The organism is Variovorax nivicola (assembly GCF_051216475.1).
Taxonomy (GTDB): Bacteria; Pseudomonadota; Gammaproteobacteria; order Burkholderiales; family Burkholderiaceae_C; genus Variovorax.
Genome location: NZ_JBPJZK010000003.1, coordinates 1 through 53,467 on the forward strand (window position 1 = coordinate 1; position 53,467 = coordinate 53,467).

The following is a 53,467-nucleotide window of genomic DNA, read 5'->3' on the forward strand; positions in this document are numbered from 1 at the left end:
CTCTTCATGATGTACATGCACTCCTGATGATGGGCACCTAATGCGGTGCCATTTATTCAGGTCACATGCTGTCGACTTCGTCCGGCTTCATCAAGACGGCCTTCGTCGGACTATTACCATTCAACTGGGAGTGGTCCACGAGGAGTACCAAGAGGCGTGTTAGCCCGCAGACGCTGCAGCTGCTTGCCGGCGACGCTTGATGACTAACACAACGGCCTTGGCGACATCTCGTGCTCTTTGCTCATGCAGCTCTGCTAGAGCACCAACAAGCATGGACAGCCTTCCACCCCGCGTTTCTAGACGCTCTGATAGGGCGCGCTGCTCTACCTCGCCAACTTCGTTGAGTTTTACCCCTCGGATGGTTCTTGTGCCTTCGCGCGTCTTGCCGTAGAAGACCCAGCCTCTGCGAACTTCGATGTGATCCGAGTATTTGTGAAGATGAGGGTTGACCCAGCGAAAGTCCGCGGGGCTAGTTGGGAAAGGGGCGCCTTTGTTAAGTTGGACCGCTAGTACCGGACAGCGTGCAGTTACGGGGTAGCCAGTCTTCGCAGAGAGGTCGTTGAACCTCTTCGTCCACGTTGAGAAGTGGCCGTTCTTTTTGATGTTGCAGGTGCCACAGGCAAGAGCTAAGTTCTGAATCTCAAAGGTGTAGTCTTCGTAGCCGCCTTTGTCCACAAAATGCTCGAGATGAGTTGCGTAGTCGTGGTAGAGGAGCCGGCGACAAAAGCAACATCGGCCTCGCTGCGCCTTTCGAAGTACTGGCTTGAGTTCAGTCTTGAATAGTGTGACCACGTTGGTGCCGGAGCTCCACGGAAGACCATGTAAGGCCGCAGCGCTCGTTCCATCCGGATACGCTGGTGTTGGCGTAATTTTCTCGAATCCAACGTTCATCGTGCCGGCTCCTCTTCAAGAAGCGCATTAATGACATCGACCATCGGATCCTCGCGGCTGAGCGCATCTCGAATGGACATTAGTTCGGGAATGAGCGATTCGAACTCAGGGTTGCTGAAATCCCCGCGTTCTACGAGCGAGATGGCTCGCTGTACAGTATCCACGACCACTCTGTTCCGACTGGAGCCAACACCAAACTGGGACAAAAGCAGTTCGTCGGACGAGGCGCCGTAGGTAACGGTACTCAGTTGAGGCTCGTCTCCGGTAAGGTCTACGACCGTGCTCCCTTCAAGTGCGGCACCAACGATGAGCGGTGAGTGCGTAGAGACGATGAGGTGTCCCGTCTTCATCGCGCTGGAGCAAACGCCAAATACGGCAGTCATCAAATCTCGTTGCCACTGTGGATGGAGGTTGTTTTCAGGTTCGTCAATCAGTACGACGGCGGCCTCCTCTAGTCCGAAGCCGATGCCTAGGATTGTGGAGAACATGTGGTATTCGCCGGAGCTGAGTTCGAGTGCAGAGAACTTGTCTTCGGAGCGCGTTGCTTGAACCATCGCGTCGGCCAAGTTCAGCAAATCGGTTAATAGACCAAGTCGCAAGACGTTGGGAGTCGCATCCTTGCAATGAGGACCAGTGCTATCGATTGTTAGCTCAATGCGTCCCTTGCCACGGGTCACAAGCTGCTCAAGGGCATTGAATTCATCGTATGAAAACTCACTCAGAAGCCACTGGGCCACGGCATAAGAAATATGCGGAAGGCTCCTAGATGACGCACGGTCAGAGTCACTCTGAGGAGTCTTCCTTTGAACTGCTCCGAGCAGATCACGAAGCTCCTGCCGCTTCTCGATTCGGCGATTGAGAACATATGTCACGGATGGCTTAACACCTGCGAGTCGGTGGGCATCTGAAAAGAAATTCCAGTCGTAGCGCTCTATCTTGGATGGAGAGAGTGCAAAACTGAGCATCGTCTCCAGCGGAGCTTTCTTGCTCAGAAGATTCGAGAGAATACGCTGGCCAAAGTATGCATAGTGGGGAACATCGAAGGCGGTGCGTGCTCCACCGGGAAGCTCTTTCTGCGGAAAACGGTCAGCAGCCGAGCCTGAGATACATAGAACCTGAACGGGATTTGGCTGAAAAACCTGAACTTCGGCATTCAGAGATCGACTGGAAATTGCAAGGTCGGAGACGAGCTGTTTAAGCAGCGTGCTCTTATGTGAACCGTTCTGACCTGTGATGATTGTTGTCTCGAAACCTCGGCCAGAATCCGTCCATTCTGGATGCAACAGGGCTACATTTTTGACGTCTCCGTGCCAAGTCTTGAACTGCACGGTGTTGATTACAGTCATCCTTACGTCTCCCTCCGCCAGTGGAAAACCTGTTCTGCGTACATTCTATCGACGACTCTACGCCAACTTGAGCGACGTAAATGGAAGGGTGGAAGGGCGCCGCAAACGCTCCGAGGCCGAACGCACCAGAAAAACCGAGCTGAGAATGGCGCAAAGCGTAGGCGCCAGTGCAACCTTCCAGACAACGAAGATGACGCTATCCTGATGTTTCAGAACTCACCTGTGCAGAGGTCATTGAGCTTAGTAAGCCCGCTGCGATTCAGTCGCTATTGGCGCCTAGTCCGTTTTGAGCCAGCAATGCGACGTGAAAGCGAATGTCGTCGCTGAGGGATGGTTGTCGCCGCAATGCAGATGTCGTCGAATGAACGGCAAGCATCTGAATGACCTTGCCCCAGTGTCTTTTAAACACCTCATCTAAGTACCACCTGAATGCCCGACCTTCCCAACAGCCCTGCCGCTGACCGCAACAAGCAGCTTATCCTCGATGCATTGACCGGCATCCTCGGTGAGCGAGGGACCGCACTAGAGATCGCATCTGGAACAGGCCAACACGCCGCATGGTTCGCAGCAGCGATGTCCCAATGGATCTGGCAGCCCACCGACGCAGATGCCCGCATGCTCCCAGCGATTGCAAGCCGAGTCACAGAAGCTGCGCTACCCAATCTCCGCCTACCGCTCCCGCTTGACGTAGTGGCCTCTCAATGGCCATCGCAGGGCCCCGCATTCACTCAAGAAGAAAAGTTCGACGCAATCTTCTGCGCCAACATGCTGCACATCGCACCTTGGGCCACATGCGCCGCCCTGATGCAAGGCGCCGCGCGGCATCTGCTTCCTGGCGGGTTGCTCATCACGTACGGGCCTTACTTCGAAGATGAAGTCCCAACGGCGCCGAGCAACATGGCATTCGACGAAGATTTGCGCGCCCGAAATCCCGCATGGGGCATTCGTCGCCTGGAAGACGTGGCAGCAGAGGCGCGCCGATCAGGCCTCGCGTTGCGCGAGCGGCATGCGATGCCCGCGAATAACCTGCTGTTGGTCTTCGGGTTCCAGTGAATACAGGGTACGCGCCATGAACATAGTTCTTCGGATTCTTTTCATCGCCGGGGGCGCACTGCTGCTTGGATTCATTTCGAACGTCATCCTGGTCGGCGTCGGCCATTGGTATGAAATGAACGCGGCACGCAGCGAGTACGACCTCTCCGATTCCTTCATGATTGCCATATTCGTGCAGGCACTTTGTGTCGTTGCCGGTGGGTTGATTGGCAATCGGCTGTACCGGCGGTAGCGCGGCCGATGGCTCAACATGCGGCTTGGGCGCATTGCTGCCCGTTCGACAACAACTCAGACAGGCGACAAATGGCAACTCCAGATTTCCGCAGGCGCAGCGCATCGTTCAGCCTGGCCGCATTGGCCACCGCAGCCGCACTCGCCGGATGCGCTTCTGTCAGCGAGCCCGCAATCACGCCCGCCCAGACGGCCCAGGCGCAAGCCGCATGCACGGCGCTGCAAGACATGAAGATCGCGGCCTCCGCCATCGGCAAGCCGAGCTCGGGCGCAGTCGTTCAATCCGCGAGCTTCGTCCCCGCCAATGCCGCAGACAACCCTAATGGCGAGTACTGCGCGGTCAAGGGTGTCGTGCTGCCCGTCAGTGCATCGGCGCCCAGCCTCGAGTTCCAAGTCAACCTTCCCACCGCATGGAACCGCCGTGCGCTGCAGATGGGCGGTGGCGGCTATGACGGCACGCTCGTCACCGGCCTGGGCGCCTACACCGCGCAGCCCAACGGCACACCCAACGCGCTGCGCCAGGGTTATGCCACGCTGGGCAGCGACGGTGGGCACAAGGGCACGGGCAGCTTCGACGGCAACTTCGCGCTGAATGACGAGGCGCTTCTCAACTATGGCCAGCAGTCGGTGAAGAAGACGCACGACGTGGCGCTAGAGATCATCCGGCAGCGCTATGGCGCGGCGCCGCGGCGCTTCTATTTCATCGGTGGATCGCAGGGCGGGCACGAGGCGCTCGATGCCGCGGCGCGCTACGCCGCCGATTACGACGGGGCCATTGCCAACTACCCGGCGTACAACATCACGATGCTGCAACTGGCGTCGCTGCATGTCGGCAAGGCGCTGTATGCCAATGGCGGTGCGGGTTGGATGAACCCAGCCAAGAAGACGCTGCTCGTCAATGCGGTGTATGCCGCCTGCGACGGGCTCGATGGCGCCAAGGACGGGATCATCGGCAATGTTGCGGCCTGCAACGTGGTCTTCAACCTCGACAAGGTGAAGGCCGCGCTGCGTTGCGTCAACGGCGTGGACAACGGCGACTTCTGCTTGTCTGATGCGCAGATCGCGGCCGTGCGGCAGATTGCGTCGCCCTATGACGCGGGGTTTGCGGTTGCGGGGCAGCAGGTGTTTCCGCGCTGGCCGGTGCTTGAAGGTGCGGTGTTCTCGGTGTCGTCGTTCGGCGCATCGCGCGTGCCATCGAACCCGCCGGCTGCCACCGATGCGTTGCTGTTCTCCATTGGCGCGGCGCACGCGAAGTATTTCGCCACGCGCAACCCGTCGCTCGATGCGCTGCGCTACGAGCCGGCGCGCTACAGGGCACGGCTGCAGCAGCTGGGCAACATTACCGATGTGACGATGGTGAGCCTCGAAGCCTTCCGTGCCAGGGGCGGCAAGCTGATCCTCACGCATGGCACGGCAGACGATTTCATCAGCCCCTACAACACCGAGGACTACTACCGCCGCCAGGTCGCTGCTTTCGGCCAGGCGGGTGTCGACTCGTTCATTCGCTTCTATAGCGTGCCGGGCTTCGGCCACGGCATGGGTCCGTACCGGCTCGGCTACGACGGGCTCGCGGTGCTCGACAACTGGGTCGAGAAAGGGCAGGCGCCTGAAACGATTCCCTCGGTCGACAACAACCAGAACGCCAACCGCTCGCGGCCGATGTGCCGCTGGCCGGCATGGCCGGCGTTCACGGGGGCGGGGGGTGCTTCGATGAACGATGCGGCAAATTTCAGCTGCAGGGCGTCCTGAGCGTCATCGCCAGGGCGATTCCATCGTCGCTACGTCGTCGAACGACAACACTCGCGCAGCACCGCCGTTGCGCGGTATGGCGTACCAGCAACGCCCCGGCGGTATGTGTCCGGCCGCGTACATCACGCGAACCACGGCTTCTTGCGCGTCGAGCCGCAGCACATGCGCGCCCATCGCCCGCTCCGTGTGCGTGAGCGCAAACTCGGCCAGCGCGCGTTCGCACGCGATGCGGCGCCAGCGCCTGTTGGCCTGCCACGTTCGGTAGCGATCGAGCAGCGTCATCGTTGGTACTTTCCATCGGGTTTTGTGCCGGAGTTTCGTGCACCATCGTGCATCGATCACGATGTTTCACTTTTGAAACGCATGCGTGTCTCGATCCTCCGGTGGGGCGTTTAAAGTTCGAGCCCGGTGCGTTTTCGCGTCACGGACTTTTCCCCCAACCGTTTTACTGATTGAAGAAAGAACCCCCGTTTTGAACAAGACCGACCTCATCGCCGCTATCGCCACGGACACGAACCTGAGCAAGGCCGACGCTGCCCGCGCGCTCGACTCCGCCATCGACAACCTGTCGCGCGCCCTCGCCAGCGGCGACACGGTACAACTGATCGGCTTCGGCACTTTCGCCGTGGCAAGCCGCCCCGAGCGCACGGGCCGCAACCCGTCGACCGGCGAGCCGATGACCATCAAGGCCAGCAAGGCGCCCAAGTTCACCGCCGGCAAGGCGCTGAAAGACGCTGTCAACACGCCTGCAGCAGGCCAGTAAGCGCTTTTTCTTTTCTTCCCTCCGTTGCGTCGGCGCAGCAGCGCGGGCCGCGGAGGGCCCCATCTTCAGGAAGCCGTCGCGTTCCGCGCTAGAGTTCGTGCACGTTCACGAGCCCAGCCATCCGACATGCACGACGCGCCTGTGCCAACAACGCAACAATCCCGCACATTGCAGCAGTGGCTGCTTCGGCTCCTTTTCACAGGGGCCTGCCTTCTGGTTCTGGGCTGTGCAAGCCCATCGGGTCCGCGGCAAGGGCCGGGGCCTGCCGTCAGCAGCACGCTGACGGACGAACAATCGAACAGCGTCGCGATCCATGCACTCGGCCTTGTCGGCACGCCGTATCGCTATGGCGGCAACACGCCTGATGGTGGCTTCGATTGCAGCGGGCTCATCGGGTACGTGTATCTCAACAGCGTGGGCGAGTCGCCGCCGCGCACGGTGGCGCGAATGAGCGGCTTCGGCAGCCCAGTGTCGATGTCCGAGCTTCGCACGGGCGATCTCGTGCTCTTCGGCCCGTCCACGCCGTCACATGCGGGCATCTATGTGGGCGGAGGGCGCTTCGTGCATGCGCCATCGACAGGTGGCGTGGTGCGGCTTGATCGGCTTGACGGCGTGTATTGGTCGCGCCAGACGGTGCAGGCGCGGCGGCCTTGAGTCCGGCAAGCAGCATGTCGGCAGCATCGTTCACCCTCACTCCGACAGACTTCGCGCGCCTTCAGAAGGTCGTCGGTCGTCGCGTTGGCCGAAAGCCGGGTTTGTCGTCCACCCTGTTCATGTTGCGCGCGACGGTATGGGTGGGCGTCGGATTGACGGTCGCGGCGTACGTGCGCGTGCTGGACGACTACGCCGAGCTGCCGCACCTCCGGTTCATGGCGTACCTCGTGATGATCGTCTTCTTGCTGCTGGTGTCGCTGCCCCATGTTTCCCAGGCGATCTGGCGAAAGCACATGTTCGCTCCCAATGGCACGTTTCTGTCGCCCCAGACCGTCAGCATCACGGACAGCGCGCTGACGATCCAGTCCGCAACGATGCGGTCAGAACTGCTATGGGCGGGCTTCATGGCCCGCGAGGAAGACGATGCGAACCACTATCTCTTTACCGATGAAATGCAGGCGGTCGTGCTTCCGCGTTCTGCCGTTGCATCGTTTGCCGACGAGTTCGAGCGCCTGACTTCGCATCTGAAGAACAAGCCTTGACGCAAGGGCTCCGCTTCGGTTGATTCGGGCCTCAGCTGGACTTGCCGCGCACGCTTTTCTTGGTCGAGCCTTCCGCGCGCGGGCTTGCCGCATTCGCTGCTGCTGCGACGCCATTCAACTGATCGACCCACGACAGCGCATCGACATACGACATGAACCGGTTCAGATATTCCGGCGATAGGTCGCGCATCAACGTGAGCGAACGGTGCACGAGATGATGCGAGTTGAGGGGGCCGGCGTTTTCCGGCACCTTCGCCAGTGACTGCGTCAATCGCCGGTCTGCACTGAGCTTGGACCAGGTGCTCTTGAAGTAGCGGATCGACTTCAGTTCTGTGGAAGGCGACGAGGCAGAAGAGGGGGCGGGCGTCGCCCTGCCTGCTGCGGTCGGGCTGTCATCCATGACCGGCGCGTGTTGGGCGATGTGGTCGATGAGTTCGGCGAGTACACCGCGTTCAGGTGTTGCCGCTTGCGGCTTCGCAACGTTTGCAGGCGCGGCCTTTTGAAGATCCTCGCCGTACGCCGCCAGCAGCGTGAGCACTTTGTCGTCGAGCATGCGCCGCGCCTCGCCGCCGTGCGCAGTCGCGCGCCTGGCCATCGCCTCGATGACACGAAAGCGCACAGGGTCGAAGCGTTGATCGCCACGCGCGATCGCCGCTGCGACCATCGCGCCGGTGTCGCGGCAAGTCTCTTGATCAGTCACGGGGCTTCGTGTTGGCGTTGGAAGGGCGCGGCGTAGGCGCCATCTCCACGCGCCGGTTCTTCGAGCGCCCGTCGGCATCGGCATTCGACGCCACCGCCTGCTCGGAGCCGAACGCGGCCGCAAAGATCGACGACGACGGAATGCCGGCCTCGATCAACGCACGCGTTACCGTCAGCGCCCGCTGCGCCGACAGCTCCCAGTTGTCCGCAAACTGACGCGCGTTGTCGCGCATCTGCCGGTCGTCGGTGAAGCCGCTCACCATCAAAATTTCGTCGCGCGACTTGAGGTACGCGGTCAGCGGCGCGGCAAGGCTCTTCAGCAGTTGGCGGCCTTCGGGTTGCAGCTCCGCGGAGTTGAAGGCAAACAGCACGCTGCCGTTGATGCCGATGCGGCCGTTGGTCAGCGTCACGCGGCCTGCTGCGAGCGGCCCTGCAAGCGCCTGTTCGAGCGTCTGCAGGCGCTTGGCCTCGGCCTGCCGTTGCTTGACTTCGGTTTCCAGTTTCGATGCAAGCTCCAGCTGCATGCCCAGCGCACACACCAGGATGAGCACGAAGGCACCGAGCAGGCCGGCCATCAGGTCGCCGAACACCGCCCACACCGGCACGCCCGGCTCGTCGAAGCCGGCGTCGAGCTCTTCGCGCATCATGCTTCGCTGTCCACCGGCGCTTGTTGCTGCCTGCTGGCGATCTGCTGCATGTCTTCGACGATCTGCTTCTGTGACATGATGCTCAGGTCGATCACTTCACGGGCCTGCGCCACGTAGTAGGCCAGTTGCTCATCGCTGCGCGTAATGGACTTGCCCAGCGCGCCTTCAATGCGCTGCAGGTGGCCCACGAGTTTGTCGTTCGACTGGCTGAACATCTGCACGGCAAGGCCGAAGGCTTCACCCAGGCTGGCCACTTCGACGGCGCTGCCGGTGATCTGCGCGGCAACGGCGGCCATCTTCTCGGATTCGGCATCGGCCTTTTCGGTGAAGCGGCTTCCGACGCGCTCCAGCAGGTCCGCCGATGCGGACACCAGCGTGTCGATGGCTGTGCGTTGTTCGGTGGATGCGTGGTTCACTGCGTCGAGCAGGGTGGCCAGCGTTTCGAGGATGCGGCTGCGCTCTTCCAGCATCGCGTTGTCGCGCGTCATGCTGTCGGCGAGCTTCTGGCGCAGCTCGGTCACCACTTCGGCGGCGGCGCGGGGCGCTTCAGCAGCGGCTTGCAGCAGCTGTGCGATTTCGGCGACGGTGTTCTTCGCATGCGCTTCGGTCTGGGCGGACATGTCGCGTGCGGTCTGCGCCACCGTGTCGAAGAGCTGCTGCTGCTGGCTTGCGTTGTGTGCGTTGACCTGCTGCCATTCCTGTTGCAGCGATGCGGCCATGGTGGTCAGCGATTGCGTCCAGGCCGAGAGGCGCTGCTCGTCGCGCGATGCCATCTGGGACATAACTTCGGCCGCGGCCTGCGGTGCTTCAGCAGCGGCTTGCAGGAGTTGTGTGATTTCGGCGACGGTGTTCTTCGCATGCGTCTCGGTCTGCGTGGACATCTCGCGCGCGGTCTGCGCCATGGTGTCGAGCAACCGTTGCTGCTGGCTCGCGTTGTGCGCGCCAGCTTGTTGCCATTGCTCTTGCAGCGATGCGGCCATAGCTGTCAGCGATTGCGTCCAGGCCGAGAGGCGCTGTTCGTCGCGCGAGGCCATTTCGGTTTGCAGCTTTGCGTGCGCCTGGTCCACGGTGCTCAGCAGCGAGACGGAGTGTTGCTCGAAGGTGGCAGCGGCTGCCGACAGGGCCTGGTGCGAATCGCCCGACAGCTTCTCGCTGACGCGCTGATGCTGCGCAAGCGCGTTGCCCCAGGTGTCCGACACGCTGCTCACGGTGCTTTCGAGTCGAGTGGAGACGGTGTCTACCAGCGCGGCCGAGCGCTGCTCGAAGGTCTGTGCGAAATGCTCGTGCGAGCCGCGTAGGTCCTTCGATAGCGCCTCGGTCGTGCGCTGGTGTTCGGCGAGCGCGGTCTTCCAGGTGTCTGCCACGCGAGTGGTGGTGGCCTCGAAGCGGCTCGAGAGGCCGTCGAGCTGCTGCTGCACGGTTTGCGAAATAGTGTTGTGCAGCGTGGCCGTTTCGCGCGCGATGCCGGCCATGGTGGCTTCGACGACCGGCTGTATCGCCGCGCCGGCGACACGTGCGCTTTCGGTCAGGCTCTGCTTCAGCGACTGGTCGACGGAAGAAGCGAGGCTGCCGTACACGGCTTCGGCCTTGCTGTGGAAGTGGTCCTGGCTGCTGACAAGGCGTTCGTTCAGTGCATGGCTCTGCCGCTCCATCGCGTGCATCATGGCCTGCAGTTGGCCGACCAGCTCTGGCATGGCGTGGGCCTGCTGCTGCAGCAGCTTGAACGACTCTTCACGTTGATGGGTGAGCGAGAAGACGCGCAGCACGGTCGCGATCTTCGTGTCGAGCATCTGTCCAGCCTGCAGCCGCTCGCGCCGGCTCAGTGCCGATGCAAGGCCCAGCATCGCCGATGCGGCCACGCCCGCTACAGAAGTGCCGAAGGCCAGCCCGAGGCCCTTCACGGGCGCTGAGAGCGAGTCGCGAATGGTCTGCAGATCGGTCGAGCTCTCCAGCGCAAGGCCGGTGCCCTTGAGCGTGACCACCATGCCCACGAAGGTGCCCAGCATGCCCAGCAGCACCAGGAAGCCGGCGAGGTACGGCGTCATCGCCGGGCCGGGCAGGCCGACGCGCTCGCCCTCGATGCGCAGTCGCACGGCGTTTTGCAGCGAAGGATGCAGTTGACCAAGCCACGCGCCGAGGCTTTCGGGCGGGGCAGAGAGATCGGCTACGGCGTGTGTCAGCGTGGCCGTGGCCTGTTGAAAGCGGTGCAGCTCCAGCGCGCCCATGAGGTAGAACGCGCCGACGATCACGGTGACGGCCAGCGCCAGCGGGTTCGTGCCGATGTATCCGGCGCCCACCCAGCCAACGACGGCCAAGCCTGCGACAAAGACAGCGTATTGAATGAATCGGGTCATGTAGTTCTGGTGGCCTGGGTGCGAAGGGCTTCGAGCAGCCCTTCGACCGGTTGAAATCGAAAGTCCAGTTCGGCGAGCAGCACGTCCTGGGCGTCCTTGCGGAACACGGCCAGCCACGCTTCGTCGGGCTGGGCACTGTTGTCTGTATCTGTCTCTGCTTCGTCGTCCGGCATGTCAGGCACTTCCGGTGCCTGGCTGGCCTTGCGGAGGCGCTCGAAATGCTTTTCGAGAATGCCCGGCACGGCCGAGAGCAGGCTGTGCTCGCGCGCCTCCAACACCTGTGCCATGACCACGTCCACGGACGCGAGCCGGGCCATGGACGGCGACTTTGCCGCCAGCGCCGAGCGCAGCCGGCTGCGCAGCGAGCCGACGCCTGCTTCCATCGCCTGTTGCCGGGCGAGGTAGCGTCGGCGGTAGGGGGTGAAGTCGGGCGTTGCGTCCTTGCTGGTGCCGAAGGTGATGTCTTCGACGATGGCGTTTGCCAGCGCGGTTCGCACGCGTTGGCATTCGCTTTCTTCGGTGTTGCGGGGAGCGCGCGTGCTGGCCTGTGTCGTTGCCGGTGTGCCATCGAGCGCTGCGGACAGCGAGATGGCATCGGTCCAGCCGAACCACTGGCTCAATCGGTCAGCGGTGGGTTGCGCGGGTTCGCGAGCGTTGATGTCGGCCAGTCGGGAGAGCAAGCGAATGAGCGCTGAGCTATTGAAACCTGTGCGCTGTGAAACTTGCCCCATACCGCTTGAACGCGCCTCTCCGAAAAACCTGGCAGTCTACAACAGGGGCCCCTCTTCACGGCCTCCCTGGCCGCCCTGCTGGGCCTCGGCTGTGTAACGAATTGCCAGTTACATCACGGCGCGCGCGGCGATGACACGTGCTCGGGCCGCACGCCCATTCCCACGGCTCGCGCCGGTAGCCGGCGCAGCAGCGGCCAGCGTGCCAGCAGCCGCAGCGGCCAGGGCACGTGCCCAGTCTTGGCCGTCAGCTCGCCGTCGAGCACGCTCATCAGCACGCGGTCTTGTATGAAGCGCTGTACGGCCTGCGTTATGCGCACAGGCCATTCCCTGCGGCGCTGCAGCTGGGGCAGCAGGGTGTCGATCTCCTTCTCGGTCGCGGTGCCGGCCAGCGCCGTGGCCAGCAGATTCGCGGCAGCCACGGCATCTTGCACGGCGAGGTTGATGCCGACGCCGCCCACCGGCGACATCGCATGCGCGGCATCGCCGATGCACAGTAGCCCGCGGCACGACCAGGCCTCCAGGCGATCGACCGTCACTTCGAGCAGCTTCACCACGTCCCAGTCGGGGAGCGCCTCAGGTAGTCGGGCCGCGAGAAAGGGAGCGATCTTGCCGATCTCTTCATGGAACGCGCCGATGCCTCGGGCTTGCATCGCCTCGTGCCCGCCCTTGGGAATCACGAAGGCGCACTGCCAGTAGTCGCCGCGGTTCAGCGTGACCAGAAAGCGCCCACCCGCGACGTGGCCCGCAGTGGCCGAGGGGTCGCCGGCCTGCCTGGGAATCGCCATCCACAGCACGTCGATAGGCGCGCCATAGCTGATGTGCGGCAGCGCCGCGGCATCGCGCAGCGCGGAGTGCCGGCCGTCGGCGGCCACCACCAGCGAGGCATGCAGCTCGACATCCTGCGGCTGGCCCGCGCGGCGGCCGCGCCGCACCTTCACGCCGTTGACTCGGCCCTTGTCCTGCAGCAGGCCGATGGCCTCTGCATCGGTCCACAGCTCGAAGCCCGGGTAGCGCCGGGCCTCGTCGCACATGAAGTCCAGAAACTCCCACTGCGGCATCAGCACGAGAAACTTGCTGTGCGCGGGCAGGTGAGTGAAGTCGGCCACGGGAATGCTGCGGCCCTCGAAGGTGGCGCGCAGTTCTTCTATGCGGTCGTGCGGGCGCTGCAGGAAGGCGTCGAGCAGGCCCAACTCGTGCAATATCTCCAGCGTGGACGGGTGCACCGTGTCGCCGCGAAAGTCGCGCAGAAAGTCGAGATGCTTTTCCAGCACGACGACGGGCACGCCGGCTCGGGCCAGAAGAAGGCCCAGCACCATGCCGGCAGGACCGCCACCTGCGATGCAGCAGCGTGGTTGTGTGTCCATGGCTTCTATCTTTTCGCCCCCTGATCCGCTTCGTTCGCTTCTTGAAGACTGGGCTCTATGTTCGTGCCTGGTCCGGTTCATGCGTGTAGGTCCGCAGGCATTGCACAGCGGCGCGGCGCTTGCCGTATCCGGGTTTTCCATTACGCAAAGCCACGCGCCCGCCTTGCGCAGTCCGACGGATGCGCCCGCGCCGCAGCCCGGCAAAACTCCTCGGGTCAATAACGAGGAGACATCCGCATGCACAGCATCCGACGCCATCTGGTGTGGCTGGTCGTGGCCGTGGTCGGCGCTTTTGCGCTGGGCACCGTGGCCCTGACCCGAGGCGAAAGCGTCAACGCCCTCTGGGTGGTGGCCGCCGCGATCTGCACCTACCTGATCGCCTACCGCTACTACAGCCTCTTCATCGCCGACAAGGTGCTGGGCCTGGACGGCAACCGCAAGACGCCGGCACACCGCCACAACGACGGCCTCGACTACGTGCCGACCGACAAGAACGTGCTGTTCGGCCACCACTTCGCGGCCATCGCAGGCGCAGGCCCCTTGGTGGGCCCGGTGCTCGCCGCGCAGATGGGCTATCTGCCCGGCCTGCTGTGGATCCTTGCCGGCGTGGTGTTCGCCGGTGCGGTGCAGGACTTCATCATTCTCTTCATCTCCACGCGGCGCGACGGCCGCTCGCTGGGCGACCTCGTCAAGCAGGAGATGGGCGTGGTGCCCGGCATGATCGCGCTGTTCGGCACCTTCATGATCATGATCATCATCCTCGCGGTGCTGGCGCTGATCGTGGTGAAGGCGCTGGCCGAATCGCCGTGGGGCACCTTCACGGTGGCTGCGACGATTCCGGTGGCGCTGTTCATGGGCGTGTACCTGCGCTACATCCGCCCGGGGCGCATCGGCGAGGTGTCGCTGATCGGCTTCGTGCTGCTGATGCTCGCCATCTTCGGCGGCCAGGCCGTGAGCCAGAACCCCGAATGGGCGCCGCTCTTCACCTTCGACGGCAAGGCGCTCACGTGGATGCTGGTGGGCTATGGCTTCATCGCCGCGAGCCTGCCTGTGTGGCTGCTGCTGGCGCCGCGCGACTACCTGTCGACCTTCCTGAAGATCGGCACGATCATCGCGCTGGCCATCGGCATCGTGTTCGTAATGCCGACGCTGCAGATGCCATCCATCACGCAGTTCGCGCAGGGCAACGGACCGGTGTGGTCGGGCAGCCTGTTCCCGTTTCTCTTCATCACCATCGCCTGCGGCGCGGTGTCGGGCTTTCATGCGTTGATCTCCTCGGGCACCACGCCCAAGATGCTCGACAACGAACGCCACGCGCGTTTCATCGGCTACGGCGGCATGCTGGCCGAATCGTTCGTTGCGGTGATGGCGCTGGTTGCAGCCTCGTGCATCGAGCCGGGCATTTACTTTGCGATGAACAGCCCCGGCGCTCTGGTCGGTACGACCGCGCAACAGGTGGCGGCCACGGTGTCGAGCTGGGGCTTCGTGATCACGCCCGAGATGCTGGTGCAGACCGCGAAAGACGTCGGCGAAACCACCATCCTCGGCCGCGCAGGCGGCGCGCCGACGCTGGCGGTGGGCATGGCCCACATCCTCCACCAGGTGATCGGCGGGCAGGCCATGATGGCCTTCTGGTACCACTTTGCGATCTTGTTCGAAGCGCTGTTCATCCTCACGGCCGTAGACGCCGGCACCCGCGCGGGCCGCTTCATGCTGCAAGACTTGCTGGGCAGCTTCGTGCCCGCGCTCAAGCGCACCGATTCGCTGCCGGCCAATCTCGTTGCCACCGCGCTGTGCGTCGCGGCCTGGGGCTACTTCCTTTACCAGGGCGTGGTCGATCCGCTGGGCGGCATCAATACGCTGTGGCCGCTGTTCGGCATCTCCAACCAGATGCTGGCCGCTGTGGCGCTGATGCTGGGCGTGGTGGTGCTGTTCCGCATGAAGCGCGAGCGCTATGCCTGGGTGGCCATTGCACCGGCCGCATGGCTGCTGGCCTGCACGCTCACGGCGGGCTGGCAGAAGATCTTCTCGGCCGACCCGAAGATTGGTTTTCTCTCGCACGCCGCGAAGTACACCGACGGCATCGCCAACGGCGTACTGGTGGCGCCGGCCAAGACGCCCGAAGCCATGTCGCGCATCGTGTTCAACGACCGTCTCGACGCGGCGCTGTGCGCACTCTTCATCTTCGTGGTGCTGAGCGTGCTGGTGTACAGCATCAAGGCCTGCCTCGCGGCGCGTGCGGCCAACCGGCCGACCACCAAAGAGACACCGTTCGAGCCCGTGGGCGCCGCAACGGCTGCCCACTGACGCCATGGGCCTCGCATTGCCGGAAGCCGGGCGCTACTTTGCGCGCTCGCTCAAGCAGTCGCTGCGGCTCATGGTCGGGCTGCCCGACTACGACGCCTACCTGACGCACATGGCGGCCACCCACCCCGACCGGCCGCCGATGAGCTACGAAGCCTTCTTCCGCGAGCGGCTGGAGGCGCGCTACGGAGCGGGCAAGGGGCGCTGCTGCTGAGCCTGGCGCGGCATTGCGTTACAGGTCTTTCCGATCGAAGCTCGGTCCCTGGGGATGTACGGGTCGGTTCCCGGGGCCTAGAGTCCCATCCATGTCCGCAGCCTTGTGGCTGGCATGGAGGGCGATATGTCCCAGGATCCGTTTGCAGAGTTCAAGGGCCGCCAGCGCGAGATGTGGTCGACCTTTGCGCCGACCGCCATGTTCACGACCCCGGTGGCCGGGCATCTCGTCAGGTTCGCGCAGGTAGCGCAGGGCGAGGCGGTGCTGGACGTCGGCACCGGAACGGGCGTGGTGGCCGTCACGGCGGCACGCCGAGGCGCACGCGTCACGGGGCTCGACCTGACGCCCGAGCTGCTCGAAGCCGCGCGCGACAACGCCGGTGTCTCCGGGCACGGGGACATCACCTGGACCGAAGGCGATGCCGAGAACCTGCCGTACGCCGATGCCTCCTTCGACGTGGTGCTGAGCCAGTTCGGCCACATGTTCGCGCCGCGTCCGGAAGTTGCCGTGGCCGAGATGCGCCGCGTGCTGAAACCCGGCGGCCGCATCGCCTTCGCCACATGGCCGCCGGAGGATTTCGTGGGGCGCATGTTCGCCTTCATCGGGCGCAACTCGCCGCCCCCTCCGGCGGGCGCGTCGCCGCCGCCGCAATGGGGCAACCCGGGCATCGTCGCGGAGCGCCTGGGGCCGCACTTCGAGGCGCCGTTCTTCGGGCGCGGCACCATGCAGTTTCCGGCCCTGAGCATCGAGCACTTCCGCTTGTTCCTCGAGCGCTCGGTCGGCCCGATGCGCAAGCTCGTGGAAGGTCTCGCCGACGATCCGCAGAAGCTGGCGGCACTGCGGGCCGAGTTCGATGCCCTTGCCGCGCCGTACTACGTCGACAACGTGGTGCAGCAAAACTACCTGCTGACGCGCGCGCGAGCACGCTGAGCGCCGCCGGGCCGACACGCCGGGGCCGTTGCAGGAGTTGCCGCATTGAGCCGTCATCGGGCTCAGGCGCCGACTGAGGCGGCCTGTGCCAATTCCAGCTTCTTTCTTTGGCGCGGCCGCGCGACGATGTCTTCCATGTCAATCGTGGAGAACATCGATGCAATCCGAATTCAACCAGCTTGCCGGCCTGTCGTTGCGCTGGCGGGTCTTGCTCTCGGCAGCGTTGCTCCTGGCGGCCGCGCTCTGCGCGGCCAGTCCGCTGGACGCCGGCACGCAACTGCAGGCCGAGCAGCGCTTCCAGCTCGCGTTGGAGGCGCAGGCCGCACGCGACTACCGCTCGATGCTCGAAGAGCTGCGGCAGGCCGCCACCGAAGGCCACGCCGAGGCGCAGGAAATGCTGGGCATGGTGCTGATGACCGGCCCCGCGCTCTACGGCACGGCCGTGAAGGCCGACCGCTGCGAGGCGGGCATGTGGATGCGCCGCGCGGCGGTGCAGGGCAGCGAAACGGCGAAGGTGCAGCTGACCTTTCTGAACCGGCTGCGCGCCTCGCCTGCGGGGAAGAACGCCTGCGGTTGAATGCGTCGCCGCCTGATGGCGACCATGCATGCGCACTGGTCGCACAATGGCGCATGGCGACGAGGGCATGCTGTCGCCCTCGACACAAGGACCGTCCTTCATGCGCAACGTGCTCGATTTCAGTTCCTGGCAAGGCCTGCTCACGACCCTGATGGGCCTGGTGCTGGTGTCTGTCGTGGCGGTCGGCATACGCCTGCTCGTGATGCACAGCGTGCAGCAGCGACGCGAGCGCCAGAACCGCCAGATCAACGAGCGGCTGAAGACGCTCATCGCGGCCTACAAGGTGCTTGGTGGTTCGTTCACCGGCGACCTTGCCGTCGACCCCAGTCATCTGCGTGAGCTTCGGCAACGGGCCGGGGCTGCGGTGCCGGAGGATGCGGCTGCTCGTGCAGACGTGTCCGCATCGGACCGCCGTCGCCGCATTCGCGATGCAGTGGAAGCCGCGCTCTCCGACGTGATCCTGCTGGGCACCGAGACGCATGTGCGCCTCGCAGCCAAGGCCGCCAACGACATGGTCGCGGGCCGTACCGTCGAGACTGCAGAGCTGGTCGTGGCACTGCGAACATTCATCCGCGACGTGCTCGACCTCGACCCAGTTCCTGCGGAGCTGGGCATTCCCAGGCAAGGCCCCGTGCGGGCGAAAGGCACGCCTGCGCGCGGTGATCGTGGTGAAGGAGCCGGTGGTGGACGTGGTGGCGGTGTCAAAGGTGGCGGTGGTGGTGGTGGTGCGGGTATGCGGTCAGAAGCCGTTCTTGAAAGCAACGACACTCACGCGCCGGGCCGCCGCGAATGAAGCGCGAACGAAGAGGGATGCGATGTTCAAGGATCGCTCCGATGCCGGCCAGCAACTGGCGTCATTGCTGAGCCAGTACCGCGATGCACAGCACTGCATCGTGCTCGCACTGCCGCGAGGCGGCGTGCCGGTAGGCGCCGAAGTGGCACGCGCGCTGCACCTGCCGCTCGATGTGCTGGTCGTGCGCAAGCTCGGCCTGCCCGGTCACGAGGAGTACGCTGCCGGCGCCATCGCAATCGGCGGCATCCGCGTGACGGGCGAAGAAGCGCCCGGCATGGCGCGCACATTGAAACGGGAGCAGCGCGAACTGCAGCGGCGCGAGCGCGCATACCGAGGCGATCGCACGCCGCTCGACCTGCACGACATGACGGCCCTGCTGGTCGACGACGGGCTGGCGACAGGCTTGTCGATGCGCGCAGCGGTGATCGCCGCACGGGCACTCGGCGCAGCCTCGGTCATCGTTGCCGTGCCTTTGGGCAGTGCGTTCGCGTGTCATGCGCTGCAGGCACCGGCCGACCCGTCAGCGCTGACTGGTATCGGCAGCGTGAGCCCCGCCGCCACCCATGCCGACGAGGTGGTGTGCCTGCACACGCCCGAGCCCTTCTTCGCCGTGGGCGCCTGGTACGAATCGTTCGAGCCGCCCAGCGACGAAGAGGTACGGCAGACGCTGGTGCAATGGCGCTGATCTTCGGTCGAGTGCTTACGCCCTCTGAGCCAGTGCATTCATCGCATCGAACCCCCGCGCCAGATCCACCGTCAGATCCGCCGGCGCCTCCAACCCGACGTGCAACCGAACCACAGCCCCGCGCTTGCTCCAATCCGTCACGCTGCGCGCCGCGCGCATGTTGGTCCATGCCACCAGGCTTTCATAGCCACCCCACGATGACCCACGCCCGAACAGCTTGAGCGCATCGACGAAGCGCTCGACCGCGGCGCTCTCGATGCCCGGCTGCAGCTCGATGGACAGCAGCCCGTTCGTGCCGATGCAATCGCGCTTCCAGATATCGTGCCCCGGATGCTGTGGCAGCGCAGGGCAGAACACGGTCGCTACTTCAGGCCGCGTCTCCAGCCAGTGCGCCACTTCCAGCGCATGCCGCTCGTGCATCTGCAGCCGCGCCGACAGCGTTCGCATGCCGCGCAGCACCAGCCATGCGTCGTCGGGGCTCACGGTCATGCCGAATGCATCGCAGCGCTCGTTCAGCGGCCGCCATGCGGCTTCGGTCGTGGCGACGGTGCCCATCATCACGTCCGAGTGGCCCGAGAGGTACTTGGTGGCGGCCATAGTCGAGATGTCGGCGCCCAGCGCCAGTGGCCGGTACTGGCAGCCTGACCCCCAGGTGTTGTCCGCCGCGAGCAGGGCGCCGCGTGCGTGTGTCAGCTCCGCGAGCTTGGGCAGGTCGCACATTTCGTAGACGAGCGAGCCGGGGCACTCGGCGTACACCAGCCGCGTGTTCGGCTCGAACAGCTCCTCGATGCCGCTGCCGTCCGCCGCGAAGAACGAGCTGCGGATGCTATACGGCTCCAGGAACGAATGCACGAGGTTGCGCGTGGGCTCGTACACGCTGTCCGACATCAGCACATGGTCGCCCGGCTTCAGGTACGACAGCAGCACCATGCCGATGGCCGCGAGGCCGGTCGGAAAGAGCCGTGTGCGGTAGGCGCCTTCGAGCTCGCTCACTGCGTCTTCCAGCGCGAAGGTGGTCGGCGTGCCGCGTGCGCCGTAGCTGAAGATGCGTTCGTCGTCGCGCCGCGCTCGCGCGTCTCGCATTGCGCCCACGCTGTCGAACAGCACGGTGCTCGCCCGCACCAGGGGCGTGTTGACGGGCGATCCGCCGGCGTATGACGGCGTCTTGCCGGTGCGCGTGAGCCGGGTGTCCAGCGTCAGATTGGCGGGGGCGGTGTGCGAGTCGGGCATGGTGATGGTGGGCGAAGAGAAGTCAGGCCGCTATGTTGCGTCAATTGATCAGTCGGCGCGGGCACCGGAAATTTTGACGATGCGCGACCAGCGGTCGATGTCCTGGCGCAGTTGCGCCGCAAAGGCTTCGGGCGAATTGGCCACCACTTCGCTGCCGCCGTCGGTCACGAGCTTGGTCACTTCGGGCAGGCGCAGCGTGCGCACGATGGCTTCGTTCAGGTACGCCACGCGTTCGGGCGGCGTGCCGGCCGGGGCGAAGAAGCCGTACCAGTCTTCGAAGCGCGCGCCGGCGTAGCCCAGTTCTTCCAGCGTGGGCACTTTCGCGAACACGCCGATGCGGCGCGGGCTGGTCACGGCCAGCACGCGCAGCTTGCCGTTCTGCACAAGGCCGGCGACCGACGCGGTGGAGGTGACCAGCACGTCGACCTGTCCGCCGAGCAGGTCGGTCAGCGCAGGGCCGGCGCCCTTGTAGGGCACGTGCGTCATCTCAACGCCGTTGTCCTTGGCCAGCACCACGCCGACGAGGTGTGACAGCGTGCCGTTGCCGGGCGTTGCGTACGTCACCTTGCCGGGGCTCGCCTTGGCCTTGGTGGCGAGGTCGGCAAAGGTCTTGAGCGGCGAGTTGGCATCCACCACCAGTGCGAGCGGCGCGGCGTTGATCTGTGTGATGGGAATGAAGTTCTTGATCGGGTCGAAGCCGGGCGCCGCATACAGCGTGGGGTTCACGGCCATGATCGACACCTGCGATGTGAGCACGGTGTAGCCGTCGGGCTTGGCGTCTGCCACGGCCTTGGCACCGATGTTGCCGCCCGCGCCGCCGCGGTTGTCGACCACTGCCGCCTGTCCCATGATTTCCGGCAGGCGCGTGGTCACGAGGCGTGCGGTTGCATCGTTGCCTCCGCCGGGCGGGAAGGGCGAGATGAACTTCACCGTCTGCGACGGATAGCCGTTGCGCGGCGCGAGCGGTTCGGCTGTGGCTGGCTGCAAGACGAGCGCCGCGAGCCATGCGGCGGCGACGGCAAAACGGGCAAGGTGCGGGATGCGGCTGGCGAACGACATGACGGGACTCCTGAAATAGGAACTGACAAGGACGAGCGGAAAGCGGAACCGGGCTAGGTGTGCGATGTGGCCGAGGGCGACGGCAGGCGGAAGGCGGCCCGCTCCTGTGCGTCGAGCTGCGCGACGAGGCCGGTCTCCCATGCGAGGTAGCGCCGCGCGGCTTCCTTGTTGCCGTCGTGCCGGTCGTGCACGAAGAAGAGGTAGTCGATGCAGTCGCTGTCGGCGGGCAGCGTGGGCGTGGCCTCGATGGGCAGGCCGGCGGCGCGCCATGCGGCCATGCCGCCTGTCAGCAGCAGGGGGGCGGGCGAGTGGCCTGCGAGTTCGGAGGCGGCAGCCCATGCCGCGAGCGCGGTGTCGTCGGCGACCAGCACGAGCTGGCGGGTTTCGTTCTTTACGTCGCCCGCGAGGCGTGGGCGAATCGACCAGCGGGCCTGCGGGATATGGCCGGCGCGAAACTGCATGCTGCCGCGCAGATCGATCACCGCTACCTCATTGCGCTCGATGCGCGCGGCGAGGGCTTGCGCATCGATGGTGGCCAGTGCAGGTGCGTTCGGCGCCGCAGCGGGTGCGAGCGAGAGGCCACTCGCGAGCCCGCCTTCGAGCACGCTCGCGTCATGCCCCATCTGCCGTAACCAGCTCGCGACGGTCGGTGCCCGAACGCCGTCGTTGTCGAACAAGACGAGCCGCGCACCGCGCACGCCGAAGTACTGGTCGCCGGCCTGCATCAGCTGGCCGCCGGGCGTGTGCTGTGCGCCGGGCAGGCTGCCGACCGCGAATTCTTCCGGTGTGCGCACGTCGCACAGGAACAGGCTGCGGCTCGCATCGGCGGCCCATTGATGCACGGTCTGCGCGTTCACCGCTGGCACGTCGAAGCGGGCGGCCAGCGCCTTGGCGGCGGGGCGCAGGTCGGTGTTGCCGCTGTCGTCCGCATAGCGCCGCGTGCCACCATGCTCCAGCGTGTGGTCGCCAAGGTACCAGCCCTGCGTGCCGTTCTCCAGCGCATAGACCGGGTTCGGCAGCCCGAGATTGATGAGCGTCTGCGCGCCGATGATGCTGCGCGTGCGGCCCGCGCAGTTGATGACGATGGGTGTGGTGGTGTCGGGCACCAGTTGCCGCACGCGGTAGGCCAGCTCGCCGTTGGGGCAGCAGGTGGCGCTGGGGATGTTCATCTTGTGGAACTCGCTGACGGGGCGGCCGTCGAGCACCACGACCTTGTCCTTGCGCGCAAGCATCTCGGCGAGCTGGTCGGCGCTGACGCGGGGCGTGTGATAGACCTCTTCGGCCAGTTCGCCAAAAGTCTTCGAGGGCAAGTTGACGCCCGCGAACAGCACGTAGCCCGCCGCCTTCCATGCGCGGGTGCCACCCTGCAGCACATGCACGTCGGTGTAGCCCAGCACGGCGAGCCGCGCGGCGGCGCGTTCGGCTACGTCGGCATCGCCTTCGTCGTACACCACCACCCGCGCGCCGCGGCGCGGCACGAGGCGCGGCGCATCGACTTCCAGCCGGCTGAAAGGCAGGGGAATGCCGTAGAACAGATGCGCCTCGCCGTACTGGCCGTGCTCGCGCACGTCGAGCAGCGCGATCTCGCCGCCGTCGTGCAGCCAGGATTTGAGGGTCTTCGGGTCGATGAAGGAGGTCATGAGGAGAGCAAGTCGTTGGGACGAACGAAGTCCTGCGAGGCCGCAGCGCGCGGCCCGCATGAAGAAAGGAGAGGACGGAAAGAGGGTGCCTAGCGGCGCGTCTGCACGCCGATGCCCATGGTCTGGTACGTGCCGGCTGCCAGGTCGTAGGCGGTGCGCTGGTTCAGCGTTTCGAGCGCGCGGCCGTACATGTGCAGGTGGCGAATGACCTGCTCGCCCTGGATCTCGACCGAGTGGATGTCTTCAGGCATCAGCGCGATGCCCTCGCCCGGCGCGACGACGACCAGCTCCGTCTGCTTCAGCTTGCCCACGCCCGGCACGCTGCCGTCGTCGGTGCGCTCGTACACGCGGTTGTGCTCGGTGCCTTCCACGGCCGCGATGCAGGCCCAGGTCGTGTGGTTGTGCGGAACGATCTTCTTGCCCGGGCGCATCACGTTCAGGTACAGCGCGTAGCTCTGGTCCGGGTCTTCGGCGATCAGATAGCGGGCCTGGTGCTCGCCGGCCTCGGGCGGCGGGAAGTCGGCGGCGCCCCAGTAGTCGGTGTGCGCGGCCAGGCCTTGCAGCGAATCGAGCACCACGTCGAGTTTTTCGCGGGTGGCTTCAGCGGCGCCGATGGCTTTCTTCATGTCGGCGATAGACGCCGCTACGGCCTGGCGGCGTTGCTCGGAAGGGGTGCTCATGCAGTTTCTCCAGTGGGGTTGCCTGTTTGGTGTGCATTCACTGTAGTGACGGGGGCGTGACGCAACAATCCAAGCGGAGCAGGAAACACATCAATAAAATTAATGTATGCCCACGCTCGATCTCGAACTGCTGCGCTCTTTTGCGGCTGTCGTCAGCCTCAACAGCTTTGCGGCGGCGGCCGTGCACCTGGGGCGCACGCAGTCAGCCATCACGCAGCAGATGCAGCGGCTGGAGGAGCAGATCGGCCATCCGCTGTTCGCCAAGCAGGGGCGGCAGAAGCGGCTCACCGAGCATGGCGAACGGCTGCTCACCTATGCGCACCACATGCTCGCGCTGAACGACGAGGCGCTGCGCAGCCTGCGGCAGGGGCAGCTCGAAGGCAACCTGCGCATCGGCGCACCGCACGACGTGGCCGAGACCATGCTGCCGCTGCTGCTGACCGAGGTGGCGCGCACCTCGCCGCTGCTGCAGCTCGACATCCACATCGGCCGCAGCCCCTATCTGATGACATCGCTGAAGAGCGGCGAGGTCGACATGATCATCTCCAACCGCGCCGACGAGCAGTCGCAGTTCGAAGGCGTGGTGCTGCGCACTTCGCCCACCGTGTGGCTGTGCGCCGCGAGCTACGTGCATGACCCGACGAAGCCGGTGCCGCTCATCATGGCGGACGGCCCCAGCATCTTTCGCCGCATCGGCCACGAGGCGCTCGACGCGGCGGGCGTGGCCTGGACGCCGCGCTACACCTCGTCGAGCCTGATCGGCATCAAGGCCGCCTTGCGCGCGGGGCTGGGCGTGACAGCGCGCGGCGTGGAGCAGCTCGATGCGGGCCTGCGCGTGCTGGGTGCGGGCGACGGCATGCCGCGGCTACCCGACCTGGCGTACTACCTCTATGTGCGCAGCCACGTGGTGAACCCGGTCACGCGGCAGGTGTTCGAGACGCTGAAGAAGCACTTGCGGCTGCCGCGCACCGACATGCCGGCGTAGGGCAGCCCGCCGCCTACATCATTGCGTAGCTGCCGCGCCCGCTCTGCTTGGCCCGGTACATGGCCTTGTCGGCCGTGGCGAGCAGGTCTTGCGGTGTCTCGTCGCCGTTGCCCAGGGCGATGCCTATGGACACGCCGATGACTGAGCTGGATTGCTCCAGCTGCAGCGGCTGGGAGATTGCGTCGATGCATCGCTGCGCCAGCGTCAATGCGCCCTGTTCAACGGGCTCTTCGAAGTCGGCGGCCAGCAGCACGAATTCGTCGCCGCCGATGCGCGCCACCGTGTCTGTCGACCGCACCAGCGCCTGCAGCCGGCGCGCGATTTCACAGAGCGCCTTGTCGCCCGCCTCGTGGCCGAAGGTGTCGTTGAGGTCCTTGAACCCGTCGAGGTCGAGGTAGAGCACGGCCACCCGGTGCGCGTGCTGCCTGGCGTGGACCAGCGTCTGTTGCAGCCGTTCGTCGAGCAACTTGCGGTTGGGCAAGCCGGTCAGCGTGTCGTGGTGGGCCAGGCGCGCCAGTGCCTCCTGGTTGTCGAGCAGCTTGGCCAGCAGCCGGTTGAAGGCCTGTGTCAGGTGCCCGATCTCGTCGTTGCGCACCACCTGCAGCGGCGTCAGCGCGAGCTCGCCGCGGGTCATGCGGTCGGCCTGGTCGGCGGCGCGCAGCAGCGGGCGCAGCAGCCACGCCATGATCAGGCCGATCACGACGAGCACCGCCGTCACGGCGGGCGCGCGTTGCTGAAGGATGAAGGTCTGCATGCGCGACACCGGCGCCAGCGCTTCCGAAACGGGCAGCCGCGCCACCACGAACCAGCCGCTGTTCGGCACCGATGCGATGGCGGAAATTTCCTCGATGCCCTTGGCGTTGCGCGTCGTCCCGCTGCCACGGAAGCCCGCCATGGCGCGGTCATGCAGCGGGTTCACGCCGTCGCGCGGCGTCGGTGTGAGAGACATCGAGACGTCCGTCGAAGCGACGAAGATGCGGTCGCGCGGCGAGATCACCAGGATGCCGCCGGCTTGGCCCACGCGCCCCTCCTGCAGATGGTCGAGCAGGCCGTCGGCCGTAAGGTCCGCCGTGCCGAGCAGCACGGCGGTCACCTGGCCGGCGCCGTTGCGCAAGGGCACGGCCATGGGCAGGGCCGAGTGTTGAGAAGCCGTGGACCGTGGGCGGCCTACCGCGCGCTTCCCGGCGGATGCGGCTGTGAATTCCGGACCGCCCGTTTCAAGCTGTGCGGCGCTGTCGAGCCCGTCGAGTCGTTTGCCGGTGACATCGGTGACCACCAGGCCGAGGGGGAAGAGGGCGCTGAGCGCGCTGCGTTCCGCCAGCCATGCATGCAGCTGCTCGGGCTGTGCCAGGAGTTCCGGCGGCAGGGCGCCAGCCAGGCGCTCCAGGAACGACAGCCGTTCGTCCAGGTAGTTGTCGACATCGCGGGCCACGTAGGCGGCCAGCGCCATTTGCTGCGTCGCCACCGATTTCGTCAGGTCTTCCCGCAGGAAGCGGGTGAGCTGGATGTAGCTGGCGGCGGTGCCCACGACTGCCATCGCCAGACCCATCACGAGAAGACGAACAACCAGGCTATTGGCGGATTTTCGGAGGGTCACTCTGGCTGCGGGTCGAGAGGCGGTTAGGTGCGGGACTGTATCCGAAGCGCTCCTGCGGCCGCTGACGACGCGACCGCAGGAGGATCGCACCCATGGCCAGCACCAGAAAGCCGCCGAAGCCCGCCAGCGTCGGCAGCAGCGGCGTGTCGAAATACAGCAGCGCGCCGTACACCCCCAGCATTGCCAGCGAGGCCAGGCTCTCGTTGAAGTTCTGCACCGCGATCGACTGGCCCGGGTGCATGTACAGCAGCCCGCGGCTTTGCAGCAGCGCGTTCATCGGCACCAGCAGCAGGCCCGCGAGCGCACCGATCGCCACCAGCAGCGCGGCGGCCACGGCGGGCTGCGTCACCAGCGTCATGAGCAATATCACGGCGCCCAGTGCAATGCCGATCGGCAGCGCGCGCAACGCACGCCCGAGCGGGAACCAGCGCGAGGCGCCGACGGCACCCGCCGCCATGCCGACGGCCACCGCGATCTGCAGCAGCGCACCCTGCGACAACGGCAGCCCCAGCCGCTCGGCCGCCCAGCGCAGCACCAAAAACTGCAGCGTGGCCGACGCTGCCCAGAACAGGCTGGTAACGGCCAGCGAGATGCGTGCATCGGCATCGCGCCACAGCAGCTTCAGCGCATGCCCGAAGTCCCGCAGCAGCCGGCTCGGATGCGCCAGCGCCGCGCGGTCGCGTGCCGGGCTGTGTGGAATCGCGAGTGTGCAGGCGGCGGCCAGCAGGTACACCGCGCCGATGGCGGGCAGGGCCAGGCCCTTGCCGACCAGCGTGCTGCCCAGCGCCACGCCGAACAAGATCGACAGCACCGTGCCCGCCTCGATCCAGCCGTTGGCGGCGACCAGCTCTTCTTGCGGAATCAGCTCGGGCAGGATGCCGTACTTGGCCGGCGAATAGGCCGCGGCGCCAAGGCCGACCAGCGCATACGCCACCAGCGGCTGCACCTGCCACAGCAGCAGGGCGCAGCCGCCCAGCTTGACGAGGTTGGTGGCCATCAGCACGCGGCCCTTCGGCGCCGCGTCGGCCACGGCGCCCGCGAAGGCGGCGAGCAGCACGTAGGAAAGATAAAAGAACAGCCGCAGCGCGGGCGTCATCCAGCCGGGCGCGTGGCGCTGCATGAGCAGGCCGATGGCGATGATCAGCAGCGCGTTATCGGCCAACGAGCTGAAGAACTGCGCGGCGACCACTGAACGCAGCGCGCGCTTCGACCGCGCGCGGATGGCCGTCGCATTCACGCGGTCATGCCGAAGAAGTGCTGGCGGTAGCGCGGCGACACGTCGTCCACGCGCAGCATCAGCGGCAGGTCGGCGGTGTTGAACGCCACGTCGAGCGCGGGCGGGCCGAGCAGGCGTGCGCCGCAGCGCAGGTAGCCCTTGATGAGCGGCGGCGCTGCGGGAGGCGCCGTGTCGCTGTCGGCATCGGCGTCTGCCCCGGTGTCCAGCGGCAGCGCGACGCGCGGCTCCACGCGCCAGCGCTGCTCGACCAGGTGCGTGCGGCACAGCCGGTGCCACAGCCGCGCGGCCGTTGCGCCCTGGTCGTCGAGCCCGATGCTGGCGCAGCCGATCATGGTGTCGAGCGCGTGGTCGACCATGTACTGCCCCAGCGCGGCCCACAGCGCCATGATGACGCTGCCCGAGCGCCATTGCGCATCCACGCATGAGCGGCCCAGCTCCAGCGCGCGGCGGCGCAGAGGTGCGAGCGGCGCCAGGTCGAACTCGGTGTCGGTGTAGAAGCCGCCCGCACGCAGCGCCGCCTCGGGCGTCAGCACGCGGTAGGTGCCGATGAGCGGGCCGGGGCCGTGCACGGGGTCGATGGCACGCACCAGCAGGTGGTCGCAGAAGGCGTCGAAGCGGTCGACGTCGAGCCCGGGCGGCGTGCCTTCGGGTGGCGTCAGGCGCGCGCCCATCTCCTGCGCGAATACGCGGTAGCGCAGGCGCTGGGCGTCGCGTACGTCCTCTTCGCAATCGGCCCATCGGGTTTCCAGCACGGGCGCGGCGGTTGCGAGCGGTATGAACGAACGGCGGGGCAGGGCGTGCGAAGCGTTGATGTCCATGTGCGTGCGACGACTCAGTTGGAGGGCGGATAGCGGTCGACCAAGCGGTTCTGCCGCCGGTTGAGCCGCGCGAGCGCGAGCAGGCCGATGGGCCGCACGCCGGCCTTGCGCTGCGCTGCGCCAATGGCGAACAGCAGCCGCTGCTTGGCGAAGACCATGCGAAAGCCTTGCAACACGCCGGTGTCGGGGTCCCACGCCTCGATGGCTTCGGAGCCTGCACCGTTGATTTCCATGATGGTGAAGCCGCGCCCGGCACCGAGTTCGCGCAGGCTCTGGTAGCGCACGTCGAAGCGCCCGAAACGGAAGTCGGGCATGTCGCGTGCGATGGCGTCGATGGCGCCCACGAGCTCGGGTGTGATGAGCGCCGCGCCGTCGCGGTACAGGCCGCCCACGCGGGTCGAGCCGATGGTGGCCAGCCGCACCTGCTGGCCGGCGGCCGGCACGCTGTCGGGTGGCACGCTGCATTCGTGGCGCGGCGAGCGCGCGATGCGGCGGGCGCGCACGTCGGCGGCCACGAGCTGGGCCACGGTGCTGCGGCCGTCGCCCGTCACGCGTGGGAAGTAGCGCAGCGCAAGGCCGATGATGCGGCCTTGGCCGGTGACGGGGTCGCGCGCATAGAAGATGCCGGCCTCGCCTTCCTGCGGCAGGTAGCGTTGCAGCACGACCGTTTCGTCGCGAGGAAAGACGGCCAGGTAGGCCAGCAGGGCAGCCATGTCGGGCAGCAGGCGCACGCCGTAGCCGCACAGGCCGAGGTCGGGCTTGGCGACCACGGGAAACGCGAGGCCGCTGTTGGCCATGCTCTGCCGAAGCGAGTCTTCGGTTGCCGTGCCGTCGTTGAACACCGCACAGTAGTCGGCCGTGACCGAGCGCGCCAGCGGCCCCATGCCGCGGAAGTATTCGAGCTTGCCTTCGCCCACCAGCCCGCCCGAGGTGAGGTGCGGGTTGGCGGCCGAAGGCACGGTAGGGCCACCGTAGCGCAGCGACAGCCATAGCCACTGCACCACCAGCGGCACGCAGATGAGCCACTTGGGCATGCGCTCCAGCACGCTGCATTCGCGCACCACGGCCAGCCGGCCGGTGTCCACGCCGAAGTCGAGCCCGGCGGCCATCACGCGGCCTCCGCGGCGCGGGTGGCGATGAGGCCGACGGCGGCGATGCGGTCGATGTGCGCATACACCGGCCGCTCCAGCTCTTCGCCGAACACATCGGGGTCGATCTCGGCATAAGACCAGTCGAAGCCCGGTGCCGCGAGCAGGGGCTGCAGTTCGGCAAGGAACGGGTCTTCGCCATCGACCATGGCCACGCCGGTGTAGAGCAGCAGTTGGCCGCCCGGTGCCAGCCGCTTGAGCGACTCGGCCGCGATGCGCACGCTCAGTGCCCGCCCGAGCCGCGTGCCGCCATGGCGATAGGCGCGCTGCGCGCCGTCGTCGAGGTAGGGCGGGTTCGACACGATGAGATCGAATTCGCCATCGACCGCCGACAGCGCATCGCCTTGTGCGAGCGTGACGGGAATGCCGGCCACTTCCGCATTGATGGCCGTGTACTGCAGCGCGAGCGGGTTGATGTCGTTCATCACGACGCTTGCCTGCGTGCCCATGGCCGCCAGCGCACGAGCCACCGCGATGCCGCCAGCGCCACTGCCGCAGCCCACGTCCAGCACGCGCACGTGAGGCTGCGCCTTGCGCCGGGCGAGTGAGTGGTGGAGAAAGCGCGCGAAGCGGCTGGTATCGGGCCCGAAGAAAACGGCGTTCTCCTCGACCGTCGGGTAGGCCGAATGAAAGAACAGGTCGTCGCCGAGGCTCGCGATGCGCACGGTGCTGCGCAGCAGCGAGCCCGTGTGCCGCACGATGCCGGCGCGCTCCATGTCGGCCAGCAATTCAGGCGGCACCGCGCGCGCTTCGAACGACAGGTTCCAGCCGAAGATGTCTCGCAGCGTCGCGCCCGGCTCGCGCCCGCGCCGCGCAAGCACGCGCTGGTGGGTCAGCGGCGTCACCGTGGTGAAGCGGTAGCCCGTGGCTGCCACCTGGCGCAGTACGCCCGCCGCGTTCAGCATGCGGCGACCTCCTCGGCGTGCCGCAGTTCGGCGGTGTAGCGCTCGAAGCAGCGTTCGCCGCAGACGAGCCGCATCAGCGCGCCTTCGGCAATGAATTGCCCGCAGGCCGGATCGGCCTCGACCAGCGGCCGGATCACCTCGCGGTTCCACGCGCGCGAATGAGATACGTCGAGCGCCGCATGCAGATCGAAGTAGGAGCGCGCACGGCCGCTCAGGCCCAGGCGGCGCATGCCGGCCGCCACCTGCTTCACGCGCCCGGGGGCCGTGAGTTCGATGACGCCGAGCGCGCCTATGGAGTGATAGCCGTAGCGGCGCGTGGTCGCCAGCCCGACCATGGTGTTGGCGAGCGCGAGCGACTCCCACACGGTGGTGTCGATGGCCGGATGCAGGTCAAGCTCGCGCACCATGTGCTCCAGCATCTGGCCGTGCATGGCGCTCTGCTTGCCGTGCCCCATCTCGTCCCAGAAGTTGCGCGCGCATTCCAGCTTGGGCTGCGGCGGCAGCTTGACCTGGGTGTAGGCCAGCAAGTCTTCGAAGCCGGCTTCGCCAGCGGCCTCCTGCGTGAGGAACCAGCGCATCTGCGGCAGCGTGGCCTCTTCGGCCAGCCAGTCGAACAGTGGGTGATGCTGGCCTGGGCCGGTGTGCGCCAGCGATTCGAACCAGCCGATGAAGTGGCCCGCGTTTCCGGCCGATGCCGCTGCCGCCGCCTGCACCGTGGTGCGCAGGGCTTCGAGGTATTTGCCTTCGAGCAGGCGGCACGCATGCTCGCGGGCGAGGTCGTCCTGCCACTGCGGCGAGGGGCTGCCGAGCCTGAGTCGCTCGGCGTTGAACCGCGCCAAGTGCCGGTGAAGCTGCGTGTTCGCGTCGGGAGTGTCGTCAGGAGACATGGCCGATCCTCGTCATCCGCTGGGCAAAAGAATCAGGTTGCGCCTTTGCAACGCGGCTGTCCGTCAGACAGTGCCTACAGATTCGCCCCTCGACGCGGGGGCGGGGGAGATCGGCCTCAGGTCGCCCAGATGCGCGGCGTGGCCGCGGGCAGCTGCCACAGCTCGCTGCGCCATGCCTGCCAGACCTGGCGCAGCAGCTGCATTGCGGGTTCGACCACGGGTGCCAGCACGCGCAGAACGACCACTTCTGGGTGCGGGCTGGTGGCACCAGCGCTGTCGAACAACGGGCTCGCTTCGAGCAGCGTCCGCGCATGTGCAAGCAAGGCATCGCGCCGGGCGCGCGCCACCGGCGAGCCTGCCACGAAGAACAGCGAAGCCATGCAGCGATGGCCGCCGAGGCCGATGGGGCTTTGCAGCAGCCGCTGGTCGGCCGCGTCGATGCGCCCGCGCTCCAGCCACACGCCGGGCACCTCGATGTGCTGCAGGTAGGTGCCGCGTTCGAAGGGCTGATTGGCGTTCGGCAGGCCGAGCGCTGTGACGTCCCAGCCGATCAGCTCGGCGCCGGGTGCGACCTCGATGGAGAGCCGGTTCTCCGCCTGGCAGCCGCTGTAGCAGATGGCTTCGAGCGGCAGCCATTCGAGCCGCGCGCCGGCCGCAAGGCGGATGCGCGTGCGCTGCAGCGCCAATTCGCCTTCGGAGCGGTAGAAGCGCGAGGCGCCGGGCGTGGTGATCAGGCCGTGACTGCCGTCGGCGGCCTCGATGTCGATGTCGAGCGTGTCGCCGCCCACCAGCCCGCCTGGCGGATGCACGAGCACGTTGTGGCAGACGGTGTCGCCCTCGGGGTACAGGCTCTGCAGGATGCGCAGCGGGCCGTCATGGCGAAAGCGGGCGACGGTGCGGGCGGCTTCTTGTTGGTAAGCGAGATGGAGACGGGCGTGCCAGGGCATGCAGCGAGTCTAGTGCGCGCGCTGCGGTGTCTCAGGTCTTCCAGGCACCGTCGTGGGCTGCACTCGCTTCGTCGATGAGTGCCGGCCCGATGCATTCGATGGGATGCGGGGAGGCACGGAACACGTCGCGGCACGACAGTTCGGCGTCGCGCTGGTCCTGCCGCTCGCCACGGAACACACGCAGCCGCTCGGCATCGATGCCGAACACCACGCGGCCGATGTTCGACCAGTAGATGGCGCCCGCGCACATCACGCAGGGTTCGCCCGATGCGTAGATCGTGGCGCCCGCGAGTTCTTCGCGAGAGAGCTTGCGCCCGGCCAGCGCGCGCAATGCGTTGACTTCGGCATGGGCAGTGCAGTCGCCCGTCTCCGCATTGCTGTTGCCGGCTTCGGCCAGCACTTCGCCGGCGGCGGAGACGATGACCGAGCCGAAGGGGCGGTTGCCCCGGCGGCGCGCCGCATGCGACCAGACGATGGCCTTGCGCAGGTAGCGGCCGTCGCGTTCGTCGAGCGTGGTTTCGGCGGGATAGGTGGTGTTGTTGTCGTTGTGGGAGTTCATGCCTTGGGGAGGGAGCGTTCGCTGCGCGATGGGAGCATTGAAGTGTTGAAGATGGCGTCGGACGCGGGCTTGACCTTGAGGCCGAAGACATCGGCCACTTCGTCGACCTGCTGCTCGAGTGTGAGCTTCTTTATGTCGCCGAGGCCATGGCCGCGCGTGTCGGCCGCGCCCACGTACTGCGCGGTGATGCCCCAGCGCTCGAGTTCGATTTTCTCGTCGAGGATGGGCTCGCGCTGGCGCATGGCCGCGATGCTCGGCGCCGGGTTGGCAAAGGTCTCGACGATGGCGCGGTTGCTCGCGCGAAGGAAGGCGGCCACCACCTTCGGGTTCTGTGCGATGAGGTTGCTGCTCGCGAGGATGGCGTTGCCGTACAGGTTGACGCCCGCGTCGGCGTACTTGAGCACTGACAGATCTTCAGGCTTCATGCGCGCGAACAGCGAAACGGCCGAGTCGTGGAAGTAGGTGGCGGCATCGACGTCGCCGCGCACCATGACGTTGTCGCGTGCGCTGAAGTCGGTGGTCTGCCACTGGAAAGCGTCGCCGCGCATGCCCTGCTTGCGCGCGACCATCGGCCAGGCGCGGCGGGTCGATTCGACGGCGGCCGCCGCGACCTTCTTGCCCGCGAGGCTCTTGAAGTCGCCCGTCACGCCGCGGTCCTTGCGGCCGATGATCACGAACGGTGCGCGGTTGTAGTACTGGTACACGGCCTGCACCATCGGCGTGCCGGGGTTCTGCGCGTTGAACTCGACCAGCGAGCTGATGTCGCCCAACCCCAGCTGGTAGACGCCGCTGGCAATGCGGGTGATGGAGGCGACCGAGCCGGCGCCGGTGTCGATGCTCACGTCGAGCCCCTCTTCCTTGTAGTAGCCCTTGGCCAGCGCGAGGAAGAAGGGAGAGGTCTGCCCGTTGATGCGGAAGTCGAGCGTGAACTTGAGCGGGGTGAGCTTGCCGCCCTGGGCAAGGACGGCGGGGGCAGCAAGGGTGGCGGCACTGGCCGCGAGGAAGGATCGACGTTGCATGTGGGGCCTCGGAAGCTTCGGGTCTTGAATCCCCCTGCACAGGGCAGAAGGCGTTTCAAGAGCAATTTCCGGGCGGGCGCACTTTCGTGGTGCGTGCGCTGCTGAACGCTTCTACTCTTGCAACAGGTCATGCACGACGCATGCCAAGGGCTTTTGCTCAGGCATTGCGGGCGGGGGCTTGGAGCGACGGCCTGGCCGCGCCACAATCCGGGCGCGCAATTTGCAAGGCAGCTTGCGCAGAGTAGAAGCGTTCAGCCGTGCGATGCCCCACGCATCCAGGCAGGAAATTGCTCTTTCACGTTCGTCCCACACGACCACAGAAGGAGTCCGCGCATGCTCGTTACCCAACAACCCGTCTTCCGCAAGTTCTGGCATGCCGTCATGCCGCTCACCGAACTGGCACAGGGGCCCAAGCCTTTCAGGCTGCTGGGCGAAGACATCGTTCTCTTCATCGATGCCGACGGCCAGCCCGCCGCGCTGCGCGACCGCTGCTGCCACCGTACCGCGAAGCTGTCGAAAGGCTGGTGCGTCGACAGCGAAGGCCAGGCCTGCGGCACCGGCGCCATTCAGTGCGGCTACCACGGCTGGACCTACGACCGCAGCGGCCAAGTCATCCGCATTCCGCAGTACGAGCCCGATCGCAAGATTTCGCCCGAGTACCGCACCACGGCCTACCGCTGCACCGCGCGTTACGGCTACGCATGGGTGGCGCTAGAGGAGCCCATCGCCGACATTCCCGCCATTCCCGAGTTCGAAGACCCGGGCTACCGCACCATCTTCCAGTTCTACGAAGAGTGGCAGACCAGCCCGATGCGCGCGCTCGAAAACTCCTTCGACAACTCGCACTTCAGCTTCGTGCACCGCGCCACCTTCGGCGTGGCCGCGAGCCCGAAGCCGAGCAAGTACGAGCTGGTGGAAAACGATTCGGGCTTCTATGCCGAGACGGTCATCGAAGCGACCAACCCGGTGAAGTTCCATGCGATCAGCGGCGTGACTGACCCGATTACCACGCGCCACATGCGCAACGCCTACTTCCTGCCGTTCTCGCGCCGGCTCGACATCGAGTACCCGAGCGGCGTGCGCCACATCATCATCAACTGCTTCACGCCCATCGACGATGGCCGCATGCAGCTGTGCCAATGGCTGTTCCGCAACGACACCGAAGCCGATTGCACCGCGCAGATGCTGATCGATTTCGATGATGCGGTGACGCGCGAGGACAAGGACATCCTTGAATCGACCGACCCTGATGCGCTGGTCGACACGCGGCGGCGTGGCGTGGAGTATTCGATGGAGTCGGACCGGCCCGGCATGCTGATCCGCAAGCACCTGATGCAGTTGCTTGCGAAGCATGGCGAGGCGGAGGTTTATCGCGGCATGAGCAGTGCTGTGATTCCGATTGCCAAGGCTGCTTGAGGGCCCGTTCGCTGTTCAGGGCGCGCTCACGCCGACGGGGCACCTTGCTCCGCGAATGTCCTCCGGCCTGCGGCCTCCCCCTTTATTTCGCTGCGCAAGGCACCCCATCGGCGTGAGCGTTGTTCGGAGCGGGGTTGATCGGCGAACACCCGCAGCGTGCCCAGGTGCACAGGGCGCCGGGTGCTCCCCGCAGCGAAATAAAGGAGGAGGCCGAAGGCCGGGGGACATTCGCGGAGGGGAGTACCCGGTGGCCTGTGCACACGCCCTGAACGACAGGGCCAGTGTCAGGCAGGTGCAGTCGCAGGGTTCGGGCGAGTTGTATGCGACGAGCCCCGTTCGTAGCGGTCCATCGCAAGACCGTCCGTGCGGATCTCCGGCCGCTGCCCCATCACCATGTCGGAGATGAGCTTGCCCGAGCCGCAGGCCATGGTCCAGCCCAGCGTGCCATGGCCGGTGTTGAGGAACAGATTGGCGTAGCGCGTGCCGCCGACGATGGGCGTGCTGTCGGGCGTCATGGGGCGCAGGCCGGTCCAGAAGGTGGCGCGCGGCACGTCGCCGCCGGGGAACAGGTCAGTCACTACCTTCTCGAGGGTGGCGCGGCGGTTGGGGTTCAGGCGCAGGTCGAAACCGCCGAGCTCGGCCATGCCGCCCACGCGGATGCGGTTGTCGAAGCGCGTGACCGCGACCTTGTAGGTCTCGTCGAGCACGGTCGATTGCGGCGCAAGCGATTCGTCGAGCAGCGGCACGGTCAGCGAATAGCCCTTGACCGGGTACACCGGGATGTCCAGCCCCAGCGAGGCGATGGCGGCGCGCGAGTAGCTGCCGAAGGCCATCACGTAGCGGTCGGCCGTGAGGATCTTGCCGGCGGTGGTGCGTACGCCGGTGATTCGGCCGCCGTCCGTCTCCAACCCGTCGATGGTCTGGCCGAAGCGGAAGTCCACGCCCAGGCCGCGTGCGATTTCGGCGAGGCCGCGCGTGAACAGATGGCAGTCGCCGGTTTCGTCGTTGGGCAGGCGCAGGCCGCCTGTGAGACGGTCGCGTGCGCCGGCCAGCGCGGGCTCGACGCTGGCGAGTGCATCGCGGTCGAGCAATTGGTAAGGCACGCCGCATTCTTCGAGCACTGCGATGTCGCGCTGCACTGCATCGAGCTGCGCCTGCGTGCGAAACAGCTGCAGGGTGCCACCGGTGCGCTGCTCGTACTGCAGGCCGGTGTCGGCGCGCAACTGCTGCAGGCAGCCGCGGCTGTATTCGGCCACGCGCATCATGCGTTCCTTGTTCACCGCATAGGCTTCGGGCGAGCAGTTGCGCAGCATCGCGGCCATCCAGCGCAGCTGGAACATCGTGCCGTCGGGGCGAATGGACAGCGGCGCGTGCTTCTTGAACATCCACTTGATTGCCTTCAGCGGAATGCCCGGCGCGGCCCACGGCGTGGAGTAGCCCGGCGACACCTGGCCGGCATTGCCGAAGCTGGTTTCTTCGGCGGGGCCGGCCTGCCGGTCGAGCAGGGTGACCTCGGCGCCCGAGCGCGCGAGATAGTAGGCCGTGGTGGTGCCGATCACGCCGCCGCCGAGAACGATGACTTTCATGGTGTATTCGCCGATTCAGATGGGATGAGTGGAATCTAAAGTGCACAATGCAGTGGATTCCATTGTTTTCAGCGGTTTGGCAGTGAAATACACTGCCGCCAATCGCCCAGAGCCGCCTGCGAAAGTGAAATGCCCGAACTCGACCGAATCGACCGCCGGATCCTCGACCTCCTGCAGCGCCAGGGCCGCGTTTCCATGACCGAGCTGGCCGAGCACATCGGCCTGTCGGCCTCGCCCTGCGCCGAGCGCGTGAAGCGCATGGAGCGCGACGGCGTCATCACCGGCTACCACGCGCACGTGTCGCCCGAGGCGCTGGGCAAGACGCTGCTGGTGTTCGTCGAGATCAAGCTCTCGGCCAAGTCGGGCGACGTGTTCGACAAGGTGCGCAAGGAGCTGCTGCACATGCCCGAAGTGCTCGAATGCCACCTGGTGTCGGGCAGCTTCGACTACCTCGTGAAGGCGCGGCTCAGCGGCATGAGCGAGTACCGGCACCTGCTGGGCGACATCCTGAAGAAGCTGCCGGTGGCGGCCGAGTCGCACAGCTACGTGGTGATGGAAGAAATCAAGGAAACGCTGATGCTGGCCGTGGACCGCTGAACCGATGAGCAAGAACCACGACATTCCCGACATCGCCATCCGGCCCTGGCGCCTCGACGATTTCGACGCGGTGAAGGCCATCCTCGACGACACCTTCGCCGGCACCTGGCTGCCGCAGCTCACGCCCGAGGCCGCGAAGGCCTACAAGGAGAGCGGCGAGCCTGTGGGCTACATCGACGAGATGGGCCCAGCCTTCTTCGTAGCGGAAATCGACGGCGAGGTGGTCGGCATGGTCCATTGGGAGCACGACTTCGTGCACGCGCTGCATGTGCCGGCCGAGCACCAGCGCAAGGGCATCGCCCGCGCCCTGATGGCGTTCGCGGAAGACGGCATGCGCGCAGACGGCGTGGCGCTCGCGCGGCTCGAAACCGACACCTTCAATACGCAGAGCCAAGGCTTCTACCTCGCGCTCGGCTATCGCGAGGCCGACCGCTACCCTGATCTCGAATGGCACAGCGGGTTCACGACCATTCTGTACGTGAAGACGCTTTCCTCCTGAACCGCAACTCCCTACCAAGGACATCTGCATGACGATCTCGATCCACCGCGACGGCACCACCGGCACGCGCCACATCCTGAAGATCCGCAACCACGAGATTCCGGTTGATGCCTCGCCCGCTGGCGGCGGCAGCGACGCCGGCCCCGAGCCGCACGACCTGTACGACGCATCGCTCGCGGCCTGCAAGGCGCTCACGGTGCTGATCTACGCGCGCCGCAAGGGCATTCCGGTGGAAGACATCGAGGTCGTGGTCGACCGCGATGACAGCGAGGAGCGCAAGGGCGTCTACCGCCTCAAGTCGGGCTTGCGCTTGAGCGGCGACCTGACTGAGGCTCAGCGCGACGAACTGCTGCGCGTGGCGGGCAAGTGCCCGGTGCACAAGCTCATGACCGAGGTGAAGACCGAGATCGAGACCGGCTGGGCCGACTGACCCGGCGGTCGGTCAGTGCAGCACGCGGTAGGTGCGTACCGCGCGCAGCAGCGCCCACAGGCCGGCTTCGGCCGGCACCTTCTTCTCGTTGAACGACACGGCGATGTACACGTCGTCGGCCGGCACGTAGGCCACGATGCTCGTGAAGCCCTCGATGCCGCCGCTGTGCCCGAGCATCAAGCCGGGGCCGTCGGGCACGTCGTAGAGCTGCACGCCCATGCCGTAGAACGCGTTGCTCCCGGCATAGGGGCCGAGCATGGCGGGCATGCCGGTGAACATGCGGTGCACCGCTTCGCCGGGCAGCACCTTGCCCGCGAGCAATGCGTGCCAGAACACCGCGAGATCGCCCGCTGTCGATGCCAGCGCGCCGGCGGCGTAGGGCGTGGCGTACTGGTCCGGCGCATCGAGCGGCCGGCCGGCCGTGTGGCCCGTGGCAACGGGCAGCTCGACGCCCGGCTTGCGCATGACCGTGTGCGTGAGCGACAGCGGCTTGATGAGCCGCTTCGTGAGCACGTCCGCGAACGGCGCGCCGTCCACCTTCTCGACAATCACGCCGAGCATCGCGTAGCCGGTGTTGGAATAGCTCCAGTTGGTGCCGGGGCAGAACTGCGGCTTCTGCGATGTGCCGAGCGCGATGACGTCAGCGGGCGTGCGATAGGCCGTACCGAGCGATGGCAGTGCGTTGAAGCTCACGAGGCCGCTGGTGTGGCGCAGCAGATGTTCGATGGTGGTGAGCTTCGCATTCGGTGCGTCGGGAAACCATCTGTCGATGGTGTCGTCGAGCTTGAGCTTGCCTTCCTCGACGAGCTGCAGCACGACGGCGGCCGTCAGGGTCTTGGCGGTGCTTGCTACCTGGAAGGGCTGGTCGGGCACGACGGGTTGTGGCGGCTCCTTGCGTGCCAGGCCGCGCGTGGCGGACCAGGTGCCTTCACCGGGAATCGCGACGGCCACGCTGGCTGCGGGGACGTGCGCAAGCATCTTGTCGAGCGCATCGCCGAGTGCCTTCTGCAGCTCGGCAGGCAACTCGCCGTCGATGGAGCGCTTGAAGTCCTTCTGCCATATCGCCTCGGGCGCCGAGCGCATCGGCGGTCCCGCGTAGACGGGTGAGGGCGCGCACGCCGGCTGCGCCTGCGCGAGTCCCCATGACACAGACGTGGCCAGCAGAACGGCCGATGAAATCTTCCGCAACGACATTCGGTGCTCCCGGTGTGCCGGCCTACTTGGCCGCTTCGGCTTTCGCGCGTGCGGTTTCAATGCGCTTGGCGTTGCGGTCGCCCCAATCAGCCAGCGGCCCGAGCGCCGCATTGAGCGTGGCACCCAGCTTGGTTGCCGAGTACTCCACGCGCGGCGGCACTTCATGGAACACCTCGCGATGGACGATGCCATCGGTTTCCAGTTCGCGCAGCTGCTGGATCAGCATCTTCTCGCTGATGTCGGGCAGCAGCCGCTTGAGCTCGCCGAAGCGATAGGCCTGCGCGTTCAGCTCCCAGAGGATGACGGCCTTCCATTTGCCACCGATGACGTCGAACGCAGGCCCGATACCGCAGTTGTAGGGTTTCTTCGATTTCATTTTTTGTCCGTGGAATGCCCTGTAAATACCCAATACGTGCGTTTTGGTAAGTACCTTACTTTATTGTAGGTACTTGACCATATGGAAGCGAAATTTCTACGATTCAGCTGTCTTCACAAACAGCAATCGAATCGTCATGAACAACAAGCGAATTTCCGTTCTGGGCCTGGGCTCGATGGGTTTCACCATCGCGCAGCTTTATCTCGATCAGGGCTACGAGGTCACGGTGTGGAACCGCACGCCCGGCAAGACCGATGCGCTGGTCGCGAAGGGCGCCGTGCTGGCGCGCAGCGCGGGCGAGGCGTTGCGCGCGAGCCGCGTCGCGGTGATGTGCGTCTACGACTACCGCGCCGCCGATGCGATCTTCGCGCTCGATGGCGTCGCCGCCGCCGTGGACGGCCGCCTGCTGGTGCAGCTGACCACCGGCAGCCCGCAGGACGCACGCGATGCCGAGGCTTGGGCTCACCGCCATGGCGGCGCCTACCTCGAGGGCGCGATCCAGGCCGCGCCGGACCAGATGGGCCGGCCCGATACACCGCTGCTGGTGTCTGGTGCAAAGCACGTATTCGACGAGGCCGAGCCGTGGCTGAAGGTGCTGGCCGGCGGCATCGTCTATCTGGGTGAGAAGGCGAGCGCGGCGGCGGCCATGGACCTCGCCACGCTCTCCACCATCTACGGCACGATGCTCGGTTTCATCCACGGCGCGCGCATTGCCGAGCACGAAGGCTTCGACGTGGCCGAGTACGGCCGCATCGTCGCGGGCATCATGCCGACCTTCGCGGGTTTTCTTCAGCACGAGGGCTCCGTCATCCAGTCGGGCGACTTCAGCATCTCGCAAAGCCCGATGCGCATCTCGGTCGAGGCAACGCAGCGCATCCTGCAGACGGCGCAGGCGTCGGGCATCAACACCGAGTTTCCGGCCTTCGCCGCGGACATCTTCCGGCGCGCCGACGAGGCAGGGCTCGGCGGCGAGGAGCTCGCTGCGTTGATCAAGCTGCTGCGCGCGAAGGGCGCATCGGCATAGCTCAGGCCCATGTCATGAACTGGATCGCCCGCAGCACCTCGGCTTCTCGCTCCATGAAGAAGTCGCCGTGGTTGCTGTTGTCCAGGGTCAGCCGGTTCGGGGTGTTGAGCGCCGCCACGAGCTGGTTCGAATTCGTGATGGCCGCGCTACGGATCATGCGCACGTAGTCCGAGGCATCTTTCTGCGTCTTGGCATCGAGCGGCAGTTCCAGCCACGGGAACATGTCGCGGGTGTCTGCAGGCAGGGCGGTCACGACCAGCGAAGGTGCGCGCACGGCTTTGTAGTCGGGCGAGAACGAGTGGGCGGCTGTTTCCATGGCGTCATTCACTTCGCTGGGTGTGTTGAGACTCACGCTTCCGTCGGCATGGATGTCAAGGCTGTCGCGCAGGTTCGCTTCCAGCATAGGCCACCAGTTCTTCGAATTGCGGCGGGAGAAGGCGATGGCAGCCTGCAGCGAGCGGCCGTCCTCCGGCTTCGGTTTGGGCTCATCGAGCAATGAGTTCGTCGGTACGTCCTGGCCGCCACTGTCTGCGCCCACCGTGTAGTCGAAGGTCGTGTCGAGGTAGATCAGGCCCTGCGTGCGCTCGGGATACAGGCCTGCGAAGCGCGTGAGCTCGTTGCCCGCGATCGAATGGCCGCCCAGCACCGCGCGCCGTACGCCGAGGGCGTCGAGTACCGCCTTCAGGTCGGCCACGAGCGTGTCCACCTCGTAGTGCTGCGTGGCGGTCTTCACGGGCAACGGCTTGTCCGAGAGGCCGTAGCCGCGGCGGCTGATCGCGATCACGCGCGACTTGGCGGCCAGTGCGGGTGCGAGGCCGTCGAAGCTGCGCGCGTTGGCACCAAGCCCGGGCAGAAACACGAAGACCGGGCCGGTGCTGCGGGGCGGCTGCCAGTCGCGCACCTGCAGCGAGACTTCGGGCGAGCTCGATACCTTGATGCGGCGGTCGATGACGGAGACCTTGCCTTCGCCACTGCCGTTCCTTGGGCTTCCATCGCCAACACCCGGGTTGGTGTTCGAAGGGGCATCCGGGTTGGCACTTGGGCCGGCAGCGGGGGGAGCAGCAGGACTGGCATCCGTGCCGATGCTGGGCCCGATGCCAGCGCCGCCGCGGCCACCGCCACCACCGCAGGCGGCGAGCCCTGCGGCACCGGTCAGTGCCATGGCATGGAGGATGTCCCGCCGCCGGAGGCGGTTGCGATCCGGCTGTTCTCTAGGGGCCAGGAGGGGGGGCGATCGATTCACTTCGGTGTTCCGTTTCCGTGTGGGTGAGGGATCGCCGCAGTGTCCGGGCCTCACCTGAAGGCCTGCTTCGGCATTCATGAAGATTTCCTGAAGTGCGCCGCCGGCGCTTGGCAGATACTCCGGCCACATTCCGGAAACGGAGTGGTTCGTTCACGTGGAGGCTCATGAATCTCTTGCTTGTTGAGGACGACCTTGACCTGGGCAACGGCGTGCGCATCGCGCTGGCCAATCAAGGCATGGATGTGGTGTGGGTCCGCAGACTCGACGACGCCCTGCGCACCCTCGACGGCGGCACCTTCGACATGGTGCTGCTCGACCTCGGCCTGCCCGACGGCGACGGGCTCGACCTGCTGTTCCGCTTGCGTCGCGACCGGCAGATATTGCCGGTGCTGGTGCTGAGCGCGCGCGACGCGCTGACCGACCGGCTGCGCAGCCTCGATGACGGCGCGGACGACTATCTCGTCAAGCCCTTCGCGCTGGCTGAATTGCTGTCGCGCGTGCGGGCGCTCGCGCGCCGCAGCTACGGCTTCAACGACGAGACCATCCGCATGCGCGGCCTGGCGCTGCACGAGCCCACGCGCGGCGTGATCGTCGATGGCGAGCCGGTGGAGCTGTCACGCTGCGAGTTCGACCTGCTGGCCCTGCTGCTCAAGCGCACCGGCCGCGTGGTCACGCGCCGCGTGATGGAAGAACAGGTGCTGCCCGGTGGCCAGGCCAACGGCAGCAATTCGCTCGAGGTGCACATCTCCAACCTGCGCAAGAAGATCGGCCAGGGCTACATCCGTACGGTGCGCGGCATCGGCTACGTGATCGACGTGCAGTCGCTTGTGCGGAGCACGCAGAAATGATGCAGGCGCTGGCGCAGCGCTGGAAGAACTGGAAACAACCTTCCCTGATGCGGCGCCTGCTGCTCGCGCAGATGGGCGTGGTCGCGTTGCTGTGGACCATGGCCATCGCGCTGCTGCTGTACGACTCCTACGAAGACCCCGAACTGCTGAAGTTCGACAAGATCTTCCAGTCGGTGATTGCAATCGCGAAGAACACGGCCGACCAGCCCGACAAGCAACAGGAAACCCTGGCCGCCTTCGAGGCCGCACTGCTCGAAACCATGGGCGACGGCGACGCCGCCTCGGACACCTCGCCGGTGCTGCAGGTGTGGCAGGGCGACAAGTTGATCTACCGCTCGACGGCGGCCGTGCCCGTCATTCTCAATACCGTGCCGAATCGCGTCGAGACCGTGAAGGCGGGCGGTCGCGAGTGGCGCGCGCGCACGCTGGCCTCGCCCACCGCGGACGTCCGCGTGATGCTGGCCGAGCCCAGCGTCTGGCGGTTGACGGTCACCGTGATGTACCGCGGCTACTACCTGCTGCCGCTGGTCATCAGCCTGCCTTTTCTGGTGTTTCCCGCGTGGCTGTCGGTGCGCCTTGCGCTGCGGCCATGGCGCCGGGTGAGCCAGGAGACTGCCGAGCGCGGGCCGGCCGATCTCACGCCGCTGTCGTACGCGCCGCCGCACAAGGAACTGCAGCCGCTGGTGCAGAGCATCAACAGCCTGCTGCAGCGGGTGCGCGACAGCACTTCGCGCGAGCGCAGCCTGATCGCCGACGCCGCGCATGAGCTGCGAACGCCGCTGGCCGCCATGCGTGTGAACGTGGAGGCGCTGAAGGAGCAGAGCACCGACGAACAGCAGCGCGAGCTCATGGGCAACCTGCTGCGCAGCAACGACCGCGCGGCGCGGCTGGTGGGGCAACTGCTGCAGCTGATGCGCAGCGACGCGGTTTCGGACAACGCCCTGCCCGTGATGCTGTCGCTCGACGCGCTGGTGCAGGACCGGCTGGCCATGATCGAGGGCCTGGCCAGCGCCCGCAACGTCGAGCTGGAGCTGGTGAGCGAAGACCGCGTGCCGGTGCTCGGCGAGCGCGAAAGCCTGGTTTCGATGATCGACAACCTCATCAACAACGCCATCAAGTACAGCCCGCCGGGGAGCACGGTGGTCGTGCACGTGGCGCGCGAAGGCACGCAGGCGCTGCTGACGGTGGCAGACGAGGGCCCCGGCATTCCGCCCGCGCTGCGCGAACGGGTGTTCGACCGCTTCTTCCGCAACCCCGACCAGAACCAGAGCGGCAGCGGGCTGGGGCTGGCCATCGTCAAGTCGGTGGTCGACCGGCATGGCGGCGAAGTGGCGCTCGGCGAAGTCGCGCACGGCGGCCTGCTGGCCACCGTACGGCTGCCGCTGGCCATGGCCGATACGCCGCAGCCCATGCTCTGTAGCTGAAACCTCGCCCGGCGCACGGCCAAAGGGCCGGGGCGGGGCCAATTTGGTGCAAAGAATTACACTACCCGGTGCTGTTTACAGGACACTTTCCAAATGAAGTGGGTCATTCTTGCCATCTTCGCGCTCAGTGCGCTCTACGTTCATTTCCGCGGCCAGGTGCGGCATCGCTTCTTCAGACAGCTCTCTGATCACTCGACCTTCCTCGCCCCGCTGAACGTCTTCATGTACCTTTTCTCGAAGGTACCGGGTACGCCGTACCTGTCGCCCGCGCAGTTCCCGGAGATGCGCGTGCTCGAAGAAAACTGGGAAGTCATCCGCGAAGAAGCGCTGGCCATGCGCAATGGCGGCAGCATCAAGGCGTCGAGCCAGTTCAACGACGTGGGCTTCAACTCATTCTTCAAGAGCGGCTGGAAGCGCTTCTACCTGAAGTGGTACGACGAGGCGCATCCCTCGGCCGCCGTGCTGTGCCCGCGCACCACCGAACTGCTCAAGGGCATCGGCACCATCAAGGCTGCGATGTTCGCCGAACTGCCGCCGGGCAGCCGCCTCGTGCGCCACCGCGACCCCTTCGCCGGTTCGCTGCGCTACCACCTGGGCCTTTGGACGCCGGGCGTGGAAGGCTGCTACATCGACGTGGACGGCCAGCGCTATCACTGGCGCGACGGCGAGGCCGTGGTGTTCGACGAAACCTTCATCCACTATGCCGAGAACACGACCGACCACGATCGTGTGATCTTGTTCTGCGACATCGAGCGCCCGCTGAAGTACCGCTGGGCCAGCGCCGTGAACCGCTGGTTCGCGAAAAACCTGCTGGCCGCAGCGAGCTCGCCCAACGATGCGGGCGACAAGACGGGCGGCATCAACCGCGCGTTCAAGTACATCTACCAGATCCGCGTGATCGGCAAGCGCCTGAAGGCCTGGGACAAGCGGGTGTACTACCTCGTGAAGTGGGCCATCTTCGGCGGCCTGGCCCTCTGGATCTTCTGGTAAGGCCGGCTTTTTACGGCTTTCGCTGAAGGCCGAAGGCGGTTGCGAAGGCTTGCGCAACCGCCTCGACATTGCGGCTGCCTTCGTCCGAGTTTCGCCAGACCAGCGAGAGCTTGCGAAACGGAGCGCGGCTTCCCAGGCCCACCTCGCGCACCGCATAGGCATCGACCAGCGGGCGCCTGGGCTGCGGGACGACGGAAACCCCCAGGCCCTGGGCGACCATTGCAACGATGGCGTCCATCGAGCGCAGTTCCATCACGCAGCGCGCATCGGGCTTCAGGCTGCGCACGTACCGCGCGGCGACGCGCCCTCCCGAAAGAGACAGGTCGTAGCCGACCCAGTCGTAGGCTTCCAGCAGTTGCCTGACCGTTTTTCCGGAGGCATTTGGCGGCGCCAGCAGCACATAGGGCTGGCGATGCAGCTCCCGCCAGACCAGCCGGCGCGAGCCGCCGGCTTCCGGCCGGACGAGCAATGCAACGTCGAGCCGCGCCGCCTTCAACTCCGAGATCATTTCGTCGCTGTCGTTCAGCGGAGGAACCACCACATCCAGCGACGGATGCTTCTGGCGAAGCTCATGCAGCGCCTGCGGCAGCACGTCGCTCTGCATGCTGGTGATCACGCCGACCCTGATGCGGCCCGCCACTTCCACCACCGGGCGGGAGCGAAGCATCTGCAGCCTGTGGGAGAAGTCGCCCACCGCGCTCACCACTTCGTGGGCAAAGGCCGTTGGCGCCACCACGCGGGTGGAGCGGTCGAACAGCGGCTTGCCGAAATACTGCTCCAGCTGCTTGACCTGCAGGCTCACCGCGCTCGGGCTGCAGCCCACGACGCCGGCCGCAGCGGTGAAGCTGCCCTGCTCGAGGATGGTGCGCAAGGTGACCAGCATCGTGAGATTCATGAGAAATCCTCACAGTTGATATTTGTATATCTCGCTTTACTCATTTTATGGCGCGCCTAGGATTCGCTGAATTCATTCAACCTGCCCGATCGGAACCACCCGCCCATGAACGACATCCGACGCCATCGTCTCGCACGTGCCAGGAGCCTGGCATGCACCTTGGGGCTCGCACTCGCCGCAGCGCATGCGGCCGCCGCGGCGTGGGTGCCCGAGCGTCCCATCCATCTGGTCTCGCCGAGTCCCCCGGGCGGCGGCACTGATGCCGTCTGCCGCCTGCTCGCGGCCAAGCTGGGCGAGCAGGCCAAGTGGCAGGTCGTCGTCGACACCAAGCCCGGTGCCGGCAACAACATCGGCCTGGAGTTCGGTGCGAAGTCGCCGCCCGATGGCTACACCGCCGTGCTGGGCGAAACCAGCAACCTGGCGGTCAACCAGTTCCTCTACAAGAAGCTCAGCTTCGATCCCTCCAAAGACCTCGCGCCGGTTGCGCTGGTCGGCACGGGTGTGTCAGTGCTGGTGGTGAATGCTGCCAGTCCGTACGACAGCCTCGCTTCGCTGCTGGCGGCCTCGAAGAAGAAACAGCTCGCCTACGCATCGTCCGGCAACGGAACCGTCGGGCATCTCGTGGCCGAGAACCTGCGCGTGACGGCGGGAGCCAACGTTCTGCACGTGCCCTACAAGGGCGGTGGTCCGGCCATGACGGACATGCTGGGCGGGCAGGTCGACTTCTACATTTCCTCCCTCGTTTCGGCGCTGCCGCTCATCAAGGACCACAAGCTGCGGGCGCTCGCGGTGACTTCCGGAACAAGAGACGCGTCCCTGCCAGACGTTCCCACCTTCATCGAGAGCGGCTTCAAGGGCTTCGAGTACTACACGCTCTACGGCGTGGTGGTGCCTGCGAAGACACCGGAGAACATCGTCCGGACAATGAACACGGAAATCAACCGGGTGCTCGATTCGGCGGACGTCCGAGCCAATCTCGCGGCACGCGGCATCTATGTGCGGACCGGAACGCCGGAAGCGTTCGGCACGTTCCTGAGCAGCGAGAGAAAAAAATGGGCGGAGGTCGTGAAATCGACCGGCGCGACTGCCGAATGACCCAGGAAGACAGCATGAATCCGACGGTAGACCTGCGCAGCGACACCGTGACGCGGCCCACGTCGCAGATGTACGACCGCATCGCGTCCGCTCCCCTCGGCGACGACGGGCTCGACGGTGACCCGACCGCTCTTGAACTGGAGGCCGAGGCCGCCCGGCTGCTGGGCAAGGAGGCTGCGCTGTACGTTCCGAGCGCAACGATGGCCAACCTCCTTGCCATCCTCGCTCAGGCCGGGCGGCAGGAAGTCGTTCTTGCCGAAGCGGCATCGCACATCTACGTGACCGAACGCGGCGCGGCCGCGCTGACCGGGTCGTTCTATCAGGGCATTGCCGGCGTCGACGGCGCCATGGATCTGGGCTTGCTCGCGCAGGCCTTGGGGCCGGGCCGCAACAAGCTGCGCACCGGGCTCGTCTGTCTGGAAACCTCCCACAACAACGCCGGCGGGGCCGTGTTGCCGCTCGCCCACATGCAGGCGGTGTTCGGGGTGGCCAAGGATGCGGGCGCTGCGGTCCACCTGGACGGCGCGCGCTTGATGAACGCGGCGGTGGCATTGGGCGTGCCGGCCGCGGAGATCACAGCCTTTGCCGATACCGTTTCGCTGTGCCTGTCCAAGGGCCTGAGCGCACCCATGGGGGCCGTGCTTGCCGGGCCCGCGGACACCATCCAGCGCGCCAGGTGGCACAGAAAGCTGCTCGGGGGCAGCCAGCGCCAGGTCGGTATCGCCGCGGCCGCGGGGCTGGTTGCCATCACCACCATGGTGGGCCGGCTTGCGGACGATCACGCGGTGGCGCGCCGACTCGCTCACGGAATCGGCCGGCTCCGGGGGCTTTCGGCCAACGAGCCGCAGACCAACATCGTGCAGGTTGACGTGAGCGCCACGGGGCTCGACGCGGCCCAGTGGGAGGCCGCGCTGCGCAAGCTGGGCGTGCTGGCCCGGACCTGGGGCAGGCACAAGCTGCGCTGCGTCACCCATCGCCATACGGGCGAGCGCGAAATCGATCTGGCCCTGGAGGCTTTCAGGACCGTTGCCGCGGGCGCTGCCTGACGCCCTTCGGGCTCAGGCCTCGGTCCACACCAGCCAGTCGCGCGTGGTGCCGGCCCAGCTCACGGCGGCTGCGAGCAGCGTGCCGCCGAGCACGTCGAGCAGCACGTGCTGTCGCGTTGCCAGCGTCGAGTAGACGATGCCGAAGGCCCACAGCAGGTTCAGCACGCGCAGCCACACGGGTGCTTGCACGCTGCGCAGCTGGCGCTCCAGCAGCACGGCGGTGAGCACCGCGAACGCGACGTGCAGCGATGGAAACGCATTGCCACCCACGTCGGTGGCCTTGAGGAACTGCAGAGCCGGGTACTGCGCCCAGTCGACAGCAAACACCGGCACCGTCGTAGGAAAGAGCCAGAACACCACGAGGCCGACGCCCGCCATGATGGCGGCGTCGCGCGCGCAGGCCCAGAGCTCTGCCTTGTCCTTCGCGAAGGCCGGCGCCAGCGAGATGTAGAACCACAGCGAGCCGTAGAGCACCATCGCGTCGTCGCTCACGCCCACCCAGTGGTCGATCCGCGTGAGCGGCATCACCATCGGCTCCGATGGCGGGTTGTGCATTACCCAGAAGTACACGACGAAGAAGCCCGAGATGCCGACGGTGGTACCGATCATCTTCACCAGCCAGAGCGTGGCGATCCGCTGGCCCAATGCCATGTACCAGGGCACGGAAGGTGAGGGGTAGGAAGGCGCCGGGCGGGAGGTCATGCAGTGCCCCAGCTTATGCAGCTGCATTGCGTGAACATTGCGCTTTCTGCAATGAGCTGCAATGAGGCCTCTCCTAGAATGGCCCGCTTCTTTTTTGTACACAGCCCTTGCCGCACCCCTCATGAGAATCCTGCTCGTCGAAGACGAAGTCGATCTGGCGCAAGCCCTGGCCTCGGCGCTGCGGCAGAACCAGGCGGTGGTCGACGTGGCGAGTTCGCTGCGCGAGGCCGAAGAAGCGGCGTTGTCGGCGCAGCACGACGTGATCGTGCTCGACCGCGGCCTGCCCGATGGCGACGGCCTCTCGCTCGTGGCCTTCCTGCGGCAGAACGATATCGCCACAGCGGTGCTGGTGCTCACGGCCATGACCGACGTGGCCGAGCGCGTGCTGAGCCTCGACGGTGGCGCGGACGACTACCTTGCCAAGCCCTTCTCGATGGACGAGCTGATGGCCCGCGTGCGCGCGTTGGCGCGGCGCCCAGCAGTGCGTGCGAACCTCGTCATGACGCTCGGGCAGCTGCGCTTCGACCATCACACGCGGCAGGCCCATGTGGGCGAGCTGTGCCTCACGCTGCCGCGGCGCGAGCTGCTGGTGCTCGAGGCGCTGCTCGAACACCGCGGCCGCACCGTGCTGCGGGAGGCCATGCAAGACCGCGTATACGGCCACAAGGACGAGATCCAGTCGAACGCGCTCGACACGCATGTGTCGCGCCTGCGCTCCAAGCTAGACAAGGCCGGCGCACAGGTGGAGATCCATGCGATTCGCGGCGTCGGCTACCTGATCTGCGCGGCTCGTCCGGTGGCATGACATGACCTTGAGCCTGCTCTCGCTGCGCTGGCGGTTGATCTGGAGCCTGATCCTGCTGCAGGTGGTGGTCGGCTCGCTGGTGATGGGGGGCTTCCTCGGGCTGGCCTGGGTGCTGGGTCGCGTGGTCGATGAGACCGGGCAGGAGACCGTCACCGTGATCCAGCGCGCGCTGGCGCGCGGCCCCGATGGGCAACTGGTGGTCGAGCCGACATCGGAAGTGCAGCGCCTGCAGAATGCCGATCCGCCGTTCTGGTTCATCGCGCGCGATGCCCACGGCTCGGAGGTGCGCAGCGGCGACGTGCCGCCTGCCTACGCCAAGCTCTTCGACGCGCTTGGCGACATGGAGCGAATGGCCCTCAACCCCGAGGACGACAACACCCGGCCCAAGGCCCGCTTCGAGTGCGCCGAGACGCGCGCGGGCCTGGTGGCCGTGATGGTGCAGACCGGCGGCCCGCTGACGGTGAGGAACACGCTCAAGGGCACGGGCATCGCCTTTCTCTTTCTGGTGGCGCCGATGGCGCTGGTGACCTGCCTCGGCGTGATCCTGGCAACGCCCTTCGTGGTGAAGCGCGGCCTCAAGGGCGTGGTGGCCACGGCCGAGCATGCCGAGAGCATCGACGTGCACGAGCGCACCACGCGCCTGCCGCTGGCCAACGTGGCCAGCGAGATCCGCCCGCTGGTCAACGCCGTGAACCGCGCCTTCGATCGGCTCAACGAAGGCTACGACCGGCAGGAGCGCTTCCTGGCCGACGCCGCACATGAGCTGCGCACGCCCATCACCACGCTGCAGATACATCTCGAAGGCCTGCAGGACGGCCCGCTCAAGGTGAAGCTGATGCAGGCCTCGGCGCGGCTTGCCACGCTGGCCGAGCAACTGCTCGACTTGCAGCGGCTGGACCACGTCGCGGTGCACGACCAGCAGCAGGTCGACCTGAAGGCGCTGTGCGAGCGCGTGGCGGGCGACATCGCGCCGCTGGCGATCATGAACCGCTGCACGCTGTCGGTCGATGCGCCGCAGCCGCTGTGGGTGCGCGGCGATGCGCCATCGCTCGAACGTGCGCTGAGCAACCTGATCCAGAACGCCATCGAGCACGGCGGGCAGGGCTGCGACATCCAGGTGCGGCTGTGGGAGCCTTCGGGCTTCGAGGTGCTCGACTCCGGACCGGGCATTCCGGCAGCGGACCGTGAGCGCGTGGTGGCGCCGTTTCACCGGCTCGTGCCGCGAGGGCGCGGCGCCGGGCTCGGGCTGCACCTCGTGGCCGAGGTTGCGCGCCTGCATGGCGGGCAGCTCACGATCGGGTCGAGCGAATCGGGCGGGGCGAAGATGCGGCTGGAGCTGAACCTCGACGCATGAAGATCTGCCCTCCATGAACGCCATCGACCGGCTGCCCGAACCCACGAACCTTGCCGGCGCGCAAGCGCTCATCGCGCGCGTGCAGGCATTGCTCGATGCCGAAGGGCACGCAATGCGCGCGCCGCCGCCCGAGCCCACCACCTGCTGCGGTCGCGGCTGCAATGGCTGCGTGTGGGAAGGCTGGCTCGCCGCTGTGGCCTACTGGCGCGACGAGGCTTCGCTGCTGCTCGGCTGATGCGCGGCAGTCGCGCTACCGGTCTTTCGCATCACTTCGGCGTATCGCCCACCGGCGCCGCATCCTTCAGGTGCTCAAGGAACCATCGCCCGGCGGGTCCTGGCGGCAGGTCCTTGCGGTACACGGCAAACATGGCAATCGGCGGCGTGGTGGGCTGAAAAGCCTCCAGCTGCAACCGACTCAGGAGCCCTGACTCGATGTCGCTGCGCACCATGGCAAGCGGCATGTGCCCCCAGCCGAAACCCGCGCGAAGAAACGCATGCTTTGCGCCCAGGTCTGCGAGCCGCCATATCGAGGAAGTGAACACGCCGAAGCTCTTGCCGCTGGTCAGCGAGGTGCGGTCCGTCAGGACGAGTTGAACGTGCTGCTCCAGTTCCCGCGACGCGATGACGCGCTTCTGCGCGGCCAGCGGATGCGAAGAAGCGGTCACCGTCACCATCGGAACGTCGAGCAGTTTCTCTGCATCGAGCTCTTCCGGAACGAGGGGCATTGAACCCATGATGCCGATCCTGCAGCCGCGCTGGAGCACCGGTTGCGCCACGGCGCCCAGTGCCTCGACATAAAGGCGCAGCGGCGTGTGCGGAAACGCAGCCCGAAAGAGGCCGACCGCCACAGTCAGCGAGTCCATGGGATACATGACGTCGACCACCACCGACAACTCGGGTTCGAGCCCTTCGGAGATCGTGCGCGCCGTGGCCTTGAAGCCGTCCATGCCGTGGACCACAGAGCGGGCCTGCGCCAGCAGGGCAGTGCCTTCCTCGGTGAGCTTTGGATAGCGCGCGCTGCGGTCGAAGAGCTGCACGTCGATCTGCGCCTCCAGGTTGGCCAGCGTCTGGCTCACCACCGACTGGGCCCGGCGCAGCCTGCGTCCTGCGGCCGAAAAGCTGCCTTCATCAGCAGCCGCGATGAAGGTGCGCAGTTGATCCATTGAAACGCCATCCAGCATCTATCGCTCCTGTCGATGAAACTCCCGGGAAAATATCTGCTTCCCCGTTGGGTGTCCAGCCGAGTTGCCAGGATCGATGCGTTCACAGGGTCAGGGCACGAGGATGATCGCCCCCGACTTGCGCCGTGCCGCAATGTCCTCGTGCGCCCGCGCCGCTTCGACGAGCGGATAGCGGGCAACCTCGAGCGTGCCGAAGACGCCCTTGCGGTACGCGTCGAACACCTCGCCCGTCGCCTGGGCCACGGCACCTTGCACGTGCTGCGCCATCGGCCCACCCACGATGCGAACGCCGCGCGCGGCAAGGCCCGCCCGATCGATGTCTGGCGCCCCCGAAGCCGCGCCGATGGTGACGATGGTTCCGCCATCGCGCACGGCCGCTGCAGTCGCTGCAAACGTGGCCTTGCCGACGAACTCGTAGACCACGTCGACGCCTTCGGGCGCGATGCGGCGGATCTGCGCGGCCAGGTCGGCGTCGCCAGAGAGCAATACGTGATCGATGGCGTTCTCGAGTGCTGCCCGCTTCGACTGCGAGCCCACCGTTCCGATAACCGTGGCGCCTCTTGCCTTCGCCCAACGCGAGAGCATGGTGCCCACGCTGCTGGAAGCGCCTTGCACCAGCACCTTCTCTCCCGCCTTGAGCTGGTGAAAGCCATTCAGCCCGACCCATGCGGTCAGGCCCTTGGTCAGCACCGTGACGGTCTGCTCTGAAGAGAGGTCGTCTGGCACCTTGAGCAGCGCGGCTGCATCGACCAGGCGCACCTGCGCGTAGCTGCCCGGCGCCAGGAAGTAAGCCATGCGATCGCCGACCTTGATGCCCGCGACGTCCGGCCCGATGGCCTCGACGATGCCGGCACCCTCGACCCCAGGCACCGATGGAAGTGGGACGGGCATCACGCCCTGGCGAAAGGCCGTGTCGATGAAGTTGACGCCGATGGCCTCGTGACGCAGGCGAACCTGTCCGGGCCCCGGCATGTCGACGTTGTCGTCCTCGACCTTGAGGACTTCGGGGGAACCGTATTGATGGAAGCGGATGGTGGTGGTCATGTCTTTCTTTCGGGTCAAATCACGGCGAGCAGGCCGCCATCGACGAGCAGTGCGGTGCCCGTCACATAGCTCGACAGGTCCGAGCCCAACCACGCGACGGCGTCGCCAATTTCGGAGGGTTTGCCAAGGCGCCGCAGCGGCGTGCGCAGGCGAAAGCCTTCGGCAGCCTCCGCGATGCCGGGGCTGGTTCTCAGCAGGTGCGTGTCGATGGTTCCCGGTGCGACTGCATTCACGCGGATGCCATTCGGCCCCAGCGCATCGGCCAGGGACTTGGCCATCAGCACCACGCCGCCCTTGCTGGTGGAATAGGCCACCGTCATGCCCGCGCCCGAGATTCCGCCCATGCTTGCCATGAGGACGATGCTTCCGGCCTTGCCCCGTGCCTTCATGCTGCGAGCTGCTGCCTGTGCGCTGAACAGCGTTCCGTCGAGGTTGATGCCCATGAGCCGGCGGTAGTCCGCCTCTGCGACGTCGAACCCG

Annotated in this window: 56 protein-coding genes (1 of these 56 cut by a window edge); 26 read left to right on the plus strand and 30 right to left on the minus strand. The window is 66.2% G+C overall.

Annotated elements, in window-relative coordinates; all coding sequences use genetic code 11:
• Positions 1-159 precede the first annotated feature (159 nt).
• On the minus strand, positions 160-891 hold the full coding sequence (locus ACSFBF_RS12745) for an HNH endonuclease family protein (RefSeq protein WP_435467433.1): 732 nt from the start codon (positions 889-891) through the stop codon (positions 160-162).
• A complete protein-coding gene (locus ACSFBF_RS12750) occupies positions 888-2,237 on the minus strand; it encodes an ATP-binding protein (protein WP_435467435.1) in 1,350 nt (449 codons plus the stop codon). Before ACSFBF_RS12750 ends, ACSFBF_RS12745 begins: the two co-directional genes overlap by 4 nt.
• 429 nt (positions 2,238-2,666) lie before the next feature.
• Between ACSFBF_RS12750 and ACSFBF_RS12755 the strand changes: the two genes are divergently transcribed.
• From ACSFBF_RS12755 to ACSFBF_RS12765, 3 genes are all read left to right on the plus strand, one after another.
• Complete coding sequence (locus ACSFBF_RS12755; protein ID WP_435467437.1) at positions 2,667-3,290, plus strand: DUF938 domain-containing protein; 624 nt, start codon at positions 2,667-2,669, stop codon at positions 3,288-3,290.
• Between the two features lie 16 nt (positions 3,291-3,306).
• Positions 3,307-3,522: a hypothetical protein gene (locus ACSFBF_RS12760; RefSeq protein WP_435467439.1), complete on the plus strand. Its 216-nt coding sequence runs from the start codon at positions 3,307-3,309 to the stop codon at positions 3,520-3,522.
• A 71-nt stretch (positions 3,523-3,593) separates the two neighbouring features.
• Positions 3,594-5,270, plus strand: coding sequence for a tannase/feruloyl esterase family alpha/beta hydrolase (locus tag ACSFBF_RS12765; RefSeq protein WP_435467441.1), 1,677 nt, complete (start codon positions 3,594-3,596; stop codon positions 5,268-5,270).
• A gap of 3 nt (positions 5,271-5,273) precedes the next feature.
• On the opposite strand, the gene ACSFBF_RS12770 is transcribed toward ACSFBF_RS12765, so the two are convergent.
• A complete protein-coding gene (locus ACSFBF_RS12770; protein WP_435467443.1) occupies positions 5,274-5,552 on the minus strand; it encodes a hypothetical protein in 279 nt (92 codons plus the stop codon).
• A gap of 190 nt (positions 5,553-5,742) precedes the next feature.
• Here ACSFBF_RS12770 and ACSFBF_RS12775 point away from each other — a divergent pair, with 190 nt between their 5' ends.
• The 3 genes from ACSFBF_RS12775 to ACSFBF_RS12785 all read left to right on the plus strand — a co-directional run bounded on the left by ACSFBF_RS12775 (position 5,743) and on the right by ACSFBF_RS12785 (position 7,229).
• Complete coding sequence (locus ACSFBF_RS12775) at positions 5,743-6,033, plus strand: HU family DNA-binding protein (RefSeq protein WP_093058078.1); 291 nt, start codon at positions 5,743-5,745, stop codon at positions 6,031-6,033.
• A gap of 126 nt (positions 6,034-6,159) precedes the next feature.
• On the plus strand, positions 6,160-6,687 hold the full coding sequence (locus ACSFBF_RS12780; protein ID WP_435467445.1) for a C40 family peptidase: 528 nt from the start codon (positions 6,160-6,162) through the stop codon (positions 6,685-6,687).
• A gap of 14 nt (positions 6,688-6,701) precedes the next feature.
• Entirely contained in the window at positions 6,702-7,229 is a 528-nt protein-coding gene (locus ACSFBF_RS12785; RefSeq protein ID WP_435467447.1) for a YcxB family protein, read from the plus strand.
• Between the two features lie 31 nt (positions 7,230-7,260).
• Here the strand turns inward: ACSFBF_RS12785 and ACSFBF_RS12790 are convergent, their stop codons facing one another.
• From ACSFBF_RS12790 to ACSFBF_RS12810, 5 genes are all read right to left on the minus strand, one after another.
• Complete coding sequence (locus ACSFBF_RS12790; protein WP_435468768.1) at positions 7,261-7,893, minus strand: DUF2894 domain-containing protein; 633 nt, start codon at positions 7,891-7,893, stop codon at positions 7,261-7,263.
• 28 nt (positions 7,894-7,921) lie between these two features.
• Positions 7,922-8,572, minus strand: coding sequence for an OmpA family protein (locus tag ACSFBF_RS12795; protein ID WP_435468770.1), 651 nt, complete (start codon positions 8,570-8,572; stop codon positions 7,922-7,924).
• Entirely contained in the window at positions 8,572-10,929 is a 2,358-nt protein-coding gene (locus ACSFBF_RS12800) for a DUF802 domain-containing protein (protein ID WP_435467449.1), read from the minus strand. The genes ACSFBF_RS12795 and ACSFBF_RS12800 overlap by 1 nt, the downstream gene beginning before the upstream one ends.
• Positions 10,926-11,660: a DUF3348 domain-containing protein gene (locus tag ACSFBF_RS12805; protein ID WP_435467451.1), complete on the minus strand. Its 735-nt coding sequence runs from the start codon at positions 11,658-11,660 to the stop codon at positions 10,926-10,928. The genes ACSFBF_RS12800 and ACSFBF_RS12805 overlap by 4 nt, the downstream gene beginning before the upstream one ends.
• A 113-nt stretch (positions 11,661-11,773) precedes the next feature.
• Complete coding sequence (locus ACSFBF_RS12810) at positions 11,774-13,024, minus strand: FAD-dependent oxidoreductase (RefSeq protein ID WP_435467453.1); 1,251 nt, start codon at positions 13,022-13,024, stop codon at positions 11,774-11,776.
• Between the two features lie 237 nt (positions 13,025-13,261).
• Here ACSFBF_RS12810 and ACSFBF_RS12815 point away from each other — a divergent pair, with 237 nt between their 5' ends.
• The 6 genes from ACSFBF_RS12815 to ACSFBF_RS12840 all read left to right on the plus strand — a co-directional run bounded on the left by ACSFBF_RS12815 (position 13,262) and on the right by ACSFBF_RS12840 (position 18,527).
• Positions 13,262-15,331, plus strand: coding sequence for a carbon starvation CstA family protein (locus ACSFBF_RS12815; RefSeq protein WP_435467455.1), 2,070 nt, complete (start codon positions 13,262-13,264; stop codon positions 15,329-15,331).
• Positions 15,332-15,335: 4 nt separating this feature from the next.
• Positions 15,336-15,542 (plus strand): YbdD/YjiX family protein, encoded by a 207-nt coding sequence (locus tag ACSFBF_RS12820; RefSeq protein WP_093058085.1) that lies wholly within the window; start codon positions 15,336-15,338, stop codon positions 15,540-15,542.
• 126 nt (positions 15,543-15,668) lie between these two features.
• Positions 15,669-16,472, plus strand: a complete 804-nt coding sequence (locus ACSFBF_RS12825; RefSeq protein WP_435467457.1) for a class I SAM-dependent methyltransferase — start codon at positions 15,669-15,671, stop codon at positions 16,470-16,472.
• Between the two features lie 157 nt (positions 16,473-16,629).
• A complete protein-coding gene (locus tag ACSFBF_RS12830) occupies positions 16,630-17,049 on the plus strand; it encodes an SEL1-like repeat protein (protein WP_435467459.1) in 420 nt (139 codons plus the stop codon).
• A gap of 100 nt (positions 17,050-17,149) precedes the next feature.
• Complete coding sequence (locus ACSFBF_RS12835; protein ID WP_435468772.1) at positions 17,150-17,842, plus strand: hypothetical protein; 693 nt, start codon at positions 17,150-17,152, stop codon at positions 17,840-17,842.
• 22 nt (positions 17,843-17,864) lie between these two features.
• Positions 17,865-18,527 (plus strand): phosphoribosyltransferase, encoded by a 663-nt coding sequence (locus tag ACSFBF_RS12840; RefSeq protein WP_435467461.1) that lies wholly within the window; start codon positions 17,865-17,867, stop codon positions 18,525-18,527.
• A gap of 15 nt (positions 18,528-18,542) precedes the next feature.
• Here the strand turns inward: ACSFBF_RS12840 and metC are convergent, their stop codons facing one another.
• The 4 genes from metC to ACSFBF_RS12860 form a co-directional block, all read right to left on the minus strand.
• Entirely contained in the window at positions 18,543-19,757 is a 1,215-nt protein-coding gene (metC, locus tag ACSFBF_RS12845; RefSeq protein ID WP_435467463.1) for a cystathionine beta-lyase, read from the minus strand.
• A 48-nt stretch (positions 19,758-19,805) separates the two neighbouring features.
• Positions 19,806-20,816, minus strand: a complete 1,011-nt coding sequence (locus ACSFBF_RS12850) for a Bug family tripartite tricarboxylate transporter substrate binding protein (RefSeq protein WP_435467465.1) — start codon at positions 20,814-20,816, stop codon at positions 19,806-19,808.
• Between the two features lie 53 nt (positions 20,817-20,869).
• The gene (locus ACSFBF_RS12855; RefSeq protein ID WP_435467467.1) at positions 20,870-22,456 is read right to left on the minus strand and encodes a rhodanese-like domain-containing protein; all 1,587 of its coding nucleotides are present in this window, start codon (positions 22,454-22,456) and stop codon (positions 20,870-20,872) included.
• Between the two features lie 89 nt (positions 22,457-22,545).
• Positions 22,546-23,136: a cysteine dioxygenase family protein gene (locus ACSFBF_RS12860; RefSeq protein WP_435467469.1), complete on the minus strand. Its 591-nt coding sequence runs from the start codon at positions 23,134-23,136 to the stop codon at positions 22,546-22,548.
• Between the two features lie 106 nt (positions 23,137-23,242).
• Here ACSFBF_RS12860 and ACSFBF_RS12865 point away from each other — a divergent pair, with 106 nt between their 5' ends.
• Positions 23,243-24,121, plus strand: coding sequence for a LysR substrate-binding domain-containing protein (locus ACSFBF_RS12865; RefSeq protein WP_093058093.1), 879 nt, complete (start codon positions 23,243-23,245; stop codon positions 24,119-24,121).
• Between the two features lie 13 nt (positions 24,122-24,134).
• Here the strand turns inward: ACSFBF_RS12865 and ACSFBF_RS12870 are convergent, their stop codons facing one another.
• The 9 genes from ACSFBF_RS12870 to ACSFBF_RS12910 form a co-directional block, all read right to left on the minus strand.
• Entirely contained in the window at positions 24,135-25,658 is a 1,524-nt protein-coding gene (locus tag ACSFBF_RS12870) for a diguanylate cyclase domain-containing protein (RefSeq protein WP_435467472.1), read from the minus strand.
• Between the two features lie 34 nt (positions 25,659-25,692).
• Entirely contained in the window at positions 25,693-26,955 is a 1,263-nt protein-coding gene (gene lplT, locus ACSFBF_RS12875) for a lysophospholipid transporter LplT (protein ID WP_435467475.1), read from the minus strand.
• A complete protein-coding gene (locus ACSFBF_RS12880; RefSeq protein WP_435467477.1) occupies positions 26,952-27,773 on the minus strand; it encodes a GNAT family N-acetyltransferase in 822 nt (273 codons plus the stop codon). Before ACSFBF_RS12880 ends, lplT begins: the two co-directional genes overlap by 4 nt.
• 14 nt (positions 27,774-27,787) lie before the next feature.
• The gene (locus ACSFBF_RS12885; protein WP_435467479.1) at positions 27,788-28,882 is read right to left on the minus strand and encodes a hypothetical protein; all 1,095 of its coding nucleotides are present in this window, start codon (positions 28,880-28,882) and stop codon (positions 27,788-27,790) included.
• Entirely contained in the window at positions 28,882-29,826 is a 945-nt protein-coding gene (locus ACSFBF_RS12890) for a methyltransferase (protein WP_435467481.1), read from the minus strand. The genes ACSFBF_RS12885 and ACSFBF_RS12890 overlap by 1 nt, the downstream gene beginning before the upstream one ends.
• Positions 29,820-30,713, minus strand: coding sequence for an iron-containing redox enzyme family protein (locus tag ACSFBF_RS12895; RefSeq protein WP_435467483.1), 894 nt, complete (start codon positions 30,711-30,713; stop codon positions 29,820-29,822). Before ACSFBF_RS12895 ends, ACSFBF_RS12890 begins: the two co-directional genes overlap by 7 nt.
• 116 nt (positions 30,714-30,829) lie before the next feature.
• Positions 30,830-31,660 (minus strand): urease accessory protein UreD, encoded by an 831-nt coding sequence (locus ACSFBF_RS12900; protein WP_435467485.1) that lies wholly within the window; start codon positions 31,658-31,660, stop codon positions 30,830-30,832.
• Between the two features lie 31 nt (positions 31,661-31,691).
• On the minus strand, positions 31,692-32,219 hold the full coding sequence (locus ACSFBF_RS12905; protein WP_435467487.1) for a nucleoside deaminase: 528 nt from the start codon (positions 32,217-32,219) through the stop codon (positions 31,692-31,694).
• The gene (locus ACSFBF_RS12910) at positions 32,216-33,238 is read right to left on the minus strand and encodes an ABC transporter substrate-binding protein (RefSeq protein WP_435467489.1); all 1,023 of its coding nucleotides are present in this window, start codon (positions 33,236-33,238) and stop codon (positions 32,216-32,218) included. Before ACSFBF_RS12910 ends, ACSFBF_RS12905 begins: the two co-directional genes overlap by 4 nt.
• Positions 33,239-33,571: 333 nt before the next feature.
• Between ACSFBF_RS12910 and ACSFBF_RS12915 the strand changes: the two genes are divergently transcribed.
• Positions 33,572-34,654, plus strand: coding sequence for an aromatic ring-hydroxylating dioxygenase subunit alpha (locus ACSFBF_RS12915; RefSeq protein WP_435467491.1), 1,083 nt, complete (start codon positions 33,572-33,574; stop codon positions 34,652-34,654).
• Between the two features lie 284 nt (positions 34,655-34,938).
• Here ACSFBF_RS12915 and ACSFBF_RS12920 read toward each other — a convergent pair whose 3' ends face one another.
• Positions 34,939-36,240 carry a D-amino acid dehydrogenase gene (locus ACSFBF_RS12920; RefSeq protein WP_435467493.1) on the minus strand — a complete coding sequence of 434 codons (1,302 nt, stop codon included), beginning with the start codon at positions 36,238-36,240 and terminating at the stop codon, positions 34,939-34,941.
• 129 nt (positions 36,241-36,369) lie between these two features.
• On the opposite strand from ACSFBF_RS12920, the gene ACSFBF_RS12925 reads away from it, so the two are divergent.
• From ACSFBF_RS12925 to ACSFBF_RS12935, 3 genes are read left to right on the plus strand one after another with little or no spacing between them, the layout of a single operon-like run.
• A complete protein-coding gene (locus ACSFBF_RS12925; RefSeq protein ID WP_007836101.1) occupies positions 36,370-36,837 on the plus strand; it encodes a winged helix-turn-helix transcriptional regulator in 468 nt (155 codons plus the stop codon).
• 4 nt (positions 36,838-36,841) lie between these two features.
• Positions 36,842-37,336 (plus strand): GNAT family N-acetyltransferase, encoded by a 495-nt coding sequence (locus tag ACSFBF_RS12930; protein ID WP_435467496.1) that lies wholly within the window; start codon positions 36,842-36,844, stop codon positions 37,334-37,336.
• 28 nt (positions 37,337-37,364) lie between these two features.
• Positions 37,365-37,766: an OsmC family protein gene (locus ACSFBF_RS12935; protein WP_093178054.1), complete on the plus strand. Its 402-nt coding sequence runs from the start codon at positions 37,365-37,367 to the stop codon at positions 37,764-37,766.
• 12 nt (positions 37,767-37,778) lie between these two features.
• On the opposite strand, the gene ACSFBF_RS12940 is transcribed toward ACSFBF_RS12935, so the two are convergent.
• A complete protein-coding gene (locus ACSFBF_RS12940; protein WP_435467498.1) occupies positions 37,779-38,960 on the minus strand; it encodes a serine hydrolase domain-containing protein in 1,182 nt (393 codons plus the stop codon).
• Positions 38,961-38,982: 22 nt separating this feature from the next.
• On the minus strand, positions 38,983-39,336 hold the full coding sequence (locus ACSFBF_RS12945) for a winged helix-turn-helix transcriptional regulator (RefSeq protein ID WP_093058107.1): 354 nt from the start codon (positions 39,334-39,336) through the stop codon (positions 38,983-38,985).
• 136 nt (positions 39,337-39,472) lie between these two features.
• On the opposite strand from ACSFBF_RS12945, the gene ACSFBF_RS12950 reads away from it, so the two are divergent.
• Entirely contained in the window at positions 39,473-40,360 is an 888-nt protein-coding gene (locus tag ACSFBF_RS12950) for an NAD(P)-dependent oxidoreductase (RefSeq protein ID WP_435467500.1), read from the plus strand.
• Between the two features lies 1 nt (position 40,361).
• Here ACSFBF_RS12950 and ACSFBF_RS12955 read toward each other — a convergent pair whose 3' ends face one another.
• A complete protein-coding gene (locus ACSFBF_RS12955) occupies positions 40,362-41,522 on the minus strand; it encodes an alpha/beta hydrolase (RefSeq protein ID WP_435467502.1) in 1,161 nt (386 codons plus the stop codon).
• 245 nt (positions 41,523-41,767) lie between these two features.
• On the opposite strand from ACSFBF_RS12955, the gene ACSFBF_RS12960 reads away from it, so the two are divergent.
• From ACSFBF_RS12960 to lpxO, 3 genes are all read left to right on the plus strand, one after another.
• Positions 41,768-42,451 carry a response regulator gene (locus tag ACSFBF_RS12960; RefSeq protein WP_093058110.1) on the plus strand — a complete coding sequence of 228 codons (684 nt, stop codon included), beginning with the start codon at positions 41,768-41,770 and terminating at the stop codon, positions 42,449-42,451.
• Positions 42,448-43,875, plus strand: coding sequence for a sensor histidine kinase (locus ACSFBF_RS12965; protein WP_435467504.1), 1,428 nt, complete (start codon positions 42,448-42,450; stop codon positions 43,873-43,875). The genes ACSFBF_RS12960 and ACSFBF_RS12965 overlap by 4 nt, the downstream gene beginning before the upstream one ends.
• Positions 43,876-43,968: 93 nt before the next feature.
• Positions 43,969-44,865, plus strand: coding sequence for a lipid A hydroxylase LpxO (lpxO, locus tag ACSFBF_RS12970; RefSeq protein WP_093058112.1), 897 nt, complete (start codon positions 43,969-43,971; stop codon positions 44,863-44,865).
• A 10-nt stretch (positions 44,866-44,875) separates the two neighbouring features.
• On the opposite strand, the gene ACSFBF_RS12975 is transcribed toward lpxO, so the two are convergent.
• Positions 44,876-45,760 carry a LysR family transcriptional regulator gene (locus ACSFBF_RS12975; protein WP_435467506.1) on the minus strand — a complete coding sequence of 295 codons (885 nt, stop codon included), beginning with the start codon at positions 45,758-45,760 and terminating at the stop codon, positions 44,876-44,878.
• A 105-nt stretch (positions 45,761-45,865) separates the two neighbouring features.
• Here ACSFBF_RS12975 and ACSFBF_RS12980 point away from each other — a divergent pair, with 105 nt between their 5' ends.
• Positions 45,866-46,855, plus strand: a complete 990-nt coding sequence (locus tag ACSFBF_RS12980; RefSeq protein WP_435467508.1) for a Bug family tripartite tricarboxylate transporter substrate binding protein — start codon at positions 45,866-45,868, stop codon at positions 46,853-46,855.
• A complete protein-coding gene (locus ACSFBF_RS12985) occupies positions 46,852-47,901 on the plus strand; it encodes a threonine aldolase family protein (RefSeq protein ID WP_435467510.1) in 1,050 nt (349 codons plus the stop codon). Before ACSFBF_RS12980 ends, ACSFBF_RS12985 begins: the two co-directional genes overlap by 4 nt.
• 12 nt (positions 47,902-47,913) lie before the next feature.
• Here the strand turns inward: ACSFBF_RS12985 and ACSFBF_RS12990 are convergent, their stop codons facing one another.
• Positions 47,914-48,603 carry a phosphatase PAP2 family protein gene (locus ACSFBF_RS12990; protein ID WP_435467512.1) on the minus strand — a complete coding sequence of 230 codons (690 nt, stop codon included), beginning with the start codon at positions 48,601-48,603 and terminating at the stop codon, positions 47,914-47,916.
• Between the two features lie 121 nt (positions 48,604-48,724).
• On the opposite strand from ACSFBF_RS12990, the gene ACSFBF_RS12995 reads away from it, so the two are divergent.
• From ACSFBF_RS12995 to ACSFBF_RS13005, 3 genes are read left to right on the plus strand one after another with little or no spacing between them, the layout of a single operon-like run.
• A complete protein-coding gene (locus ACSFBF_RS12995) occupies positions 48,725-49,408 on the plus strand; it encodes a response regulator (protein WP_435467514.1) in 684 nt (227 codons plus the stop codon).
• A 1-nt stretch (position 49,409) separates the two neighbouring features.
• Complete coding sequence (locus tag ACSFBF_RS13000; protein WP_435467516.1) at positions 49,410-50,762, plus strand: sensor histidine kinase; 1,353 nt, start codon at positions 49,410-49,412, stop codon at positions 50,760-50,762.
• 13 nt (positions 50,763-50,775) lie between these two features.
• Positions 50,776-50,997, plus strand: coding sequence for an oxidoreductase-like domain-containing protein (locus ACSFBF_RS13005; protein ID WP_435458175.1), 222 nt, complete (start codon positions 50,776-50,778; stop codon positions 50,995-50,997).
• Positions 50,998-51,028: 31 nt separating this feature from the next.
• Here ACSFBF_RS13005 and ACSFBF_RS13010 read toward each other — a convergent pair whose 3' ends face one another.
• From ACSFBF_RS13010 to ACSFBF_RS13020, 3 genes are all read right to left on the minus strand, one after another.
• Entirely contained in the window at positions 51,029-51,943 is a 915-nt protein-coding gene (locus tag ACSFBF_RS13010) for a LysR family transcriptional regulator (protein ID WP_435467518.1), read from the minus strand.
• 90 nt (positions 51,944-52,033) lie between these two features.
• Positions 52,034-52,987, minus strand: coding sequence for a quinone oxidoreductase family protein (locus ACSFBF_RS13015; RefSeq protein ID WP_435467520.1), 954 nt, complete (start codon positions 52,985-52,987; stop codon positions 52,034-52,036).
• 14 nt (positions 52,988-53,001) lie between these two features.
• Positions 53,002-53,467 carry the 3' portion of an SDR family NAD(P)-dependent oxidoreductase gene (locus ACSFBF_RS13020; RefSeq protein ID WP_435467522.1) on the minus strand. Its footprint extends 308 nt past the window's final position, so only the last 466 of its 774 coding nucleotides appear in the window; its start codon lies off the right edge, out of view — the gene reads right to left on this strand; the stop codon is at positions 53,002-53,004.

Excerpts from the sequence above, each read along its gene's own strand:
- ACSFBF_RS12850 (WP_435467465.1), bottom strand. The coding sequence starts at position 20,816 with ATGTCGTTCGCCAGCCGCATCCCGCACCTTGCCCGTTTTGCCGTCGCC.
- ACSFBF_RS12825 (WP_435467457.1), top strand. The coding sequence starts at position 15,669 with ATGTCCCAGGATCCGTTTGCAGAGTTCAAGGGCCGCCAGCGCGAGATG.
- ACSFBF_RS12755 (WP_435467437.1), top strand. The coding sequence starts at position 2,667 with ATGCCCGACCTTCCCAACAGCCCTGCCGCTGACCGCAACAAGCAGCTT.
- ACSFBF_RS12780 (WP_435467445.1), top strand. The coding sequence starts at position 6,160 with ATGCACGACGCGCCTGTGCCAACAACGCAACAATCCCGCACATTGCAG.
- ACSFBF_RS13000 (WP_435467516.1), top strand. The coding sequence starts at position 49,410 with ATGACCTTGAGCCTGCTCTCGCTGCGCTGGCGGTTGATCTGGAGCCTG.
- ACSFBF_RS12900 (WP_435467485.1), bottom strand. The coding sequence starts at position 31,660 with ATGCCCTGGCACGCCCGTCTCCATCTCGCTTACCAACAAGAAGCCGCC.
- metC (WP_435467463.1), bottom strand. The coding sequence starts at position 19,757 with ATGCCCGACTCGCACACCGCCCCCGCCAATCTGACGCTGGACACCCGG.
- ACSFBF_RS12975 (WP_435467506.1), bottom strand. The coding sequence starts at position 45,760 with ATGAATCTCACGATGCTGGTCACCTTGCGCACCATCCTCGAGCAGGGC.
- ACSFBF_RS12750 (WP_435467435.1), bottom strand. The coding sequence starts at position 2,237 with ATGACTGTAATCAACACCGTGCAGTTCAAGACTTGGCACGGAGACGTC.
- ACSFBF_RS12800 (WP_435467449.1), bottom strand. The coding sequence starts at position 10,929 with ATGACCCGATTCATTCAATACGCTGTCTTTGTCGCAGGCTTGGCCGTC.
- ACSFBF_RS12870 (WP_435467472.1), bottom strand. The coding sequence starts at position 25,658 with ATGGCAGTCGTGGGCACCGCCGCCAGCTACATCCAGCTCACCCGCTTC.
- lpxO (WP_093058112.1), top strand. The coding sequence starts at position 43,969 with ATGAAGTGGGTCATTCTTGCCATCTTCGCGCTCAGTGCGCTCTACGTT.
- ACSFBF_RS12980 (WP_435467508.1), top strand. The coding sequence starts at position 45,866 with ATGAACGACATCCGACGCCATCGTCTCGCACGTGCCAGGAGCCTGGCA.
- ACSFBF_RS12945 (WP_093058107.1), bottom strand. The coding sequence starts at position 39,336 with ATGAAATCGAAGAAACCCTACAACTGCGGTATCGGGCCTGCGTTCGAC.
- ACSFBF_RS12940 (WP_435467498.1), bottom strand. The coding sequence starts at position 38,960 with ATGTCGTTGCGGAAGATTTCATCGGCCGTTCTGCTGGCCACGTCTGTG.
- ACSFBF_RS12805 (WP_435467451.1), bottom strand. The coding sequence starts at position 11,660 with ATGGGGCAAGTTTCACAGCGCACAGGTTTCAATAGCTCAGCGCTCATT.
- ACSFBF_RS12910 (WP_435467489.1), bottom strand. The coding sequence starts at position 33,238 with ATGCAACGTCGATCCTTCCTCGCGGCCAGTGCCGCCACCCTTGCTGCC.
- ACSFBF_RS13005 (WP_435458175.1), top strand. The coding sequence starts at position 50,776 with ATGAACGCCATCGACCGGCTGCCCGAACCCACGAACCTTGCCGGCGCG.
- ACSFBF_RS12815 (WP_435467455.1), top strand. The coding sequence starts at position 13,262 with ATGCACAGCATCCGACGCCATCTGGTGTGGCTGGTCGTGGCCGTGGTC.
- ACSFBF_RS12880 (WP_435467477.1), bottom strand. The coding sequence starts at position 27,773 with ATGGACATCAACGCTTCGCACGCCCTGCCCCGCCGTTCGTTCATACCG.
- ACSFBF_RS12770 (WP_435467443.1), bottom strand. The coding sequence starts at position 5,552 with ATGACGCTGCTCGATCGCTACCGAACGTGGCAGGCCAACAGGCGCTGG.
- ACSFBF_RS12935 (WP_093178054.1), top strand. The coding sequence starts at position 37,365 with ATGACGATCTCGATCCACCGCGACGGCACCACCGGCACGCGCCACATC.
- ACSFBF_RS12930 (WP_435467496.1), top strand. The coding sequence starts at position 36,842 with ATGAGCAAGAACCACGACATTCCCGACATCGCCATCCGGCCCTGGCGC.
- ACSFBF_RS12865 (WP_093058093.1), top strand. The coding sequence starts at position 23,243 with ATGCCCACGCTCGATCTCGAACTGCTGCGCTCTTTTGCGGCTGTCGTC.
- ACSFBF_RS12795 (WP_435468770.1), bottom strand. The coding sequence starts at position 8,572 with ATGCGCGAAGAGCTCGACGCCGGCTTCGACGAGCCGGGCGTGCCGGTG.
- ACSFBF_RS12820 (WP_093058085.1), top strand. The coding sequence starts at position 15,336 with ATGGGCCTCGCATTGCCGGAAGCCGGGCGCTACTTTGCGCGCTCGCTC.
- ACSFBF_RS12960 (WP_093058110.1), top strand. The coding sequence starts at position 41,768 with ATGAATCTCTTGCTTGTTGAGGACGACCTTGACCTGGGCAACGGCGTG.
- ACSFBF_RS12915 (WP_435467491.1), top strand. The coding sequence starts at position 33,572 with ATGCTCGTTACCCAACAACCCGTCTTCCGCAAGTTCTGGCATGCCGTC.
- ACSFBF_RS12920 (WP_435467493.1), bottom strand. The coding sequence starts at position 36,240 with ATGAAAGTCATCGTTCTCGGCGGCGGCGTGATCGGCACCACCACGGCC.
- ACSFBF_RS12890 (WP_435467481.1), bottom strand. The coding sequence starts at position 29,826 with ATGCTGAACGCGGCGGGCGTACTGCGCCAGGTGGCAGCCACGGGCTAC.
- ACSFBF_RS12745 (WP_435467433.1), bottom strand. The coding sequence starts at position 891 with ATGAACGTTGGATTCGAGAAAATTACGCCAACACCAGCGTATCCGGAT.
- ACSFBF_RS13015 (WP_435467520.1), bottom strand. The coding sequence starts at position 52,987 with ATGACCACCACCATCCGCTTCCATCAATACGGTTCCCCCGAAGTCCTC.
- ACSFBF_RS12995 (WP_435467514.1), top strand. The coding sequence starts at position 48,725 with ATGAGAATCCTGCTCGTCGAAGACGAAGTCGATCTGGCGCAAGCCCTG.
- ACSFBF_RS12990 (WP_435467512.1), bottom strand. The coding sequence starts at position 48,603 with ATGACCTCCCGCCCGGCGCCTTCCTACCCCTCACCTTCCGTGCCCTGG.
- ACSFBF_RS12950 (WP_435467500.1), top strand. The coding sequence starts at position 39,473 with ATGAACAACAAGCGAATTTCCGTTCTGGGCCTGGGCTCGATGGGTTTC.
- ACSFBF_RS12840 (WP_435467461.1), top strand. The coding sequence starts at position 17,865 with ATGTTCAAGGATCGCTCCGATGCCGGCCAGCAACTGGCGTCATTGCTG.
- ACSFBF_RS12855 (WP_435467467.1), bottom strand. The coding sequence starts at position 22,456 with ATGACCTCCTTCATCGACCCGAAGACCCTCAAATCCTGGCTGCACGAC.
- ACSFBF_RS12785 (WP_435467447.1), top strand. The coding sequence starts at position 6,702 with ATGTCGGCAGCATCGTTCACCCTCACTCCGACAGACTTCGCGCGCCTT.
- ACSFBF_RS12905 (WP_435467487.1), bottom strand. The coding sequence starts at position 32,219 with ATGAACTCCCACAACGACAACAACACCACCTATCCCGCCGAAACCACG.
- ACSFBF_RS12895 (WP_435467483.1), bottom strand. The coding sequence starts at position 30,713 with ATGTCTCCTGACGACACTCCCGACGCGAACACGCAGCTTCACCGGCAC.
- ACSFBF_RS12985 (WP_435467510.1), top strand. The coding sequence starts at position 46,852 with ATGACCCAGGAAGACAGCATGAATCCGACGGTAGACCTGCGCAGCGAC.
- ACSFBF_RS12860 (WP_435467469.1), bottom strand. The coding sequence starts at position 23,136 with ATGAGCACCCCTTCCGAGCAACGCCGCCAGGCCGTAGCGGCGTCTATC.
- ACSFBF_RS12965 (WP_435467504.1), top strand. The coding sequence starts at position 42,448 with ATGATGCAGGCGCTGGCGCAGCGCTGGAAGAACTGGAAACAACCTTCC.
- ACSFBF_RS12790 (WP_435468768.1), bottom strand. The coding sequence starts at position 7,893 with ATGGTCGCAGCGGCGATCGCGCGTGGCGATCAACGCTTCGACCCTGTG.
- ACSFBF_RS13010 (WP_435467518.1), bottom strand. The coding sequence starts at position 51,943 with ATGCTGGATGGCGTTTCAATGGATCAACTGCGCACCTTCATCGCGGCT.
- ACSFBF_RS12765 (WP_435467441.1), top strand. The coding sequence starts at position 3,594 with ATGGCAACTCCAGATTTCCGCAGGCGCAGCGCATCGTTCAGCCTGGCC.
- ACSFBF_RS12885 (WP_435467479.1), bottom strand. The coding sequence starts at position 28,882 with ATGGCCGCCGGGCTCGACTTCGGCGTGGACACCGGCCGGCTGGCCGTG.
- ACSFBF_RS12835 (WP_435468772.1), top strand. The coding sequence starts at position 17,150 with ATGCGCAACGTGCTCGATTTCAGTTCCTGGCAAGGCCTGCTCACGACC.
- ACSFBF_RS12925 (WP_007836101.1), top strand. The coding sequence starts at position 36,370 with ATGCCCGAACTCGACCGAATCGACCGCCGGATCCTCGACCTCCTGCAG.
- ACSFBF_RS12760 (WP_435467439.1), top strand. The coding sequence starts at position 3,307 with ATGAACATAGTTCTTCGGATTCTTTTCATCGCCGGGGGCGCACTGCTG.
- ACSFBF_RS12955 (WP_435467502.1), bottom strand. The coding sequence starts at position 41,522 with ATGGCACTGACCGGTGCCGCAGGGCTCGCCGCCTGCGGTGGTGGCGGT.
- ACSFBF_RS12830 (WP_435467459.1), top strand. The coding sequence starts at position 16,630 with ATGCAATCCGAATTCAACCAGCTTGCCGGCCTGTCGTTGCGCTGGCGG.
- ACSFBF_RS12810 (WP_435467453.1), bottom strand. The coding sequence starts at position 13,024 with ATGGACACACAACCACGCTGCTGCATCGCAGGTGGCGGTCCTGCCGGC.